Here is a 56,136-nt window from a genome sequence, read left to right as displayed (position 1 = left end):
TCGCGGGATCCCCGTCGTAGTGCGCGATCCAGTAGTGCGGCTCGGCGACGCCGGCGGACGAGAACGCCGTGCGCAGCGTCGGCCAGGTCGACAGGCTGCAGTAGACGGTCGGGTCCGCGCCCGCCTCGCGGCGCATCCGGACCCAGCCCGGTGCTTCGCCGGGCGTGGCATCACCGGGTTCGACGTCCAGCACCTGGCCGGCGTTGGTCGACGCCCGCTTGACGATCGTGACCTTCACGGCCCGGGGAAAGCGCGCCCAGTCGCGGTCGGACCAGGGTTCGAGTTTGATCTTGTCGATGTAGCCCGCCACCATCGGTGCGTCGGCGGGGATGTTCGCGGCCGTGACCGCGTCGTACATCGTGCGCACGGGTTGCGTCTCCGTTCGGTGCTTCATCGCCGTTTCGGGGACGGCGAAATCGTCTCCGCGATTCGCCATGGTGATGTTACCCAAGTGGGACGGGCGTCAAGCGGTAAACGTTACGCAGTTCTTGTCAATCACCAAAATGGCCGCACCGCGCAATTCCTTCACCACGGCTTCACGCGGCGATGGTCACGGTCCGCTGCCGGTACTGGCTTCCCGCTCACCCGGCTGGCAAGCTGCCAGCACTTCACCACGGAAGGACGTGCATGGCGGCACACCCGGCGCGGGCCCGGCGCATCGACGCGCGGGTCGTCGTCCTGAGCGCGCTGCTCGTGGTCGCCCTGCTCGCCTGGGCCGGCGTCGACTACCTCAAGGACCGGCTGGCCGGCGGCGGGTGCGACACCACCACGCCGGTGCGCGTCACGGCCGCACCGGACATCGCGCCGGTGCTCACCGCGCTCGCCGGGACCGTGCCGCAGCAGGACTGCTACGCCGTCGAAGTCACGTCGAGCGCGTCGCCGGCCACCGCGGCCGCCCTCGAAGCCAACGGCGCGACCGGCCCGGACGTCTGGGTGCCGGAGTCGGGCACGTGGCTGCTGCAGGCCCGCGACGGCGGCGCGTGGAACCTGCCCGAGACCGGGCAGTCCGTGGCGAGTTCACCCGTGGTGCTGGCGCTGAGCGACGACGTCGCGAAGCAGGCGGGCTGGCCGGCGAAGTCGCCGTCCTGGTCGGACGTCCTCGCGGGAAACCCGGTCGGGCTGCCCGACCCGGGCCGCGACCCCGCGGCGATCGCCGCGCTGATCGGGTTGCAGCAGCTCATGAAGGACGCGCCCGACCCGGCCGCGGCGTTCACCGAGAAGATCCGCGAGCTGTCGGCCGTGAAGGAGCCGTACACCGCGTCACCGGCGTCGGAACAGTCCGTGCTGGCCCGCAAGCTCGTCGCCGCGTACCCGGCGGCCGGCGTGCCGGGCTTCGACTACCCGTACGTCGTACTGCCGCGCGCTTCCGAAGCCTCGCGGTCGGCGGCCGAACGCTTCCTGCGGCTCCTGCTCGACCAGACCGCCACGAAGGCGTTCGCCGACGGCGGGTTCCGGACGCCGTCCGGCCAGCTGCTCGGCGACCGCCCGCGCGACACGCGGACGAACGCGGCGCCGCGCCCGGCCGGGCCACCGCCGCCGGAATCGATGTACGCCGTGCTCCAGGCGTGGGCCGGGGCGAACCTCAGCGCCCGCGTCCAGGTGCTGCTCGACGTGTCCGGCTCGATGGCCGCCACCGTCCCGGGCACCGGCCGCAGCCGGATGGCGCTGACCCTCGAAGCCGCGACGCAGGGGCTCGGGTTGTTCAAGCCGACCACCGAAATCGGCCTGTGGCTGTTCTCCACCAAGCTCGACGGCGACAAGGACTTCAAGGAACTGCTGCCGATGCGGACGATCTCGCAGCAGCTCGGCTCGGGCGGGGTGGCGACGCTGCAGGCGGTCAAGCCGAAACCCGGCGGCGCGACCGGCCTGTACGACTCGATCCTCGCCGCCTACCAGAACGCGCGCCAGAACTGGCAGCTCGGCCGGATCAACGTCGTCGTCGTGCTCACCGACGGCCGCAACGAGGACAGCGACTCGATCGGGCTGCCCGGCCTGCTCGCCGAGCTGAACCGGCTGCAGGACCCGCGGAAACCGCTGCCCGTCATCGGGATCGGCATCGGCCCGGACATCGACGCGAGCGAGCTGCGGCAGGTCTCCGCCGCGACCGGCGGCGAGTCCTTCACCACGCCGGACCCGCGCAAGATCTCCGACGTCTTCTACCAAGCGCTGAGCAAGCTCATGTGCCAGCCGCCGGCCTGCAAGAAGTGAGGACCCCCGTGTTGCTGGAGACGGAAACCCCCGCGCCACGGGCGATCCGAAGACCGTCCGCACTGGTCGTGGCCGGGTTCGTGGCGGGACTCGTGCCGCTGCTGCTGCACGCGTGGGCGGCGCTGCACGGGAGTTTCGCCCAAGACGACTTCGTCGTGACCTGGCAGGCGGCCGCGGCCGGGCCGTTCGACCCCGGTTTCCTCTTCCAGGACTACCACGGGCACCTGCAGCCCGGCGGGTTCTTCCTCGCCGCCGTGCTGACGTGGTGGGCGCCGCTGGACTTCCCGTTGTTCGCGCTGCCGTTGCTGCTGATGAAAGCGCTTGCGACGGGCTACTTCTGGTGCCTGCTCGTGCGCTGCTTCGGCCGGCGGTGGGCGATCCTGGTGCCGTTCACCGTGTTCACGGCGTCGACGCTGCTGCTGGTCCCGACGCTCTGGTGGTCGTTCGGCATCCAGGCGGTGCCGGTCGTGCTGGCCACCGCCGCGGCGCTGCACTCGCACGTGAAGTACCTGGCCGACGGCGGCCGGTGGTGGCTCGCGACGTTCGCCTGGATGCTGTTCGGGCTCGCCTTCTACGAGAAGGCCGCGGTGATCCCGGTGCTGCTGGCCGCGGTGACCGTCCTGCTCGGACGGTCCTTTCGCGACCACGTCCGCTACTGGCTCGGCCAGGCCGCGGTGCTGGTGGCGTTCGTGGTGGTCTTCTTCGCGCTGACCTCGAGCCAGGTCGGCACCGGCGCGTCGCCCCTGTCGGCGGGCACGGTCGCCGACCTGACCGGCCGGATGCTGGGCGACACGCTGCTGCCGGGACTGGCCGGCGGGCCGTGGACCGGCGCCGGGCCGGGCGCGACCTGGGCGCCGACGCCGTTCGCCGTCGTGGTCCTGCTCCTGGTGGCCGCGCTGGTCGTGGTGATCGCCGGTGGCCGCCGCGGCGGACGGCGAGCGTGGGGTGCCTGGGTGCTGCTCGCCGCGGTGTTCGCCGTGGACGTCGGCCTGCTCGCGCTGACCCGGCTGCGCGAAGTCGGCCCGTCGGCGGGCGACGATCCCCGCTACGTCGCCGATCTGGCGCTCGTCGCCGCCCTTTGTGGAGCGTTCGCCTTTCTGACACCGGCGGAAGTTGCGCCGTCCGGCGGAAAGCGTGAGCGGCCGATCGCGCTAGTGCTGTGCGTGCTTTTGCTCGCCAGTTCCGCTTTCGGGTTCTCGAGGCTGGCCCCGGCGTTGCGGTTCGAGCACTCGGGGCAGTACGTCGGGAACGTGCGCGCGGCCGTCGGCGAGGACCCGGATCTGGTCTTCTACGACACGTTCGTGCCGTCGGACGTGGTGCACGAGTGGTTCGGCGCGGACTCCCGCGCGTCGCGGGTGGTCGGCCTGCTGCCCGGCACGCACTTCGACCAGCCCACGAGCCGGATGCACCTGCTCGACGCCACCGGGATCCCGCACAAGATCACCGGCGTCGACCCGGTTTCCCGCGGGGTCCCCGGCCCGGTGCCGAACTGCGGCTACGCGATCGGCGAGACCCCGGTGCGCGTCGGCCTGGACAAACCCGTGCTGGGACGGCACCTGCTCAAGCTCGATTACTACACTTCGGACGGTGGCGAGGGTCTGGTGGACCGCACACCGGTCTGGTTCCAGGCCGGGCTGCACTCGCTGTACCTACCGGTGGACGGCCTCTTCGACAGCGTCGCCGTGCGCCTCTCGAGCCCGGGCGCGCCGGTCTGCGTCGCCAAGGCCGAGGTGGGGGAACCGGTTGTTCAGTAGGGGTCGTACGGGCTGTCGTGGCCGAGCAGGCGCGCGACCGGCCGCAGCCGCAGGCGCAGCAGCACCTTGAGCACGACGTTGCGCAGGAACCACGGCAGCTGCGCCGCCACCCGCAGCCGATCGCGGGTGGACGGTGGCGCGAGCTTGAAGCGCGCCAGCGACGTCGCCCGGTCCACATAGGTGTACCGGCGTCCGAAGAGGACCTTCGCGATCGTGCCGAGCGTGACGCCGATCGAAGAAAAGCAGTCGTGGACCAGGATCTCCGCACCCGGCGGCAGGTGTGCCGACCACCGCAGGTCGTCGGTGTAGGTCCAGTAGTCGTGCTTGCCGTCGATGTAAAGCAGCTGTATCGGCCGGTCCCAGTGCGGACGCAGTTCCGTGCTGTAACCGGCGACCAGCTCGACGACGTCGTCCAGCCCGGCCCGGCGGACGTTGCGCTCGAACAGTTGCCGCGTCGGGGATCCGCCGAAGAGCCGGCCGTCCACGAAGGGGTCGACCGCGATCACGGTGGCGCCCACCGTGCGGGCCGCCGCGCCGAGGACGATCGTGGACCGGCCCTGGTGGCTGCCGATTTCCAGGACGACGTCGCCCTTTTCCAGCCGGCACGCGGCGTCCCACAGCGCTTCGCCCTGCGCGCGCGTCATCCAGCCCTTGACCGGTTCGGCCAAGGCCCAGGCATCTTCGAACGAGATGGCGCACCTGCCTGAATTCGGGAGGATCGTCGGCACATGGTAGCCAGGTTTCCGCCTAGTATCTACCGGATGGTAACCGGCACCCGCGAACGAACCCGGGACGACGCCCCACCTTCCGGGCGCGTCCGGAAGGGCGCGTTCTTCCGGCGGCCGGGCACCTGGATCGTGCTGGCGCTGACCACGTTGTCGTTCCTGCAGATGCCGGGCAAGACGACGTTCGACACCAAGCTCGACCTCGCCGTCGACCCGCTCGCCTTCCTCGGCCGCGCGCTGCACCTGTGGAACCCGCAGGCCACGGCGGGGGAGCTGCAGAACCAGGCCTACGGCTACCTCTTCCCGATGGGCCCCTTCTTCGCGCTGTGCCAGGCGGTGGGCGTGCCCGCGTGGATCGCGCAACGGCTGTGGGGCGCGATCCTGCTGTCGGCCGCGTTCGGCGGGGCGCTGCTGCTGGCGCGCGCGATGAAGATCGGCACCGAGCGCACGCGGCTGATCGGCGCGCTCGGGTACGCGCTCGCCCCGCGCATGCTGACCGAAATCGGCGGTCTGTCCGCGGAAATGCTGCCCGCCGTGCTCCTGCCGTGGGTGCTCGTCCCGCTGGTGCGGGCCGGGACGACCGGGTCCCCGCGGCGCGCGGCGGGGCTGTCCGCGCTGGCCGTGCTGTGCATGGGCGGCGTCAACGGCGCGATGGTCGTGATGGCGCTCGTCCTGCCGGGGCTGTGGCTGCTCACGCGCAAGTGGACGCGCGAGCACGTCCGGCTCGTCCTGTGGTGGTTCGCCTTCGTCGTGGGCGCGACGCTGTGGTGGATCCTGCCGCTGCTGCTGCTCGGCGAATACAGCCTGCCGTTCCTGGACTACATCGAGTCCGCGACGAACACCACCGCGCCGATGTCGCTGTTCGAGGTGCTGCGCGGGACCAACCAGTGGGTCGCCTACGTCGTGCAGGGCACGCCGTGGTGGCCCGGCGGCTGGTCGCTGATCGACAACCCGGTGCTGATGCTGGCCACCGGCCTCGTCGCCGGCGTCGGCCTGTTCGGGCTGACCCGCCGCGGCCTGCCGGAGCGGCGGTTCCTCGTCCTCGGCGTGCTCACCGGGCTGACCCTGCTGACCATCGGCTACGTCGGCACGCTCGACAGCCCGGTCGCCGAGCAGGTCCGGCACCTGCTCGACGGGCCGCTCGCCCCGCTGCGCAACGTCCACAAGTTCGAACCGGTGCTGCGGCTGCCGCTGATGCTCGCGTTCGTGCACGGCATCGCGAGCCCGGCCCGGGTGAAGTCCGCGCGCCGGTTCCTGCGGCCCGCGCTGGGCCTGCTGCTGGTGCTGGTGATGGCCGCGCCCGCGTGGCTGCTGAACCTGCGGTCCGGCCCGGGCTGGGACGAGGTGCCCGGCTACTGGTACGACGCCACGGGGTACGTCGCCAAGGCCGATCCGAACGCCCGCACGCTGCTGCTGCCGGCCACCGGGTTCGGCGAGTACGACTGGGGCCGCACGGTCGACGAGCCCGCGCAGGCGATCGCGAAGAGCCCGTGGGCGGTGCGCAACCAGGTCCCGCTGGGGTCCGAAGGCAACACACGGCTGATGGACTCCGTGGACGCGGCACTGGCCGACGGCCGCGGCGATCCCGGCCTCGCCGCGCTGCTCGCCCGGTCCGGGTACCGGTTCCTGCTGCTGCGCAACGACATCGAGCGCGAGCGGACGAACGCCCCGCCGATCGTGACCCTGCGCGCCGGGCTGGCCGGCTCGCCCGGCATCGCCAAGGCGGCGGAGTTCGGCCCGCTGGAGGTCTACGAGGTGCGGCGGCCGGTGCCACTCGCCACCGCGACGTCCACAAAGGACGTCCCGACGGTGAGCGGTGGCCCGGAAAACCTGCTGCCGCTGATCGACTCGGGCCAGCTCGACCCCTCGACGCCGACCGTGCTCACCGGCGACGGCGGCTCGCCCGGCGGCCCGCGGCTGGTGACCGACGGCCTGCGCCGCGCCGAGCGGAACGTCGGTGGCGTCCGCGACAACCTCAGCCAGACGCTGACCGCGGGCGAGGCCTACCGCCAGCAGCGCGCGGCGGGTGACGTGCTGCCGTTCCCCGGGCCGGAGCACCAGACCGTGGCCGCCTACCGGGGGATCCGCGCGGTGACGGCGTCCACGGCGGCGTCCTTCGCGGACGCGTTCGGCGGCTCCGACCCGGGCCACCAGCCGTTCGCCGCGATCGACGGCGACCCGCGCACGGCGTGGCACTCGTCGTCGTTCACCGGGCCGATCGGCCAGTGGCTCGAGGTCGAGCTGGACACCCCGCGGCTGGTCAATGCGGTCGACCTGCAGCTGGTGGACGACATCCGGGTGGGCTGGCCGCCGACCCGGATCCGGATCACGACCGACAACGGCTCGGTCGACCAGCCGGTGATCCGCGGTGCGGGCACGCACAACTACGGCGTGGCGGGCGGGGTCACCCGCAAGGTGCGGATCACGCTGCTGTCGCTGGTGGTCGGGCGGCAGGACGGGAACGTCGGCATCGCGGAGCTGAAGATCCCCGGCACCGAGCCGCAGCGCGCCCTGGAGGTGCCCGCGGACCTGCCGGCCGGCCCGGCGCCCGGCTTCGCGTTCACGCGCGGGGCCTCGCCGCGGTACGCGTGCCTGCCCGCGGGCGACGCCGTGCGGTGCGACGCTTCGACCGCGCGCGACGGCGAGGAACCCGACGGGATCCGGCGCCTGTTCAGCACCCCGGCCGAAGAGACGTACCTGGTCGGCGGCTCGGTGCTGCCCGCGGGCGGCGGGCGCAACCCGGTGCGGCTGCCGGGGGTGACGGTCGCGTCGACGTCCCAGCTGGCCGGCGACCCGGCCGCGGCGGGCTTCGCGGCGGTGGACGGCGACGCGGGCACGACGTGGCGCCCCGACGTGACGGATCTACGCCCGACGCTGACCCTCGGCTGGACGTCGCCGAAGCGGATTTCCGGGCTGCACATCGGGGTTTCGCCGTCGAGCGGGGCGCGGGTGCCTCGCCAGGTGGAACTGGTCGGCCGGTCAGGCGCGCGGACGGTCGAGCTCGACGCGGGCGGGTCGGCGTCGTTCGAGCCGCTGGACACCGACCAGCTGCAGGTCGTGCTGCCGGGCGACGACGACGATCCGACGGCCCGCGCGGTGGTCGGCATCGGCAGCCTGGAGCTGTCCGGCACGGCCGGTCTGCTGCCCGGCCCGGACCCGGCGTTCACGGTGCCGTGCGGGTCGGGGCCGAACATCCACCTCGACGGCCTCGACTACCGGACGTCGGTGCAGGGGACGCTGGCGGACATCACCGCCCACCGCGCCTTGGAACTGCGGATGTGCCGGGACTCCGAAGGCGGCATCGCGCTGCCGGAGGGCGGGCACGAGCTGCGGACGGACCCGGCGGAGTCGTTCGTCGTCCAGGACCTGTGGCTTCGTCCGGCGAAGGCGTCGTCCGCGCCGCCGGGGCACCGGACGGTGCAGGTGGGAACGTGGGACGCGACCGCCCGCACGGTGACGGTCGGCCCGGGCGAGGAGGCGGTGCTGGCCATCCCGGAGAACGCGAACGCGGGCTGGGTGGCCACAGTGGACGGTCGCGAGCTGGCCCGCACCCGGGTGGACGGCTGGCAGCAGGCCTGGCTCGTCCCGGCCGGCGCGGGCGGGGAGGTTGCGCTGACGTTCACGCCGGATTCGTCGTACCGGACGGGCTTGCTGGTCGGCGCGGTCGCGGTGCTGCTGGTGCTGATCGGCACGGCGTGGCCGGCCCGGCGCCGGTCGTTCACGGTGGCCCCGGGTGGCGCCGTCGTGCCGGTGGTGCTGATCGGGCTGCTGGTGGCGCTGGGCGGGATGCTGCCGGTGGTGCTGCTGATCGCGTGCCTGCTGGCCCGTCAGTTCTCCGAGCGGGCACCTCGCTACCTGGCGTTCGGCGGCATGGCCGTGGCGGCGGTCGTGTCGGTGACGGGCCGGGTACTGGGCCACGGCCAGGAGTGGGCGTACGGCCCGGTCACCCAGGCAGCGCTGTTGCTGGCGGCGGCAGCGATGGTGGCGACCTGCGTGGACTGGTTCACCCGCAAGGACGTCGTGAGTGGTTAGGGCGGTTCTGACCGCCTTAACCACTCACTGCGAGGCCGCTCACCGCGGTCACGACCTGGGCCGCGGGTCCGTGTCGCGCGTGAATCTGTCGGGCGCGGGATGTCATGAAAGAGTCGTTCAGGTCGCTGGGCGTCAGGAAAGAGTCGTTGATGACGTTCGGCGGGCTCGCAGTCGCAGGACCGATCTGGCTACCGTGAGGCGGTCCGCGCTGCAGGCTGCTGCGGTCGCGACCTGGGTTGCGGACCGTGTGACGCGTGGGTACGTCGGACGCCGGACGTCAGGAAAGAGTCGTTCAGGACGACCGGTGTGCCCGCAGCTCCAGCACCGCGCCGGCTACTGCCCGGCCGCTCACCGCCGTCGCGACCTGGGCCGCGGGGCCGTGTGGCGCGTGAATCTGTCGGGTGCGGGATGTCGTGAAAGAGTCGTTCATGTCGCTGGGCGTCAGGAAAGAGTCGTTCAGGACATCCGGCGTGCCCGCAGCTCCAGCACCGCGCCGGCCACCGCGAGGCCGCCCGCGCAGCAGGCCGCCGCCGTCACCACCTGGGCCGCGGATCCGTGCAGCCAGAACAAGATCAGCGCGGCCTCCGTGCCCACCGCCGTCCACATCAGCACCGTCACGCGCCGGTCGCCGTCCGCCAGCCGGGCGTACAACAGGATCTGCACCAAAGCCAGCATCGAGCCCGCCAGGGCGAACGGCCACACCGGCATCGTGCTCCCGGCGTAGCGGGAACCGCCGATCAGACCCAGCAACGCCGGCCCGACCACCACGGAAACCAGCAGCACCACGGCATCCAGGCAGGCGCACACCGCCAGCGCCACCGGCAGCACCCGCCGCCGTCCCGAGGACACCGCGAAGCGGGGCAGCACCAGCACGCCCACCGCCTGCGGCAGCCAGTACGCGATCTTCGTGACGATCGCCCCCAGCGCGTACTCGCCCGCCGCGCCGGCCGGGAGCGTGTGGCGGGCCAGCACCAGGTCCAGGTTCACCAGCAGCACCAGCGCCAGCATCGCTTGCGCCGTGTGGAGCACTTCGCCGCCGTGGCGGTCCGCCCACCGGGGACGCGGGCGCCCGCAGATCTGCCAGCCCGCCGCCACGACCACCAGCGACCCGATCGCGGTGCCGGCCAGCGCGCCCGTCGTCGACCTCGTCAGGAGCAGCCCGAAGAACGAGCCGCCGACCTTGCCCAGGCCCTCCAGCGCGATCAGCCCGGCCAGCGTCGCGAACCGGTGTGCGCCCTGCAGGAGGCCGTGGAACAACCCCAGCAGCGTCAACGGCCCGAGCGCGGCGGTCAGCAGCAGCGCCGGCGTCAGCGAACCCAGGTGCAGCAGGAGCACCAGCAACGGGCTGAGCGTCAACGCCGCCGTCGCCACGATCCCGCTCGTCACCAGGCCGAGCGCGAACAACGGCCCCCGGGCCGGCGACGACGACCGTGCCACGCGCAACGCGACGACCGTCTGCAGCCCCATCGCCGGGACGACGCCGATCACCAGCACCGCCAGCAGCGAGCTCAGCTCCCCGAACGCGCCGGGCGCGAGGATCCGCGCGGCCGCCAGGCTGAGCACGTAACTCGCCGCGTTGTTGCCCGCGAGCGCGAGCGAGACGAGGATCGCCGCGACCCGGTTGCCGGTCCGGGCCGGGGCTTCGGTGGCTACGCTCAACGGCGGGCTCCCATTACCGGCGAGTAATGAGCAGCGACCATAACCGCGCGCGCACCGGAAAGGAAGGGCCGTGGACGCACCGGGCAGGCGCCTCGCGCTCCCCGTGTTGTCCGCCGTGCTCGCGTTCGCCGTCTGCACGCCCTTGCTGCGCCGCGGGTTCACCCTCGGCTACGACATGGTGTTCGCGCCGAAGCAGTACTTCGTGCCGGACGCCTTCGGGATCGGCAGCACGCTGCCGCGGTCGGTGCCCGCCGACGCCGCCGTCGCGCTGGCGACCACCGTGCTGCCCGGGGACATCGTCCAGAAAGCCGTCCTGCTCCTGGCCATCTTCGCCGCCGCGCTCGGCGCCGGCCGGCTCGTCCCGGCCGAACGCCTGAGCACCCGGCTCGTCGCCGCGACGACGTACGCCTGGACGCCGTACGTCGCCGAACGGCTGTTCATCGGGCACTGGCCGCTGCTGCTGACCTACGCGTGCCTGCCCTGGATCGCCGTCGCCGGGCTCGCCGCGCGCCAGCACGCGCCGAATTCACTGCCGAGGCTGGTGCTCGCGAGCGCGGCGGCGGTGCTGACCCCGCCCGGCGGCGTGCTCGCGGCCGCCGTCATGGTTGTGGCCGCCGGTTCCCGGCGGCTCTGGCAGACACTCCCGATCGCGATCGCGCTGAACCTCCCGTGGCTGGTGCCCACGTTCCTCAACGCCGAAAGCACGTACTCCGACCCGGCCGGGGTGGCGGCGTTCAGCGCCCGCGCCGAAAGCTGGGGCCCCGCGCTGCTCGGCGTGCTCGGGCTGGGCGGCATCTGGAACGCCGAAACGGTGCCCGGCAGCCGGGCCATGCCGCTGGTCCCGGTGCTGACGCTCGTCGTCGCCGCGATCGCCGTGGCCGGGCTCCGGCCGCTGGCGAAGCGGTGGGGGAAGGCACCGGCCTGGTCGCTGTCCCTGCTCGGCGCCGCGGGGGTGCTGCTGGCGTCGCTGGCCACGTTGCCGGGCGGCACCGCATTGCTCACCGCCGCGACGCGGTACGTGCCCGGCGCCGGGCTCCTGCGTGACGCCCAGAAGTGGGTGGCCTGGTGGGCGTTGCCGCTCGCGCTGGGCTTCGCGCTCGCCGTCGAAGCCGCCGCGGCCAAGCTGAAGACCGAGCGCGGCCGCATCGCCTTGGCGGCGGCGGCGATCGCCCTTCCGCTGGTGACCATGCCGGACCTGGCGTGGGGTGGCTGGGGGCGGCTCGGCACCGCGCAGTACCCGGCCGACTGGCGGGCAGTGTCCGAAGTGCTCGGTGACCGCCCCGGGGACGTGCTCGCGCTGCCGCTTTCGACGTTCCGCGGGTTCGCCTGGAACGACGACCGCACGCAGCTCGACCCGGCGCCGCGCGCGCTGCCGGAACCCGTGCTGGTGGACGACACGCTGCAAGTGGGGGACGAGCGGATCGCCGGCGAGGACCCGCGGATCGGCGACGTGCGCGCCGCGACGTCCGCGCGGGAGCTCACCGACGCGGGGATCGGCTGGATCCTCGTCGAACACGGGACACCCGGCGACGTCGACCCGCGGTTGCTCGCCGACGCGACACCGGTGTGGTCGGGTGAATGGCTGACGCTCTACCGGACCCCGGGTGTGCCAGTGGTGAAAGCGATCTCGTGGACGCCCGCCTTGGTGGCGAACGGAGTAGCGCTGGGATTGCTGTGCGTCGCACTGTTGTGCCGCATGTTACCGATGCGTACATTGGGCCGCGGCAGGATTTCCCCGCCGCGGAAGGAGTGACACGTGGGCACGGTCATCGGCGCGGTCGTCGCCGTCATCATCGGCGGCGGGGTGGCGACCGGCGCGGGGTTCGCCCTCGTCAAGGGCGCGGACCCGGACACCTCCACGCAGGTGCAGGACAAGCTCAACGCGCACGTCAAGTACAACCCGGCCGACCACCCCGGCAAGATCTACGGGAACCGCTGACGCGGTGACCCGGCTCGCCTCCGACCACGCGCACCGCGTCGTCGGGCTCTACGGCGACCCCACCGTTTCCTGGAGCATCCTCCTCGAAGCGGAACTCGGCACGACCGCACCGGAACCGGAAAAGCTCCGCGCGCGCCTCGCCGCCGCGATCCAGCAGTTCCCGCACCTCGGTGCCGTGCCCGGAATCGAGCGGGCGGACGACTTGGCCGCCGTGCGCGACCGGTTCGCTTCGGCGCCCTACGAACGCACCGCGCCGCTCATCCGCGTCGCCGTCCGGGCGGACGCACCCACCTTGCTCGTCGCCGCGCACCACGGCGCCCTCGACGGCCTCGGCCTCCTCGCGCTGCTCGGCATCCTCCTCGACGTCCCGGTTTCCTCGGCGGCGACCGGGATCGGCGAACGTGGCGGCGGCAAACCCTTCCTCGTTTCGGCCTTCCAGCGGCTCGCTGAGGCGCTTTTCGCGCCGCCGGGCCGGATCGTGCCGGATCGGACCGAGCCGTGCTCAGGGGACGTCTTCGCGGCTCTTCACGAACCCCGGCTGCGGCTCGGCGCGCCCGGGTTCGTCACGGCCGCCGCCCGCGCCACCGAACGCTGGAACCGCGCGCACGGCGCCCGGACCGCCCGGGTCGTGGCCGCACTCGGTGCGTCACGGCGTTCGGGCGCCGCCCCGGAACCGGTGCACGACAGCGCGTTCTTCCGCCTGCGGCTGGGCGGCGCCGACGTCGCCGGGCTGCTGCGGACGCAGCCACCCGAGCCGGACTTCCCGGCGCGCAGCAGCCGGCTCGCCCGGCTGGGCACCCGGGTGCTGGCGGGGCGGCTGGGTTCGACGTTCCTGGTGTCGAACCTCGGCTTGGTGTCCACCGGGGACACCGTGCGCTCACTCGCGTTCTACCCGGCGGCGAGCGGCCGGTCCGGGGTGGCGTTCGGCGCCGCGACCACCGGCGGCACCACGACGGTGACGGTCCGGGCCCGCCGTCGCGACTTCGACGCGCCGGCGGCGGCCCGTCTCCTGGCCGGGTTCGCCGACGCGGTGCGTGACCAGGGCTCGCCGCAATGACATGAACGACCCTTTCACGTCGCCAGACGACATGAAAGAGTCGTTCACGGCGTCACGGGCGCGGTTCGGCCAGTTCGGGCATCCCGGCCAGCACGCGCGGCCGGGGTGCGGGCCGGCCGGAGACTTCCTTCACCAGTGCAGCGAATTCGGCCGCACTGCGGTCCCAGCTGAACATCCCGGCCCGCTCGACCCCGGCCAGGCCCATCTCGGCGCGGCGCAGGCCGTCCGCGAGCAGGCCGTCGACCTGCGCCGTGAAGTGCTCGAAGTCGTCGGCCAGCAAGCCCGTGCGGCCCTCCACAATGGATTCGGCGACGCCGCCCGCCGCGCGGTAGGCGACCGAGGGCACGCCGTGCGCCGCGGCCTCCATGATGACGATGCCCCAGCCCTCCTTCACCGACGGGCACAGGTGCAGCCACGACCGCGCGAGGATCTCGTGCTTGGCGTGCTCGTCGACCCAGCCGTGCAGCACCACGCGGTCGGTGACCCCGCGGGCAGCCGCGTGCGCGCGCAGCACCTCGTCCCACGGGCCCTGGCCGACGACCTCCAGCCGCAGGGACGGCCAGCGCCCGGCGAGCCGCGCGACGACGTCGATGGCGTGCTCGATCCGCTTGTGCGGCACCAGTCTGCTCACCGCGACCAGGGTCGGCTCGGGATCCCGCTCCGACACGCACGCCGGCGGCGCGTCCAGCCCGTTCGGCACCACGGCGACGCGGCCGGGCTCGACGCCGAGGCCGCCCAGTTCGGTCTTGGTGACCTCGGAAACCGTGACGTACCGGCACTTGCGGAACAGCCACGGCGCCAGCCGCGACTCGATCCACCAGCCCGCCCGGCCCGGCGCCTCGCCGAGCGCGCTGATCCACTGTTCCTTGTGGACGTGGTGCACGAGCACCAGCACGGGACAGCCGGCGACCAGCCGGGCGAAGAACGGCATGCCGTTCTGCACGTCCACGACGAGATCGGCGCGGGCGCGGCGGATCGCGCGCACCGCGTGCGCGTACACGCCGAACTTCCCGCCGCGGCGCCGGTAGCGGACGCCGTCGCGCCATTCGCCCGCGGTCGCGCCCGGGTAGGCCGCGCACTGGATTTCGACCCGGTACCCCGCTTTCGCGAGCCCTTCGGCCATCCGCTCGACGTACCGCTCCGACCCGCCGCCCTCGGGGTGGCCGGTGTCGCGCCAGTTGACGAGGAGCACACGAGGACGTTCCATCGGGTTATCCCAACTGTAGCGACGGTGCTAGGTTACTGGTGCGTACACAGTAGATGAACGTATTCGGGAAAGCGACGGTTCAATGGTAGGTAATCCGGTGCTCTCCGCGACGGCACAACCCCATCGCGCCACGCTCGGTCGTTCCGTGACGCTGTTCCGGGCGTTCCTCACCGAGCAGACCGATCCTGACGGCTTCTATTCCACGCTCGCCGCCGACTCCGTCCGGCAATTGGCGTCCCACGCGCCGTTGTCCGGGCGCACGGTGCTCGACGTCGGCGGCGGGCCGGGCTATTTCTCCGACGCCTTCCGCGCGGCCGGCGCGGTCTACCTCGGCCTCGACCCGGACGTCGGCGAGCTGTCCGCGCGCGGCGAGCCGGGGGAGAACATGATCCGCGCCAGCGGCACGGAATTGCCCGTGCGCACCGGATCCGTGGACGTCTGCTACTCCTCCAACGTGCTGGAGCACGTCGCCGAGCCGTGGGTCATGCTCGGCGAGATGTGCCGCGTGACCAAACCCGGCGGCACGGTCTTCGCGTCGTTCACCCCGTGGTATTCACCGTGGGGTGGGCACGAGACCGCGCCGTGGCACTTCCTCGGCGGGCACTACGCCCGGCGGCGTTATGCGCGGAAACTCGGGAAGCAGCCCAAGAACAAATTCGGGGAAAGCCTGTTCCCGGTTTCCGTCGGCGCCGCGCTCCGCTGGGCGAAAACGACGCCGCTCGCCGATCTGGTGGCCGGGTACCCGCGCTACCACCCGGGCTGGGCGGTGGGGGTAGTGCGGATTCCCGGCCTCCGCGAAATCGCTTCGTGGAATCTGGTCCTGGTGCTGAGAAAGCGTTAGGTGCGGGCGAAGGCCACCTGACGCCGGCGCGGCGGCGCGGGTGGCTCGGCCGGGCGGCGGCGGAGCAGCAGGACGATCGCGACGATGATCAGCACGCCGCCCGCGATCCCGAGCCAGAGCGGGCCGGTGCTCGAGAGGAACTCCAGCCTGCCCTTGTTCGCGTTCACCTGGTCCACCATCTGCGAGATGGTCTTGCCGTTGTAGGCCAGCGTCCCGTCGAAGACGACGGTCGGGGTCGTGGTGCCGGTGCGCAGTTCCTGGTGCTGCTGTTGCTGCTGCTTGACCTGGATCCCGGTCACCGGCTCGACCCACATCGTGTTGACGCCGCGGTAGTAGAGCTCGGCGTCGGCGGTCGGCTGGGTGGAACCGACGAGCGAGCCGGGCACCTGCTTCGTCGCGATCTTCGTGTCGGGGATGTCCTGGACGAACTTGTAGGTCTCGATCCCGTTCACCGTCTCGGTGCCGGTGTACCGGGCGGTGACGGCCGCACCGGTGTTGTCGTCGTAGACCTGGTAGTCCTTCTGCTCGGCGCCGAAGGGGAACTTGAAGTTCAGCCCGGGCTGCGCCTTGTAGTCGTTGGTCTCCGCCGGCGTCTCGCCGTCCTTGTCCGCCTTGTCCTTGAGCTCGACGACGAAGCTGCTCTTGGCGTCGCACGGCGGATCGGTTTCCCCGCGCGGGTCGTAGCCTTCCCCGGTGCGCCGGTCGAAGCAGACCTGCCGCTTGCTCGCGCTGACGACGGTGTCGTCGGCGTCGTCGGTGACCCGCACCGCGAGCAGCCAGACCGCGTAATCGGTGTCCTGGCGCATCTCCGGCGTGGCGAAGTTCGCCTGCACGTGGGCGACCGCGGTCAGCTTGGCGTTCTCGCGGATCTCGGTGACCGGGCCCTGACCCTTGTCGGTGACGGCGAGGACTTTGCTCGCGGTGCCCTCGAGTACCGACGTCGAGTCCTGGTCCAGTGGCACCTTGGCGAGTTTCGGGTACACGTAGGACGGCAGGAGCACCGCGCCCGCGACCGCGAACACCCCCAGTGCCAGCAAAATCAGGCCGAAAGCTCGTCGCAACGGTCCTCCAGGGTCGTACTCCGGACACAAATTACCCGGCGGTAATCAGTGCACGGATAGTGGCCCGCGCCACGTCGCGCGTCAAAGTGTGACCGGCGGTCACAGCTACCGCGTGCGACCGGAAGGGGGCATGGGCACCCCCGTTCGGACCAAGCGACCAAACATGTTTGTTCCCGGGCACAACGGGCACGGCCCCACCATCGGACGATCCGTATCCGCCGCGCCGGAGAGCGAAGGAGAAACTCCCTGTTGTCGCAGGACCCATCGATGGTCGCCATCGCGGCCACCGCGCGCTGGCGGGCCCGGATCGTGGCGGCGGCCGCGAGCGCGGGCATCACCATCACCGACCCACTGGCCGGCGTGCCGGGCGTCCGCGTGCTCACGTGCGCCCCCGGCGACCTCGCCCGCCTGGTCCCGAGACTGGGCGCCGAGCCCTCCCGCGCGGCGATCGGCGCGCACTCGGACTCGATCGCCGACCGCGAGCTGCGGGACGCGGTGGCCGACGTCGCCGCCCTGCTTTCGTTGCACGGCAACGTGGTCCTCGACCTCGACGCAGCTGGCCGCCGCCGCGGAGCCGTGCGGCCGGACGTGGTCGTCTCGGCCGCCCCGAACCGTCCCCAGTGGACGGAACCGGCGGTCGCCCTCCCGGTGGGCACGGACCGGCGCGGGAGCCCGCTCACGGTGGAGCTCACCGCCGGCCCGGGATTCGAGGGAACGCTGCTGGAATTGGCGAGATTGGTGGAAGCCGACGCGGCTTGAGCGTCAGCCGCAAAGGGAGATCTGCGTGCCGGCCGGCACCTCGTAGGCGGCCGTGATCTTGCCGAGTTCGATTTGGTGGTAGAGCACGCCGAGGCCGATGAACAGCATCAGGACGCAGCCGATTCCCGGTGAGCACGATTCCCGCAGCCCGGCCGCGCGCTGGGCGGCGCGGATGCGGACGCCCGTGTTGTAGTAGCTGACCATCGGGGCGACGAACGTCCAGCCGAGGAACAGGATGACCAGCAGCGGACCGGCGGTCGGGACCGTTCGCCTGCGGTCGAATCCGGCCATTTCCCGGTGGATCTTGTAGTACCAGACGTAGTGGTAGATGCCGAAGGTGAGCATCGGCCACAGCAGCCAGACCAGGACGGGGTGGCGGTACTTCATCGCCAGCCCGTTCGCCACCGGCCTGGTGCCGACCAGTGCCGCGGGGTGGGTGCTCGGCGCGGCGATTCCGGTGTAATTCGCCGATACGGGTTCGGTCATGGTGAATTCCTCGCTTTTCGGCGCTCGGATCGAGCGCTCCGGGCGGTGCTGCCCTCCCTATTCGCGGCGCGGGAGAAGCTTGTTACGCCGGCGAGGAAATCGAAATGCTTCAGTCGTCCACCCACTCCAGGAGATCGCCGGGCTGGCAACCGAGGACCCGGCACATCGCTTCCAGCGTGCTGAACCGCACGGCTTTCGCGCGCCCGTTCTTCAGCACCGCGACGTTCGCCGGCGTCAGCCCGACCTTTTCGGCGAATTCCCCGACGCTCATCTTCCGCTTGGCCAGTTCGACGTCGATGCGCACGACGATCGGCATCAGATGACCGCTTCCATGTCCGAGCGGAGCGCGGTGGCTTGGCGCAGCAAGGCGCGCATCACCACCATCAGGAGCCAGAACACCGTGATCGCGACGGTCACCAGGAACAGCAGCATCGGCATCCCCGGGTCGTCGGCGTTGAAGCCGACGAAGAGCAGCATGCCGGCGAACACCAGCCACGCCGCGGCCACCGCCCAGACGATCACGTCGACCCACCGCAGCGACGCGGTGGTGAAGATCCGGTCCTTTTTGACCAAGGTGAGCAGCTTCCAGGTCGCGACCAGGACCACCTCGACGCACAGCACGAGGAACACCGCGATGGCGGTCAGCGGCCAGCGCAGGTTTGCGTCGTGGGGATTCTGCGACGTGTTGTAGGCGATCCCGCCCGGCAGCGACATCGTCTGGAACACCACGAGGACGGCGAAGAGCACCACCAAAAACACTCTGAGCGCGGCAACAGCCCACTTCTCGGTAACCATGCGACGACTATCGCTTGATTTCTATCGAAAGTCAATCGATCAGTCGAGCTCCGGGTCCAGCCGCACCGACTCCAGGGCGACGTACAGCTCGCCGATGTCGACCGGGTCGGTGAGGTCGCGCTTGGTCAGCTCCTGCACCCTCCGCAAGCGGTAGCGGACCGTGTTGGGGTGCACGAACAGGCGGTCCGCGGCCTCCTTCGCCGAGCCGTGGCCGGCGAACCACGCGAGCAGCGTGTCGAGCAGGACCTTGCGTTCCGCGCCCGGCAGGGTGAGCACCCCGGCCAGCGCGGAGCGGACGACGTCGCGGGCCATCCCCGGGGCCGCGGCCACCAGCGTGGTCACCGGCGAATCGCCGAACACCACCACGCCCGCGGTCGCCGACGGCAGTGAGCGGCGGGCGATCCGGGCGCGGTGCAGTGCGTCCGGGACGTCGGGGAACCCGCTGAACGGACGGCTCATCCCGGCCGCCACCGGCAGCGAGCCCAGCACTTCGCGCAGCCGCCGGACGTCCTCGATCCGGTCGATCGCGACCAGGCCCGCCTCGCCACCGGGCCGCCACGCCGACCGCCAGCGGCGCGCGCGCAGCAGCGCTTCGACGGAGTCCTGCTCCTCCGGCTCGACGCGTTCGGTGACCACCGCGACGAACATCCCCGCGGTCGGCAGGCCCAGCTCGCGCGCGGCCGCCTCCATCTCGGTCTGGCTCACGAGCCGGCCGCGCAGCAGGTCGTCGAGCAGCCGCGCGTTCGCGTGCGACGGCTCGGCCGCGACCTCTTCGTACGCCGTGGTCAGCGCGTCGGAGTAGAGGTCGATCGCCTTCCAGACGTAGGAGTTGATCTCGATCGTCCGGGTCGGGTTGAGGAAGTCCGGGCCGGCGAGCTCGAGCAGGCCCTCGTAGACGAAGGTGCCGCCGATGCGGAACGCGCGCAGCACCGCGGGCAGCGGGATGCCTTGGCGCGCCTGGACGAGCCCGGTCTTGCGGGCGGCGTCGAGGGCGAGGCCGCGGCCCTCGGCCAGCGCGGTCAGCGCTCGTTCGAGGTTGGCCCGGCAGACCTGGCGCAGCTCACCGGGCGCGACGTGCTCCACCTGGCGGTAGAACTCGTCCTCTTCGCTGAGCAGGCGGGCCAGCCGATCGGCGAACTCCGGCAGCCTGGTCAGCATCTCGCGCACCAGCTCGCGGTGCTCGCGAGGTACCGGCCTGGCCAGAGCTTCGATGCCCATCCCTCACTTTAGCTCGGGTCCCCCGCCCTGGATACGCACGAACTTGAGCAAAATTCATATCCGCCGGGTGATCTTGCCGGTGGGTACTTGACGGAGCTCAGGCCGGCTTGCGCGCGGTGAGGTAGACGTGCGGCTCCGGGCCGGCGTCCGGGTGGTCGGGCACGAACAGCGCCTGCTCCTCGCGGACGATCTCCAGCCCGGCCGCGCGGAGCCGCTCGGCCAGCGCGTCCGCCGCGAAACTGCTCGCGCGGACCGGGTGGCCCATGAAGACGATGTCGACGCCGTCGACGTCGGCCGGCACGGTCGCGAACACCAGCAGGCCGCCGGGCTTCAGCCAGCGCGCCAGCCGGCCGAGCATGGTTTCCTGGTCGGCGCGGGGGAGTTGCAGCATCGAGAAGAACGCCGTGATCGCGTCCCAGCTGCCGTCCTCGAAGGACAGTCCGCGCATGTCGCCGAGCTCGAATCGCGCGGCGGGGACCTGGGCGCGCGCGATCTCGACCATCTTCGGCGCGACGTCGTAGCCGGTCACCGCGCAGCCGGCCGCGGCGAGCTGTTCGGCGACCGGGCGGCCGGTGCCCGAGCCGAGGTCGAGCACCCGTGCTCCCGCGGGCAGCCGCTCGGCGAGCGCGGTGAGCGCGGCCCGCTGCTCGGCCAGGTTCCGGAACGCGTGTTCGTAGTCCGTGCCGAGCGCGTCGAAGACCTCGGCGGCGGATTCGGGGCGAGTCATGGGAGAACTCTGCCAGAAGAAACCTTGCGCAAGGAATCGACTTCTTCTTGCAAGTTACCGGCAGAGTCTTGTTTGATGCGCGAGCGTCGCCTAATCTTCCGCCGCAGTCCCTCCGGCGAAACGAGGCCCTGGATGTCGCGACGCACCTTCGGAGCCGCGCTCGTCGCGGTCACCGCTCTCGTCTCGGTGGCCGCACCGGCGGCCGCCGCCGACCGGCCGGTCGTGACGCGCGCGGCGCTCGACCCTGCGCTGGTCGCGGGGCGCGGCGCCGCCGTCGGTTTCCTGGAGCAGGAAGCGGAGAACGCGCGCACCGACGGCGTCGTGATCGGCCCGGACCGCACGGCGTACACGCTGCCCTCGGAGGCGTCCGGGCGGCGGGCCGTCCGGCTGGCGCCGGGGCAGTACGTCGAGTTTACGCTGCCCGCCGCGGCGAACGCGATCACCGTCCGCTACAGCATTCCCGACGCCCCGCGCGGCGGCGGCGTCACCGCGCCCCTCGACGTCGCGGTGAACGGCGGCCACGGGCAGCGGATGACGCTGACTTCGCAGTATTCGTGGCTGTACAACCAGTACCCGTTCAGCAACGACCCGGACGCGGACCTGCTGCACCCGGACTGGTGGATCACCGAGTGCGGGTGCGTGCCGTCGGCGACCACGCCGGCGCCGGTGCTCGCGAAACCGTTCCGCCCCAGCCACTTCTACGACGAGCAGCGGCTCCTGCTCGGCCGGTCGTACCGGGCGGGGGACAAGGTGCGCCTGACTGCCTCGGCCGGTGCCGCGTGGACGGTCGTCGACCTGCTCGACTCCGAGCAGGTGGCACCGCCCCGCGTGGTTCCCTTCGCGGCCAACGCTTTGCTCTTCGGTGCCGACCCGACCGGCCGCCGCGACTCGGCCGACGCCCTCGACCGCGCCATCGCCTTCGCGCGCCGCGCCCACTTGAAGGTCTATCTGCCACCGGGCACTTACCAGGTCGACCGGCACGTCATCGTCGACGACGTCACGATCGAAGGTGCGGGCAGCTGGTACACGATCCTCAAGGGCCACGGCGTCGGCGTCTACGGCGAAGAGGCCGCCGCCGGGGGCAGCCGCAACGTCCACCTCTCCGGCTTCGCGGTCGAAGGCGACGTCCGGGAACGCGTCGACACCGACCAGGTCAACGCGATCGGCGGCGCGCTCAGTGAGTCCACTGTGGACTCGGTGTACCTGCACCACACGAAGGTCGGTCTCTGGTTCGACGGCCCGATGAGCCGCTTCCGGCTGACGAATTCCGTGATCGCCGACCAGATCGCCGACGGGCTGAACTTCCACACGGGAGTCACGGATTCGGTGGTGGCGAACAACTTCGTCCGCAACACCGGCGACGACGGGCTGGCGATGTGGTCGGAGAAGATCCAGGACGCGCGCAACGCGTTCGACCACAACACCGTCCAGACCCCGGTGCTGGCCAACGGGATCGCGCTCTACGGCGGCGTGGACAACACGGTCTCGGGCAACCTGGTGGCGGACCCGATCCGCGAGGGCAGCGCGATCCAGGTGGGCTCGCGGTTCGGCGCCGAGCCCTTCGGCGGGACGCTGCGGATCGCGGGCAACACGACCGTGCGGGCCGGGACGTTCGAGCTGAACTGGAAGATCGGGCTGGGCGCGATCTGGTTCTACGCGCTGGAAAAGGACATTGCCGCGGACGTCGAGGTGACCGGCGACCACTTCCTCGACAACACCTACAACGCGATCATGCTGGTCAGCGACTTCCCGGTGAAGGACAAGTACTCGATCACCGGGCTGGCGTTCGCGGACCTGCGGGTCGACGGCGCCGGGACGTCGGTGCTGAGCGCGCGGTCGGCGGGGTCGGCGTCGTTCCGGAACGTCGACGCGCGCAACGTCGGTGCGGTGGGGGTGAACAACTGCGGGTCTTTCAGCTTCCCGCCGACGGGCTCGGAGTTCTCGCTGACGGACCTCGGCGGCAACGACGGCGGCTGGCTGGCGCCGTGGCTCCTGCCGAACACGATCACCTGCGACGACCGCCCGCCGGTCGTGCCACCGCCGGCCCCGGCACGGTGGTGAGGTCCGGCAGCGGCGGGCGAGCGTGCACTAGGGTCGTCGACCGTGGCTGGTTGGCGCGGGGTGTTCGCGGGGTTCGGGAAGAGCAAGGCCTTTGCGGTGCTGGGGCGGGCGCTCGTGCCGGCCGACCGGGTGCTGCTGCGGGTCAGCGGCGGCCGGGTCGGCGTCGGCGCGGCGGTCGGATTGCGGACGTTGCTGCTCACCACCGTCGGCCGCCGCAGCGGTGAGCCGCGGCAGGTGCCGCTGCTGTACGTCGAGCGGGACGGCGGTTACGTCGTGATCGGCTCGAACTGGGGCGGCGAGGCCCACCCGGCGTGGTCGGCGAACCTCCTGGCGCACCCGGCGGCGACGGTCGCGGTGCACGGCCGGACCGTCGAAGTCACCGGGCGGCTCCTGACCGGTGACGAGCGCCAGGAGATGTGGGCCGCCGTCGCCGCGTACTGGCCCGCGTACGACCGGTACGCCGTGCGGGCCGAGCACCGCGAGATCCGCGTCTTCCTGCTGGAGCCGGTCAGTCGATGAGGTCGGTCTGCCGGATCCGGTACACCTGGAGCCGCAGGTTGTAGTACTTGTCGGTCTCGCCGACCCACTGCATGCCGAGCCGCTTGGCGACGGCGATCGCCCGCGTGTTGTTCGGCCGCGCGACCGCGAAGAGCTCTTCGGTGTCCTGGGTGAAGGCCCACTCGATGAGCGCGGTCGCCGCTTCGGACGCGTAACCCTGGCCCCAGACGCCGGGGCTGAGCTGCCAGGACAGTTCGAGGTCCTCTTCGAACGGCGGCAGCAACCGGATGCCGAGGCCGCCGATCACGGCACCGTCCTCTTTGCGCTCGATCGCCCAGCGGCCCCGCGGCGGCGGCAGGTTCGGCTGCGCCTCCTGCCAGGCGTGCAGCACCGCGCGCATCGCGCCGATGTCCCCGACGCGGTCCATGGCCGGGGTCAGCCAGTGCGTGACGTCCTCCGCGCCGTAGACGGCGAACGCGGCCTCGGCGTCGTCCACCGTCCAGTCCCGGATCACGAGCCGGTCGGTGTTCAGCGGGGTCTCCATACCAGGACGCTACGCCGGGAAGGCCGGGATTGTTCCCGCGGCAAAGTGCTCAGAAGGTGAACAGTTTGATGCCGATGATGTGGGCATGGAGCAAATCGAAGGTGTCGCGGTGGTGGAGGTCACGTCGGTGGCGGACTGGCGCGACTGGCTGGCCACGGCGTCGGTCCCGTCGGTGTGGCTGGTGATCCGGCGCAAGCACAGCCGGGTGCCGGGCGTCCTGGTGCACGAGGCGATGGAGCAGGCGCTGTGCTTCGGGTGGATCGACAGCAAGGCGCTCCGGTGCGACGCGGAGAGCACGTACCTCTGCTTCACGCCGCGGAAGCCGCGGAGCACGTGGAGCCGGGTGAACCGCGAGCGCGTGGAACGGCTGACGGCGGCGGGCTCGATGACGCCGACGGGGCAGGAGACGGTCGACCTGGCCCGGCGGACGGGGACCTGGGACGTGCTCGCCGAGGCCCAGGACGGTGTGGTGCCGCCGGACCTGCGCCGGGCGTTCGAGGGGGAGCGGGTGGCTTGGCGGTGCTTCGAAGGGTTTCCGCCTTCGTCGCGGCGGTTGATCCTGGAGTGGATCGCGCGGGCGAAGCGACCCGAGACGCGGCAACGGCGGATCGTGGAGACGGTGGAGCTGGCCAGGGAGAACCGCCGGGCCGCCCACCCGAAGGCGGCCTAGCAGCGAGCGCGAACCCGGCGCGCTGCCGGCCTGAGCGCGATGGCGAGCCGCACGCCCGAGCCCGGCGCGGCCGGAAACCGGCGGCCCGCTCGCCCCGACCGGCCTACAGTCGGGCGCGTGGACGAGATGCGCACCCTCCTCACCCGCGCCGCCGAGCTGGCCGCCGACTACCGCGCGAGCCTCCCGGAACGACCGGTCGCGACCGCCGCAACCCCCGCGGGCTTCGGCGGCCCGCTCCCGAAGGACCCGGCCCCACCGTCCGAAGTGCTCGAAGAGCTCGCCCGCGCCGCCGAACCCGGGCTCGTCGCCACCGCCGGGCCGCGGTTCTTCGGGTTCGTCTTCGGGGGCGCGCTTCCCGCCGCCACCGCGGCCGACGTCCTCGCCGCCGGGTGGGACCAGAACGCCTTCAACGCCGTCCTCTCGCCGGCCGCCGCGGCCGCGGAAGAGACCGCCGGGCGGTGGCTCAAGGACCTGCTCGGCATCCCCGCGACCGCGTCCGCCGGGTTCGTCACCGGCGGCCAGGCGGCGAACACCGTCGGGCTCGCGGCCGCGCGGCACCACGTTCTCGCCGAAGCCGGCTGGGACGTCGAGCGCGACGGGCTCGCCGGTGCGCCGCGCGTCCGGATCGTCGCGAGCGAAGAACGGCACGCCACCATCGACCGCGCGCTGCGGCTGCTCGGTTTCGGCACCAGCGCCGTCGAGCCGGTGGCCGCCGGGAGCCAGGGCGCCATCGATGTCGCCGCTCTGGAACGGACGCTCGCCGCCGGGAGCGGGCCCGCGATCGTCTGCCTCCAGGCGGGCAACGTCAACACGGGGGCCTGCGACGACCTGCGCGCCGCCTGCGAAGCCGCGCGCGCCCACCGGGCCTGGGTGCACGTCGACGGCGCCTTCGGGCTCTGGGCCGCGGCGAACCCGGCCACCGCCCCGCTGCTCGACGGCGTCGAGCTCGCCGACTCCTGGGCCTGCGACGGGCACAAGTGGCTCAACGTCCCCTACGACTCGGGGTTCGTCTTCTGCGCCCGGCCGGACGTCCACGCCGAAACGATCGCCTACCGCGCCGCGTACCTCGCCGGCGCCGGCGAACTCGCCGGCATGGGCGACCTGACCCTCGAATCCTCACGCCGCGCTCGGGGCTTCGCGGTCTGGGCGGCGCTGCGCGAACTGGGCCGCGACGGCGTCGCCGAGCTCATCGACCGCTGCTGCCGGCTCGCGCGCCGGTTCGCCGGGAAGCTCGCGGACGGCGGGGCCGCGATCGCCAACGACGTCGTGCTCAACCAGGTCCTGGTGTCCTTCGGGGAGGGAACCGATGACCTCGTCCGGCGGATCCAGGACGACGGCACGTGCTGGATCGGCGGCACCACCTGGCGCGGCCGCCGCTACCTGCGGATCTCGGTCTCCAACTGGTCGACGACCGAGGCCGACGTCGACCGCTCGGCCGCCGCGATCCTCCGCCTGGCCGGCCGCGTTCAGTAGCCTTCGCGCACCGAAAGGGAGTCCGTCCGCCAGCCGATCCGCTTCTCCTCGCCGGTCGGCCAGCTCGAGGAAAGCCGACGCCGGACGCTGCCGAGCGCGCCGAGTTCCGCGAGGTCCACGCGGGACCCCTGCGCCGCCAGCGACGTCACCTCGGTGGCCGTGATCGGGACGAAGTCGAAGTACTGCGCGTCCTCACCGCCCTTCCAGTCCACGAATTCCGTGAAGATCGCGGCGAACGCCTGGCCGCATTCCGGGCATTCGCGCAGCGAAACGCCGAAATGCGACCGCTGGACCAACCGGTGGGTTTCGCGCAGGCGGGTCGTGCAGAACGCCAGCGCGGTGAGGGCGTCGGCGCCCGAGCAGCGCGCGCAGCCGAACTCGGTCATCCGCCGATCATCGCACGCCGTGAATCCGCACCCGGCTGCGGGGGCACCGGGAAACCCTTTGACCCCAACGTTTGGCCCTGGTCCGCAGTGGTCTGGACCTGTTAGCCTCACCGGATCCGCACGGGCGGTTCGCCGAAGGAGATTTTCGTGCACCGTATGAAAAAGAGCATCGCCACTGTCGCGCTTGCACTGGCCGGTGCCGCCGTCATCGCTCCACCGGCCGAGGCCGGGCCGTCCCAGGGCAAGGTGATGGCCTACTTCGCCGACTGGGACGTCTACGCGCGCAACTACCACGTCAAGGACATCGAGACGTCCGGTTCGGCCGCGAAGCTGACCCACATCAACTACGCGTTCGGCAACGTCACGGGCGGCGGCTGCGCCGTCGGCGACCCGTGGGCCGACCACGACATGCCCTACGACGCCGCCACGAGCGTCAGCGGCCAGGCCGACAGCGGCACGCTGCACGGCAGCTTCAACCAGATCCTCGAGCTGAAGAAGCTGCACCCGAAGCTCAAGGTGCTGTGGTCCTTCGGCGGCTGGACCTGGTCGGCCGGCTTCCCCGAGGCCGCGAAGAACCCCGCCGCGTTCGCCGAGTCCTGCTACAACCTCGTCAACGACCCGCGCTGGGCGGGCGTCTTCGACGGCATCGACATCGACTGGGAGTACCCCAACGCCTGCGGCGACACCTGCGACACCAGCGGGCCCAAGGCGTTCACCGAACTGGTCAAGGCGCTGCGCGCGAAGTTCGGGCACCTGCAGCTCGTCACCGCCGCCATCACCGCGGACGGCTCGAAGAACGGCAAGATCGACGCCACCGACTACGGCAGCGCGAGCCGGTACCTCGACTGGTACAACGTGATGACCTACGACTACTTCGTCGCGGGCGGCAGCCCGGCCGGGCCCACCGCGCCGCACTCGCCGCTGCGGTCCTACCCGGGCCTCCCGCACGCCGGGTACTACGCCGACGCCGCCATCCAGAAGCTGCGCCACCAGGGCGTGCCGTCGTCGAAGATGCTGCTCGGCCTCGGTTTCTACGGCCGCGGCTGGGACGGCGTCACGCAGAAGCAGCCCGGCGGCACCGCCACCGGCCCGGCGCCGGGCACGTACGAAGCGGGCGTCGAGGACTACAAGGTCCTCAAGACGACGTGCCCGGCCAACGGCAAGGTCGCCGGTACGGCGTACGCGAAGTGCGGTTCGCAGTGGTGGAGCTACGACACGCCCGAGACGGCCTCGGCCAAGGCGGGCTACGCGAAGTCCCAAGGGCTCGGCGGGATGTTCGCCTGGGAGCTGTCCGGTGACACCGCGAACGCGGAACTGCTGCGGGCCATCGCGGGCCGCTGCTGAAAGCTGGAGGGCCCGGGCGCGAACGCGTCCGGGCCCTTCGTCCACTCAGGACGCTGTGCGGGAAGGGAATCCGTGCCGCCGGGCGCCGAGCACCACGGCCAGCACCGGCAGCAGGAGCACGAGCAGCGTCCAGGGGAACGATGAAGGCCCGGCGGCGTCGAGCAGGACGCCGCCGGCCACCCCGCCCGCGGCCATCGCCGCGTTCCACAGCGTGACGAGCATGGCCTGCGCGTTGTCCGCCGCCTCGCCGCCCGCGTTCCCCGCCGCCGTCTGGAGCAACGTCGGGACGCCGCCCCAGCCGAGTCCCCACAGCGCCACGGCGACGTAGACGAGCGCCGGGCTACCCGAGAACGTCGCCAGCACCGTGGCCGCCACGGCGACCAGGATCGTGCTGAGGACCGTCAGGGTGCGCAGGGCGCGGTCGATCAGCGCGCCGACGACCCCGATGCCCGCCATCGACGCGACGCCGAACACCAGCAGGACGACGTCGACGGCGCCGCCCAGCCCGGCGTGGGCCAGGAAGGTCGCGATGTAGGTGTAGAGCACGGTGTGCGCCAGGACGAACACGAGCGTCACGGCGAGCACCGGTGCCACGCCCGGCACGGTGAGCGTGCGCCGGACCGGGAACCGGCCGCCCGCCTGCCCGGGCTGGTCCGGGACCCGCGCGGCGATCCAGGCCAGCAGCACGGCCGCGATCGCCGACATGACGCCGAAAGCCCAGCGCCAGCCGAGCAGGTCGCCGAGGAACGTGCCCGCGGGAATGCCGAGCGACAGCGCCAGCGGGATGCCCGCCATCACGACCGCGATCGCTTTGCCCTGGCGGTCCGGGACGAGCCGGCGCGCGTACCCGGCGAGCAGCGCCCAGACCACGCCCGCGGCGATCCCGGCGACGAATCGCGCCACCATCGTCAGCGCGTAGTCCGCCGACAGCGTCGTCACGGTGTTGGCCACGGCGAACCCGGCGACGCCGGCGAGCAGCAAACGCTTGCGGGGCCAGGCCGCGGTGGCCGCGGCGAGCGGGATCGCGGTGAGCGCGGTGCCGAGCGCGTAGATCGTCACGGCCTGCCCGGCGGCGGCCGCGCCGACGCCGAGCCCGGCGCTCATCCCGGGCAGCACCCCGGCGGGCAGCGCCTCGGTGAGCACGGTGACGAACGCGGCGGTGGTCAACGCGAGGAGGGCCGGCGTCGCCGTCCGGCTGCGGGAGATCGTCATGCGGCTATGCTCGAACCTTCACATACGTGTGAAGGTCTACGTGAGGTGGCGCACATGCGGATCGGCGAGCTGGCGGAACGCACCGGCACCGCACGCCGGCTGCTCCGGTACTACGAGGAGCAGGGACTGATCATCGCTTCCCGCGGGGCGAACGGCTACCGGGATTACGACGAGCCGACGGTCGACCGGGTGATCCAGGTGCGCGGGCTGCTCGACGCCGGGTTGCCGACGCGGATCATCAAGCAGATCCTGCCGTGCCTGGACAAGCCGCGGGCGATCTATTTCCCGGACGCCACGCCGGAGATGCTGGCGACGCTGGAGGCGGAGCGCGACCGGATGGCACGGCGCGCGGAGTGCTTGCTGCGCAACCGGGACGCGATTTCCGGGTACCTCGACGCGGTCCGCGAGTACAACCGCGCTTAGCGCCGCGCGTCCTAGGTCCGGTGACCGCGGCCGGGCAAGCGCCCCAATGGGCTTTTTTCATCGTGGTTTGTACTGGTGAGAGCAGTCTGGCCGGGCTGGTTGGCTGGCCCGGCAAGGAAGTGACCCCGGGACCAGCGTGGTGCCCCTGACACAGGCGAAGCCCTCGGCAAGATCGAGATGTGAGTCAACAACCCGCCGAGGGCCTCGACCCCATTTCTTACCAGGTCACCCTCCCGCTCTCTCTCGTCGGAACCTCCAGATGGTCGCCGACCTGATCCGCACCCGACGGCGGCAGGTGCGGTCCCGGTGGCGCAAAGCCACCCCCGCGGAGCAGGCACTGGTGGTGCTGGCGGTGCTGCGCCACGACCAGTGACTGGCTGACATCGGCGGCGGTCAGGGGATCTCGGCCAGCACGGTGCGACGCTGGGTGCCGGAAGTCATCAGGTTGCTCGCCGCCCGCGCATCCCGGCTGGACCGGGTCCTGCGGCGGCTGTGCGCGCGAGGTGCGGCGGTGGTGCTGGTGGATGGGGTTGCGGGAGCGGCTGCACGAGCATGGTCTGTCCCCGGCCGGGGGCAAGGGGTTTCACGGCTGGCACAAAGACGTCCGCGAGACCCGGGACTGCGCGGGGTGCGGCGGGTCGTGTGAGCAGGTCGTGTTGACCCGTACGAGGCTGAGGCGAAACGGCCGTTGACCAAGGGACAGCAGCGGGCGAACGCGGATCCTCACCAAGCTCCGCTGCCACCCCCGCCACGCCACCACCTTGTTGCGTGCTCTGCTGGTACTGAGCCAGCACGAGCCACATTGGGGTGCTTGGGCCGACGTCAGCCGGCCGGTTCGAGGGCGAGGAAGCACGCCTCCACTTCCTTGAGCTGCGCGCCTTCCGGGTGCGCCCGGTACCGGGCGAGCGCGTCGTCGAGCACCCGGCGAGCGTCGTCCTCGCGGCCCACCAGGCGATAGCTGTCGCCGAGGGCCACCAGGAAGAACGCCGCGTGGCGCTCGTTGCCGATCGTCGTCAAGATGGCGACCGCCCGCTCCAGGTGGCCGACGGCCTCCGCCCAGTTTCCGCTGCGCAGGGCGACGAAACCCAAGTTGCCGATCGCGTGCGCTTCGCCGTCCGGGTCGCCGTACTCGCGGGCCACCTCGACGGCCCGGTCGAGCCAGTGGCGGGCGCCCGGCCAGTCGCTCCACTGCAGGTGGCAGAAGCCGACCAGGTCGAGGGCCCGGATGTAGAGGCGGGGTGCGTCGTCCGGCTCGATCAGCTCGAAGATGCGTTCGCACTGCTCGAGTTCGGCCCGGTAGTCCTGGGAGTGGTACTCCCACGCGCCGGCCAGGACGTAGTGCAGGTGCGCCTGCTGCAAGCGGTCGCCCGCGCGCTCGGCCAGCGCCAGCGCGCGCGGCAGGCCCTCGAGCGCCACTTCGGGGTGGCCCGCGAAAATGCCGGCGCTGGCGTGGATCCGGTACGCGATCAGCTGCGCGGTGACGTCGCCGAGCTGTTCGGCGGCCGCCAGTGCGAGGCGGCCCGCGGCCTCGCGCTCGCGCAGCTGTCCTTGGCGGGCGCGGAATTCGTTGAGCAGCCAGGCCAGCTGCCAGACCTGCGTGTGCCACCCCCGCGCCGCCGCCAGCTCGGTCGTGGCGGTCAGGCAGGCGTGCTCGGCGGCGAACCAGCGCACCGCCTCGGCCTGGCCGGTGAACCGCTGCGGCTCGACGCCGGGCAGCGGCGGCTCGATCGGGATCGGCGTCTGGAGCGGTTCGATCGCGAGGTGCCCGTGCCAGGACGTCTGGAGGTAGAAGTCGGTCACCCGCCGCAGCGCGGCCTCGCGGACGTCGGCGGGCAGCGCCCGTTCCGCCTCTTCGGACGCGTAGAGCCGGACCAGGTCGTGCATCCGGTAGTGGCCGCTCGCCGTGCGCGTCAGCAGGTGCGCGTTTTCCAACGCGCGCAGCACCGTCCGCGTCGCGGCGGGCGGCCGGCCGGCCAGCGCCGCCGCCGCGGGGAGGCCGAGGTCGGGCCCGGGTGCGGTGGCCAGCAGGCCGAACAACGCCGACGCCTCGGCCGTCAGGTGGCGCAGGGACCACGAGAACACCGTCCGCAGGCTCAACCCCGCTTCGCCCGCGTCCAGCCCGTCCAGCCGCGCCGCCTGGTCGCGCAGTTCCTCCGCCAGCAGCGACGGCGGCAGTTCCGGTGACGTCGCCGCGCGGGCCCCCACGATGCCCAGCGCCAGCGGCAGCCCGGCGCAGAGCCGGATCAGCTCGGCGGCCGTCGCGTCGTCGAGCCGGCCGGGACCGATCTGCCGGTCGAGCAGTTCCCGCGCCTCGCGCGCGGACAGCACGTCCAGCGGCACCGGCCGCGCCCCGTGCGCCGCGACCAGCCCGCCGAGCCGGTTCCGGCTGGTCACCAGCACGCGGCAGGTAGGACTGCCGGGCAGCAGCGGGGCAGCCTGCCCGCTGTCGGCGGCGTTGTCGAGCACGACCAGAACGCGCTTTCCCGCCAGCAGGCTGCGGTACAGCGCGAGCTGGGCGTCCGGGTCCGGCGGCACCGCGGCGCCGTCCACGCCCAGCGCGTGCAGGAACCCGCGCACCGCGACCGAAACCGGCATCGGCTCGGCGACCGGGTCGAAGCCGCGCAGGTTCACGTACAGCTGCCCGTCGGGGAATTCGGCGAGCTTCCCGGACGCCCAGTGCAGCGCCAGCCACGTCTTCCCGATCCCGCCCGCGCCGCCGATCGCCGAAATCACCACCGGGCCGGCGGTTTCCGCCGCCCGGTCGAGTTCCGCGAGCAGGCCGGCGCGGCCGACGAACGTCGCCGGGGCCGCCGGCAGCTGGTGCGGGACCGGCCGCCCCGCGGCGGCGCGCGGGCGCGAGTCACCGCGCAGGACCCGTTCGTGCACCTGCCGCAGCGCCGCGCCGGGGTCGGTGCCGAGCTCCTCGGCCAGCAGGCGGCGGATCCGGTCGTACTCGCGCAGGGCGTCGCCCTGGCGGCCGGCCCGGTGCAGTGCGAGCACCAGCAGGCCCCGCACGCGTTCGTCCAGCGGGTGGGCGTCGGCCAGCGCGGCCAGCTCGGGGACCAGTTCGCCGGGGCGGTCGCCGTCCAGCTCGAGGTCGGCGAGGTCCAGCCGCGCGCCGAGGCGGCGGCTCGCGAGGGCTTCCCGCTGGTTCACGAACCACGGCGTGTCGAGGCTGCCGAACGGTTCGCCGGTCCACAGGGCCAGGGCCCGGGTCAGCAGCGCGGCCTTCTCCCCGGCGTCGGCGGTCGCGCCGGCCTCACCGAGCAGGCGCCGGAAGACGTGCAGGTCGACCGCGTCGGGATCCGCCGAGAGCAGGTAGCCGCCGGAGCGCTGCGTGATGAGCGCTTCCCCGAGTGCCGTGCGCAGCCGGGAAACGTAGCTGTACAAGGCGTTGCGCGGCTGGGCGGGCAGCCGCTCGCCCCAGATCCGCGCGGCGAGGACGTCGGCGGGCACCACCTTGTTCAGGTCGGTCAGCAGCGCGATGAGCAGCCCCTGCAGGCGGGGCCGCCGGATCTCCACCGCCCGGTCGCCGGTGTGGACGTCGAGCTCGCCCAGCAGCCTGAACCGCACCGATGCCCCTCCCGTGCCCGCTCGGCCGCCCACTGTAACCGACCCCGGCAAGCGGCGGGCAAGGTTCGTGCAAGGCCCGTCGGGCACCGTGGAGCGAGTCGGTGGCGCCGGCACGAACCGTCGAGGGGGCGGTTCGTGTTCCCTGCCACGGCCGCGGGGCCGGATCGTCTTTCCCCGTGGTGGCCGGCTACTCCACCGGCCACCGTCGATCCGGCGGGGGGAACGGAGCGGGCCCGGGCACCCTCGAACCCCGGGTCCGTTCCGTCACCTCACCAGCGGCGCGACGGGTCGATCACGTGGACGGCGGCCTCTTCGGCCGAGGCCGCGCCGCCGTCGATGCCCGCGTCCGACGCGTACAGCTCTTCGTCGGCGTCCTCGCCGGCGCCTTCGTCCGTGGCGACCAGCCGGCCCGCGCGGACGTCGCCGACCTCGTCGTCCACGAGCTCGCCGTCGGTGTCGTCGCTGTCGCCGAGGCCGTCGCCGTCCTCGTCCGACGACAGGTCCGGTACTTCACGCGCCAGCCGCGCTTCCCAGCTCTCGCCTTCCGCCGTCTCGCGGGCGGTGGTGCCCCAGCCTTCGGTCGCCTGCGCGCGTTCCGGCGGGGAGTAGCCCTCGGCCAGTTCGTCGCGGTCGTCCAAGGTGTCCTCGGGGTCGAGGATGCCGTCGTCGGCGCGGTCTTCGGAGTCGTCCATGCCGTCCATCCTCGCGCAACTCCTTGGCCGCGCCGAGCCTGGGTGATATCACCGTGCGAGCCGCCGCACGGGCGGCACTGGTGGGAAAGGTGATCCCCATGCCGATGAGACGCAGGGTGCTGGCCGCGGGGCTGGCCGGGGTGTTCGGTACCGCGCTGACCGGGCGGACGGCGCAGGCGGCGACCCCGCCGGTGCGCCTCGACCAGCTGAACCTGGTCAGCCTCTCGCACGTCAACGACCCGGCGACGACCAACGTCTTCCCCGGCGACCCGGCCTTCGAGCTGGAAACCATCGCCACGATCCCCGACGACGGCTACTACCTGCAGTTCGTCCGCGAAGGCGAGCACACCGGCACGCACTGGGGCGCGCCCGGCCACTTCACCACCGGCGAGCCGCTGGCCGACGACATGGACCCCGGGGATCTGTTCCGGCCCGCCGTCAAGATCGACGTAAGAGCGAAGGCGGCACACAACCCGGACTACGCGGTGACGATCGACGACCTCAAGGCGTGGGAGCGGCGCAACGGCCGCATCCCCGACGAGAGCGTCGTGGTGCTGTGGACCGGCTGGGACGCCAAGTGGGGCACCCCGGCCTACCCGAACACCGGCGCGGACGGCGCGCTGCACCAGCCGGGCTTCTCGATCCCCGCGGTCCGCTGGCTGATCGACACCGGACGGCTGGGCCGCCGCGGCGGCACCGGCACCGACACGTTCAGCCCGGACGTCGGCACCGACGAGACGTACACGGTGTCGAAGCTGGTCTACCGGCGGCACCGGATCAGCCTGGAGATCCTGGCCAACCTGAAAGCGCTGCCCACGACGGGGGCGTGGGTACTGGCGGGCGGCCCGATCAACCGCCGGGGCGCGGGCTCGACGGCGACGATCTTCGGGGTGCTGCCGCCGGGGGTGTCGGCGGGCTAGCCGGGATTCCCGGGACCGGACGTCATGAAAGAGTCGTTCATCGCGTCTGGCGAGGTGAAAGGGTCTTTCATGACGTGTCGGCGGAGAGCCGGACATCTTCAGCCCGCGGTGAGCGGGGCGGCCGAGAGCCGTAGCGAGGACAGCGGGGCCGGGTGGCCGAACCGGTAGCCCTGGGCGGTGGGGCAGCCCGCCCGGGTGACCAGTTCGGCCTGCTCGGCCGTCTCGATGCCCTCCGCGACCACCGCCACGTCGAGGTCGCGGCACAGCGCGACCAGCGAGCGGCACAGCGCCGCGTCGCGCTCGGGCTGGATGCCGGTCGTCAGCGCGCGGTCCAGCTTGATCTGGTCGACCGGCAGTGCGTGCAGCACGGTCAGCGAGCTGTACCCGGCCCCGAAGTCGTCGAGCGCCACCCGGACGCCGAGGGCCTGCAGGCGGCGGATCGCGGCGGCGCCGGCGGCGAGGTCCGGGACCGGGACCGTCTCGGTGATCTCCACGATGAGCCGCTCCGCGGGCAGGCCGTAGCGGGCGAGGCTCGCCGCGACGCTCTGCTCCAGCGCCTCGGCGCCGAGGCGGCTGGCGCACACGTTGACGTGCACCGTCAGGTCGACGCCGGCCGCGGTGATCTCGCGGCAGGCCAGGTCCAGCACCAGCGCGTCCAGTTCCGCGCCCATCCCGGCGCCTTCGGCGGCGCGGACGAACGTTTCGGGCGAGACCGACGTCCCGTCGTGCGTGGTCCACCGGGCCAGCGCCTCGACCGCCACCGGGGTCGCGTCCGGCAGCCGGACGATCGGCTGGAACACCAGGCCGAAGCCCGCCGGGATGCCGCCGTCCGCGCGGCGCAGGGCCGAGGGGAAGTCGGGCGGGCCGTCTTCGGAGGGGCGGTACACCACCGTGGTGTCCTTGCCGAGCCGCTTGCCCGCGTACATCGACGTGTCGGCGCGGCCGAGCAGCACGTCCGACGTGATCAGCGGTTCGGCCGGGTCCGGCACTACCAGGCCCATGCTCGCCCGGACCGGGACCAGCGTGCCGTGCACCGCGAACGGCCGCCGCAGCACGCCCTGGATCCGGTCGGCGACGGCCTGCGGCGCGTCCACCTCACCCTCCAGGAGGATCGCGAACTCGTCGCCGCCGAGCCGCGCCACCGTGTCGCCCGCGCGCACGCAGCTCAGCAGCCGCTGGGCGACCGCGTGCAGCAGGACGTCGCCGCCCGCGTGGCCGAAGCGGTCGTTGACCTCCTTGAAGTCGTCGAGGTCGACGAAGATCAGCACCAGCGGCCGCGGCCCGCTCTCGACGGCGCGGTCCAGCCGGTCGGCGAACAGCGCGCGGTTGGCCAGCCCGGTCAGCGGGTCGTGGTAGGCCTGGTGGGTCAGCTGCTGCTGGCCTTCGTACACACGGCGCAGCAGCAACCGGTTGTCCAGCAGGGAAAGCAGCTGCCGGGCGAGCACGAGGAACACCACGAGCACGCCGACGTAGACCTCGACGGCGTCCGGGCCCGCACCGGCCACCACCTGCACGGTGATCAGCAGCGCGACCGCGGTGACCGGCACGTACGGCAGCGCCAGCTGCCACCAGTCGATCCCGACCGGCTGGTTCGCGTCGTCGCGCCGCCGGCTGCCCGGCGTGGCCAGCAGCGCGTACGCGATGAACAGCGGGCCGAGCACGAACCCGCCGTCCGACCACGGCTTCATGCTTTCCGCGCCGATGCTGACCAGGTAGGCGAACACGCTGTCGGACGCGGCGAGCGCGACGATCCCGACCGCGGCCAGCAGCAGGTTCGCGCGGTAGGGCCGGTCCACCCGGTCGAACACGACCAGCAGCACCGCGACGACCACGATCACCAGGTCCGACAGCGGGTAGGAGATCGCGACCGCCCAGGTCAGCTTGTCCGGCGCGGTGGCGCGGACCAGCTGGGCGAGCGCCGCGGTCCAGGTGAGGATGAACAGCGAGCCGGTGACGATCAGGCCGTCGAGCACCAGCGCGACGCCGAAGTGCGCCGTCCACTGCGCGGGCTGCCAGCGTTCGCGGTCCGGCCGGACCCGCGCCCTGGCCAGCACGAACAGGGCGGCGAGCGCGAACACCGGGAAGCTCAGGTAGCCGACGTCGGCCAGCGACGGCGACGGCAGCCCGCGCCCGTCGATCAGCTGGTACCAGGACCAGACGCACTGCCCGAGCGACCAGCCGGCCATGCCGATCGCGACCAGGACCCGCCACCAGCGCTGGTGCCCGCGGAACCGGCGGGCGACGACGACGCCGCAGCCGACCGCGGTCAGCCCGGCGCCGAGCTGCATGGCGTCGTCGATCCACAACGCGAAGGCGTCGCCCCAGAACGCGAACCCGTTGACCACGACCACGACCGCCGTGACGACGACGAGCAGGATCGCGACCGGGTACCGCCGCACTGTCATCGCACCTCACGTGGGGTCACGCCTGCCGGTCGGACCGGGAAACACTACACCGCGCGTGACCGGGTACAAGCGCACCGCACCGGGCGCTCAGGCGATGTCACGCCGGTGCAGCAGCCACCCGCCGAGGACGCCGAAACCGACGACGTACGCGGCCAGCACGACGGCGGCCTGCCCGGACCCGACGATCGGCTCGACCCCCGGCGCGCTCGCCCCGAACGCGGCGGCCAGCGCGCCCGCGTTCGGCCCCGGCAGCCCCTTCTGCAGCTGCGCGACCCAGTCCAGCAGCGGCGCGGCGATCGACGCCAGGAGGTTCTGCACGGCCAGCAGCCAGACCAGGCCGAGCCCGATCGGCAGCGCGACCGAGCGCAGGCCGATCGCGAGCAGCACGCCGAGGGCGCCCCACATCGTCGTGACCAGCCAGCCGGCGCCGAGGCCGCGGACGACGTCGAAGACCGGCGGCCAGGTCAGCGGCTGGTCCCGCAGCGCCGCGACGAGCGCGCTCGCGCCCGCCGTCGCCGCGAACAGCGCGAGCACGACGGCCAGCGCGGCGAGCGCGACGGTGACCAGCTTCGCGCCGTAGACCGCGATCCGCGACGGGTGCTGCACCAGCACCGTTTTCCACGTGCCGTAGCCGTACTCGCTGCCGGCGACCAGCACGCCGAAGATCAGCGCGAGGGCCCCGACGAAGATCGGCAGCCCGCCCAGCGCACTGCCGAGGAAGGCGTCCGGCAGCATCGCCGCCAGCCCGCGGTTCGAGCCGGGTGGCCCGGACGTGGCCCCGCTCAGCCCGGCGTACGGGACGGCGTAGCCGAAGGTCAGGCTCAGCACGACGGCGACGGCCAGCAGCAGCCAGCTCGCCGGGCGGCGGGTCTGCTTGAGCAGCTCGGCGCGGATGTCAAGCAGCATCGGGGGTGCCTCCGGTCAGGGCGAGGAAGGTCTGTTCCAGGTCGGGTTCGTGCCAGCGCAGCTCGCTGACGACGCAGCCGGCGCCGACGAGCCCGGCGTTCACGCGGCCGGCTTCGCCCGCGTCCACGTCGAGCTCGAGCGCCCGGCCGTCGGCACGGACGTGGCCGTAACGCCGCCGCAGGTGGTCGCGGGCCTGCTCGAGGGGTTCGGCGACGACGCGCAGCGCGCCGCCCGCCCGCAGGTCCGCGACGGTGGTCTCGATGACGAGCCGCCCGTGGTCGAGCACGCCGACGCGGTCGCAGATCTGCTCGACCTCGGCCAGCAGGTGGCTGGACAGCAGCACGGTGCAGCCGTCCGCGGCGAGCTTGCGCAGGGTGACCCGCATGTCGGCCATGCCGGCCGGGTCGAGGCCGTTGGTCGGCTCGTCCAGGACGATCAGCTCGGGGTCCTTCAGCAGCGCCGCGGCGAGGCCGAGCCGCTGCTTCATGCCGAGCGAGTACGTCGAGTACCGGTCCTTGGCGCGGTCGGTGAGGCTGACGACGTCGAGCACGGCGTCGACGCGGGTCCGCCGCACCCCGGCGTGGTCGGCGAGGATCCGCAGGTTCGCCCGGCCGGACAGGTACGGGTAGAACGCGGGGCCTTCGATGAGCGCGCCGACGCGGGTGAGGCTGCCCGGGCCGGGCGCGGCGCCGAGCACCCGGACGCTCCCCGAGGTCGGCCGGATCAGGCCGAGCAGCATCCGCAGCGTCGTCGTCTTGCCGGCGCCGTTGGGGCCGAGGAAGCCGTACACCTCACCGGCGGGCACCGAGAGGTTCAGGTCCTCGACGGCGGCGGCCGGTCCGTAGCGCTTGGTCAGCGCGGTCGTTTCCACGGGCTGGGTCACGGGACTCCTTCCGGACGCGGCCCCACGGCTTGAAGACCGCGAGGACGCTGGCGAACAGCAACAGGCAGGGGGCGACGACGACGGGGTAGAGCAGTCCCTCGGGCCGCTCGGTGGCCTGGTCGACGCCGGAGCGCAGCGCGAAGAGGATCAGCAGCGCCATCAGGACGTTGATCGAGAGCTTGACGGCCACCCACCAGTAGCGGACCAGGCCGTACTTCGAGCCGAGGCCGAGCACGGCGCCCGTGCCGAGGGCGAGGAGCGCGGCGGTCAGCATCGGCCACACGGCGAACAGCTTGAGCGCCTGGAGAGCGGTGGCGCTGACGGCGGCGTCGCCGGTGAGCAGCGCGGTGCAGACCAGGATGCCCAGCACGGCGTCGATCCCGATCCACGCGCCGGCCGAGACGATGTGCCCCACCAGCCACCACTTCCGGGCCCGGGCCTTGAGCGTCATGGTGCCTCCTTTTCGACGCCTCCCATCCTCGGGACCGGGGTCCCCGGGGGCGTCCGCCGTGGTACGGCTCTTGCGGCTACGCCGGGGTGCGTACGCGGGTACGTTCGGTGTCGTGGTGATCCGCATCCGGGGCTACGCCTTGCCGCACGGCGAGTACGCCGACCTCTACGCCGACGGCGACCACTGGACCACCGACCCGGTCCCGGGCGCGACCCTCGTGGGCGAGGGCTGGCTCGTGCCGGGTCTGGTCGACGCGCACACGCACCCCGGCGCGACCGAGCCGGGACAGCCGATGGACGACGGGGTGCTGCGGGCGCAGCTGCACCAGCACGTCGACGCCGGCGTCACGCTGATCCGCTCGCCGGGCCTGCCGGGCGAGCCACCGCCGTGGTTCGGCGAGGACCCGGACGTGCCGCGCGCCCGGCACGCGGGGCCGTGGCTGGCCCAGCACGGCCAGTTCTTCGACGGCTGGGGCCGCCGCGCGGACCACGCCGAGCTGCCCGCACTGGCGGCGGCGCAGGCCGCGCGGACCGGCTGGGCGAAGATCATCGCGGACTGGCGCGTCGGCGACTCCGCGGTCCCGGCCGACGTGCTGACGGCGGTCGTTCGCGAGGTCCACGCGGTCGGCGGGCGGGTGGCGGTGCACAGCCAGCACCCGGAAGGCGGCACGGCGGCGGTCGCGGCGGGCGTCGATTCGCTGGAGCACGGCATGTGCCTCGACCCGGACCTGCTGGCGCGGATGGCTTCGCGGGGAACGGCGCTGACGCCGACGTTGTCGGCCGTCAACGCCGGGCTGGCGCGCCGGGAACAGGCCCCGGACAGTCCACAGCGGACTTGGTACCTCAGCGGCGCGCGCGTCCACGCGTCGCTGACGGCGGCCGCGGCCGAAGCCGGGGTGCGGGTGCTGGCGGGCACGGATTCCCTGCCGCACGGCGGGATCCTGGCGGAGATCCGCGCGCTGGCGGCCGCGGGCGTCCGGCCGCACGACGCGCTGGCGGCGGCGTCGTGGAGCGCGCGCGAATACCTGGGGTTGCGCGGTCTGGAGCCGGGTGCGCCCGCCGATGCCGTGGTCTACGACCGGGACCCGCGGGCGGACCTCGACCTGCTGGCCACCCCGGTGGCGGTCGTGCTGCGGGGCAAGTGCGTGCGGCGCCGCTGACGCCGGTGTCACAACCCGGCCCCGGAGCTCGTCAAGGGGTCATGACCACTGCGATCGTGCACGAGCGGCGGCAGCTGACCGGCCTCGCCTACCGGCTGCTCGGCTCGCTCGCCGACGCCGAAGACGTCGTCCAGGAAGCCTTCGGGCGGTGGTACGCGCTGTCCGCACCGCAGCGCGAAGCGATCGAGTCCCCGGGCGCGTGGCTGACGACCGTCGCCGGCCGCATCTGCCTCGACCTGCTCGGGTCGGCGCGGGTCCGGCGGGAGCGGTACGTCGGCGAGTGGCTGCCCGAGCCGGTGCCCGAAGACCCGCTCGGGGATCCCGCCGACCGCGTCGCGCTGGCCGAGTCGGTCACCGTGGCGTTCCTCGTCGTGCTGGACGCGATGACGCCGGCCGAGCGGGTGGCGTTCGTCCTGCACGACGTGTTCGGCTACCCGTTCGCCGAGGTCGCGGCGGTCCTCGACCGGTCGGCGGCCGCGTGCCGCCAGCTCGCCTCGACCGCGCGGCGGCGGGTGCGGCCGGCTCCGCCGCCGTCGCGGGGGAGTGCCGCGGTCGTGCGGGCCTTCAAGGAGGCTTGGGAGGCCAAGGACATCGACGGCCTGCTCGGCCTCCTCGACCCCGAAGCCACCGTGACGGCCGACGGCGGGGGCCTGGCCGCCGCGGTGCCGCACCCGGTCGAGGGCGGCGAGCGGGTCGCGCGCTACGCCGTTGGCCTCGCGACCCGCGTGTCCGGGATGACGCTCACCGAGACCGCGGTCAACGGCCGGCCGGGGCTGGTCGCCCGCCAGGAGGGCGTGGTCGTGGCCGTCATCGCGTTCGACGTCGCCGGGGACGCGATCCGGCGCGTGTGGGCGGTGCGGAACCCCGAGAAGCTCCGCCGCTGGTAGCCGGCTAGCCGGACGCCCCCGTGCCGCCCGGCCCGCGCGGTGCGGGCACGACGAAGGCGATCACCCCGGCCGCCAGCCCGACGACCACGGAGAGGTGCACCGCGGTCGGGACGGCGCTGATCAGGAACAGCCGCAGCGACCCCGAAATCAGCAGCCGCCACATCCTCGGGCTCATGATCGACAATTACCCGGCCCCGGCGGGCGCCAACCCGGCCGCACCGGCCACGATCAGGTGTAGAGCACCGGGTCGCCCCAGCCGAGTTCGGGCAGGCCGTTGGACAGCCCGCCCGCCATCCGCGCGCCGGCGAGCATCGGGTGGACCGTGGTGTCGGTGCGGTAGGCCACGAGCCGCAGCCGGAGCACTTCGGAGACGTCGACGCCGAGGTGCGCCGGCGACCCGAGCTTCACGGTGGCCCCGGGGTGGGCGACGCCGTCGAGGAAGACCTCGAAGTAGCCGGTCTGCTGGGCGTCGCTCGCGTCGTCGAGGACGCCGACCGTCGCTTCGAACTTCTTGTACTTCCGCCCGAGGGTGTATTCGACGACGCCGCGGGGTTCGCTGCAGAACATCGAGCAGCGGTAGGCGATGCCGTTGCCGTAGTGCGTGCCGTCGATGCCGACCGCGCCGAGCCGGACGTCCGGCCCCTTCGAAACCGGCTTCAATTCGGTGGTCAGCAACAGTTTCCGGCGCCGCGCGAGCGGGACGAAACCGGGAACGGCGAACTCCCCCGGCTCGCTGCCGGGCTTGGGGTGTTCGGCCTGGCCGGCGATCGCCCGGATCAGGCTCTGCACGCCGGGATCGTCCAGCTGGAACTGCTGGATCTTGTAGTGCGACGCGGAATAGGGCGTGAGGAAGCCGGGGATCTCCTCGATCGCCCGGCCGGGCAGCACGACCGGGAGGATCCGCGCGGTGTACTCGTCGATGTCGCTGCTGAGCTGGTTGCGCAGGATGGCGCCCTCGAACTGGGCGCCCCAGCCGATCTGCGGCGGCTCGTCGCCGTCGAGCCGCCGCCGGTAGACCGGGGACGCGATCGCGAGCGTGAAGTCGGACTGCTGCAGCTGACGCGCCGCCCACTTCGCCCAGTCGATGCGGTACCCGTCCGCCCACTGGTCCAGGTGCACCTCGAGACCCACGTGCCGGTGCAGGAACTCGGCGAACCGGCGCACGAGTGTCTTGTGGGTCTCGTCGTCGTGCGAATACGACACGAAAACCCGGGGGCGGCGCGTCACCATCGTTCTCCGTCCGCTCGGGGGCGCCACCAGAGTCGGTGTCCCGTGGGTTCTCGTTACGCGTGCCGGGTGCGGGCTTCGCCGATGACGACGGGGTCGAGGTCCGGGTGGATCTCGTCGGCTTGGGCCCAGAACCCGGCCGCCTCCTCGCGCGAACCGCGGGCGGCCGCCACATTGCCGAGGCTGGTGGAGGCGCGTGCCGCTGTCGGCTGGCGGTCAGGTTGCCGGGGCCGGGGTGGGCTTCGGTGTCCCGCGGGTTCTCGTTACGCGTGCCGGGTGCGGGCTTCGCCGATGACGACGGGGTCGAGGTCCGGGTGGGTCTCGTCGGCTTGGGCCCAGAACCCGGCCGCCTCCTCGTGCGAACCGCGGGCGGCCGCCACGTTGCCGAGGCCCGTGTACGCGCGTGCCGCCTCATGACTGCTGTCGCAGGCTTCCGCCCGCGCCGCCGCCTCGCGGTAGGCCGCGGACGCGAGATCGTGCTCGCCGGTGTGGAAACGGGCCCAGCCCAGGCAGTTCAACGCCATCGCGGCGTCGAAGTCCAGGTCGAGCCGGTCGAACACGGCCAGTGTGCCGGTCGCGAGCTCCGCGGCTTCGGCCGCCTCGCCGAGTCCGACGAGCACCAGGGCGATGCCGCGGTTCGTGATGGCGGCGTTGCGCTCGCTGCCCGTCTGCTCGTAGAACTCCAGCGCCGTCCGCAACGCCCGCAGCGCGGCCGCGTGCTCGCCGCGGTAGTGGTCGGCCCAGGCGTGGTGCGCGAGCGCCGTCGCCTCGCCGTGGCGGTCGCCGATCGCGCGGTACTCCCGCAGCGCTTCGCGGTAGCACTCGGACGCGCCGTCGAGGTCGCCGCGGTCGACCAGTGCGACGCCGAGGTTGGCCGTCGTGGTGGCCAGCGCCCACCGGTCGCCCGCCGCTTCGGCCGCGGCGCGGGCCCAGCGGTGCGTCGCGATCCACGGGTCCCACAGCTTCGCCAGGAAGAAGTAGCCGCGCAGGAAGAACGCGAGCTGCCAGCACCGGTCGTGTTCGCCCAGCTCGCCGGCCCGGCGGCAGAGCGCCACCAGGTTCGGCCACTCGGCGCGGAACCACGTGACGCCGTCGGCCGCCGGTGGCTCGGGGAGGCCGGCGGGGTAACCGATGTCCGGGCGGTAGCGCTGCGGGGCCAGTTCCCGGTCGGCCCGCTCGGCCTCCCGGACGGCGAACGCGGCCAGCCTGCCGAACGCCCGTTCCCGCTCGCCCCGTTCGTCGTCCAGGCTCCCGGCGGCGAACTCGCGCAGGAGGTCGTGGAAGCCGTAGCGGTCGGCCGCGGGCTGGGTGACCAGGTACGCCTCGTGCAGCCGGTCGAGCAGCCGGTCGGTCTCCCGCGGCGGGAGCCCGGCCAGCGCGCTCGCCGCGAGGACGTCGAAGTCGCTGCCCGGGTGCAGGGCCAGCAGCCCGAACAGCCGGGCCTCCGCGGCGCCGAGCTGCCGGGCCGACACCGAGAAGACCGCGGACAGGTTGCGTTCGCCGTCGTCGAGCTGGCCGAGCCGGCCGGCTTCGCTCGCCAGCCGGCGGTCGAGTTCGGCCAGGTCCCACGCCGGGTGCGCGCGCAGCCGGGCCGCGGCGATCCGGATGGCCAGCGGCAGCCGGCCGCACCGCTCCGCCACCCGGGCGGCGTCCACCTCGCCGGTCCCGGTCAGCGCGGAGACGAGCTCCGTCGCGGCGGCGGCGGGCAGCACGTCGAGCGAGACGTGCCGGACGTCGTCGAGCGCGCTCAGCCGCGAGCGGGTCGTGACCAGGACGCGGCACTTCGGTTCGGCCGGCAGCAGCGGCCGGACCTGCGCGGCGCTGCCCGCGTTGTCCAGCACGAGCAGCAGGCTGCGGCCGCGCAGCCGCGAGCGGTAGAGGGCGGCGCGGTCGTCGGGGTCGGCCGGGATCCGCTCCGCCGGCACGCCCAGCACGCGCAGCAGGCGGTCGTGCACCGCGGCGGCGGGCACCGGGGTGTCGCCCTGGCCGCGGAGGTCGACGAACAGGCAGCCGTCGGCGAACGCCGCTTCGAGCCGGTGGGCGCAGCGGACCGCGAGCGCGGTCTTGCCGACGCCGCCCATGCCGGAAACGACGCAGACGCCGGCGTCGGCTTCGAGCGCGTCGCGGACCGCCTGCAGTTCGGCGGCCCGGCCGGTGAAGTCCGCGGTCGCCGGCGGCAGCCCCGACGGGCGGACGTCGGGCCGGGTGCGCCGGCGGGCCGGTTCACGCGGGAGCAGCGCGGTGAGCGCCCCGGGCGCGCCGAGTTCGGCCTCGCACAGGGCGGCGAGCGCCGCGTTGGGCGTCGTGAGGCCGGTTTCGACCTTGCTCAGGTAGCCCTTGCTGTAGTGGACGCGGTCCGCCAGTTCCGTGAGGGAGAGGCCGGCGGCACGGCGCAGGCGGCGCAGCTCGGCGCCGAACGTCGCTCGTTCGCTCATCAGCACCCACCCTCGTCGAAGGACAAGTATGGCCGTGGAGACGGTGCCGGGACACCGTCCGGGAAGGCCGGCCGGGGCGGCGGCCCCGGCCGGCTCGTGGTCGTGTCGCATGCCGGCCTCAGCCGAACACGACGGTCAGCAGGGCCAGGACGAGCCCGATGGCGTGGGTCTGCATCGTTACCGCACCTCCTCTCCGTACGCGGCGACCACCGGGGTGAGCTGCTGCGGCGCGCCGGCGAGGACCGGCTGGTGGCTCAGCACGACCCCGGCCACCAGCGCCGCCGCGGTCAGCCGAAAAGCCAGCCGCAGGAGCAGCGAAAACGAACAGACGACCTTCATTTCGACTCCTTCGACTGGGCGCACGCGGGCGCCACTCGGGCACCCGGGAACATCCCGTGGTCTTGTGGTTTATCGCCGCGGAATCGGTGCGGCCCTTGAAGAATGCGGCCGATCGGAACGGTCCGACAAGGAGTTTCCTGTTTCCGCTAACGAGAGGAAAGGAAACCCCGGCATAACGATCCGTTCGTCCCGCCATGATCGACTGGACACCGGCCGCGGGGGTGACGATTATTGATCCCCGTGCGTGGAACGGGCAGGGGAGGAACGGTGGACCTGAGTGCGGCGGACGTGGTCGGTGAGCTGAAGATTCTCCGCAAGGGGAGGGCAATTTTCACCACACCGCTCGGCGATCGGGTCGGCCCGGCGTTGCGCCGCACATGTGGCATTTTGGAAGATGACGACACCGTGGAGATCCGGCGTAAACTCGCGAATCGCTTGCGCCCGCTCGTCGAGACGCTGCCGGAGGACCTGAAGATCGCGCTGCTGGCGGCGTTCGCGCTGGACGAAGCCGCCCGGAAGCCGTTCTACCAGGAGCGGGTGCACTGGGCGGCGATCACGCTGGACCGCGACGACCGCACCGTCCGGCGGCGCATCGACGACGGCATCGAGCAGATCGCGGCAATGGCGGTGGCGGCGGGCAGGCAGCAGTCTCCGTCGCCCTACCCGAGCCGCAGTTGGCACACCGAAGAACTGCGCGTCTCACTGGCGCTGGACCAGCCGGTGGCGGAGGTGTTCGAAATCCGGCGGGTGGTCGCGGACGCGGACGAAATCAGTGAACTCGATCTCGCGCTGACGCTCACGACGCTGGCCAATTCCGGGGATTCGGTGAGTGCGGCGGATCTCGAGGTCGACGTGTTCCACGGCGGTGTGCTCACCAAGCGCGAGATGGAGTCGAGCGACCGCGTCGGCCTCGCGTTGCGATTGCCGGTGCCGTTGCAGCGCGGTCAGCAGCACGAGATCGCACTGCGGTTCCGGGCGCGGCTGCGAGAACCGCATTACGTGTGCGTCCCGCGGCACCCGTGCGAGTTGTTCGACCTGCACGTCCGCTTCCGCGACGAGGTGCCGGACCGGATCGTGCGGCTGGAGCGGGCGTTCCAGAACGACACGCGCGACCGGTTCCCGCGGGGCACGGCGCTGACCGCCGACGACGCCGGCGAGGTGCACGTCCAGTTCCGGCACCTGGCCCCGGGCTTCGCCTACGGCATCCGCTGGCAGCCCGGCACCGAACCGCCTCGTGAGTGAGAAACAGTGTTCTGATCCTGTTTCTCACTCACGAGGTCGGGATCAGCCGGTCGGGGCCAGGGACGTCGGCACTTCGCCGGGTACGCCGAGCAGCTTGGCCTCGCCGAGGTTCAGGTAGTTGCCGGAGTCGCCGCACGAGCCGGACTTCACCGGCTGCCAGCCGATCTTCAGGCGCAGGACGCCGGTGACGTCGAGGTCGACCGGCGTGGGCTTGTTCAGTTCCAGGACCGTCGTGAGCAGCTTGCGGCCGTCGCCGAAGACCTCGAGCTGCACCTTCAGCCCGGAGTCCGCGGAGTTGTCGTCGAGGCCGGCGGTGGCGGTGAACTTCCGGTAGCCCTTCGAGATGTTGTACTCGGCCGAGTCGGCCTCCGAGCACTCCTGGACGCCGGTGCCGACCGTGTGCAGGTACGGCTTGCCCCCGATGTTGCCGGTTTCGTGGCTGCGGTCGAAGGATCCCTCGACCGGGCTCAGCTCGCTCAGGTACTGCTCGACCGTCGCTTCCCCGGCGGAACCGGAGGCGGGGACGGCCGAGGCGGACGTCGTCGTGCTCGCGCTGGTGGGGGCGGCGGCGGTCACCGTGGCGGTGGGCGGCGCCTGCGTGACCGTCACCGGCGCGGGCGCCGCCGACGGGGTGCCGCCGGAACTCGCCAGCGCCACCGTCGTGACGCCTGCCGCGGCCAGCACCACCGCCGCGGCCGCGAAGGGGATCCACTTCTTCCGCTTCTTCGGGGGTGGGCTGTACAACTGCTCGCCGAACATGTCGTCTCCGATCGGGAAGGGTGGCGGGGCCGCGTGGCTCCGCGCGGTTTCGGTGGGCGGTGGCCGGTCGAGGCGCGGCCCGACGGGGGCCCCGACGAGGTCCGGCAGCATCGCGGTGAGCACGGTCGCGACCTGGCCCGCCCGCGGCCGCAGCGACGGCTCGACGGCCAGCAGCAGGCGCAGCAGGTCCCACAGCGGCGCCGGGATCTCCCCGGGACGGCCCGGGCCCTCGCCCGCGTCGCGGACGAACCCGCCGGCGAACGGCGCGACCCCGCAGTAGAGCTCGTAGAGCACGACGCCCAGCGAGTAGAGGTCGGCGGCGGGCCCCGGCCGCTCGCCGCGCACGACCTCGGGTGCCGCGTACTTCGACGCGGTCGCCAGCGACGTGTGCGTCCGCCGCGGGGCCAGGAGCGCGACGCCGGTGTCGGTCAGCTTCGGCACCCGCACCGCACCCGTGTCGTCCATCAGCACGTTCGACGGCTTGACGTCGCCGTGCACGACCCCGGCGTCGTGCACCACCTGCAGCGCCGCCGCGATCCCGGCGCCGATCCGGGCGAGCTCGGCGGGCAGCAGCGTCCCCGACGCGCTCAGCCGTTCGCGCAGGGAGCCACCCGGCACCCGGTCGACGACCAGCGCGACCACGTCGCCCTCGACGACGATGTCGTGCAGGGTCACCAGGTGCTCGTGCACCAGCCCGACGAGCGGGGACTGCGCGCGCAGGAACCCTTCGACGGCGTCCCGGTTCCCGGTCAGGCGCGCGTCGAGGAGCTTGACGGCGTACTCGCGGCCGTCGGGGCCGGTGCCGGCGAAGACTTCGCCCGCCGGTCCGCGACCGAGGGGAGGGCCGAGCCGGTAGCGGTCGGCCAGCTGACGTTCCATGGTTATTCGCCTTTCTCGCGGCCCGGCCAGATCAGCCGTTCGACGGTGAACAGCGCGGACACGAACGGCCGCGGGAGCCGCACGACGCGCTTCGCGGCCTGTGCCTTGGCCGACAGTTCGGTGGCCGCACCCAGCGCGTCGACGAGGTCGCGGGCGGCGCCGTCGACCAGCTCGGTCGCCCGCGCGCGCGGGCCGCGGCCGCTCAGCGCCAGTGCGATCCCCAGGTCGAGCCGGGTCTCGACGGTTTCCGGGTGGGTGCGCCCCAGCAGCCGGATCTGCGGTTCGAGGATGTCTTCGAGCAGTTCGGCCTGGCGGCCGAATTCGCGCAGCTGGGCGTGCGCCAGGCCCATGCCGTGCCGGATCCGGTAGCGCAGCGGGTGGTCCGCGCCGAGCACCCGCAGCACGACCTGCTCGGTGGCGGACAGCACGGCCAGTGCCCGCTTCGGCTGGCCGAGGGCCAGCAGGGCGCGGTCGGCGAACACGGCGGCGGTCAAGGTCAGCGGGTTCTCGGAGCCGTACCGCTTCGCGTAGTTCCCCTCGAGCTCCCGCAGCTCGGCCGCCGAACGCTCCCAGTCCGCCGGGGTGGCGCGCAGGTCGCGCAGGTCGAGCGCCAGCATCGCGTCGGCGCGCACGAGCTCGGCTTCGACGCAGCGGGCGTGCCGCTCCCGGCCGGTCGCGTGGTACTCGTCGACGACTTCGCCGGCGACCTCCCGCGCCCGCCGGGGCCGCCCGGCCAGCTGGAGGCTCCGCGCGTACTCGAGGCGGGTGGCCGGCGCGAGCTCGTCGCGGACCGGGCCCGGTGGCGCGTCCCGCAGCTCCGCGAGCACGGGGTCGAGGAGTGCGACGGCGTCCCGCGGCCGTCCGCGCAGCCGCCGGGCGACGGCCACGGCGAGCGCGGCCCGGTAGCGCTCTTCGCCCTCGGCCGGGAGGTCGTCGCCGTGCCGCGCCCAGAACGTCCGGTCGGCGCCGGCGTAGTCGCCCTGGCAGTCGAGGGCCTGCGCTTCGGCGAGCCCGGCGGCGTACCGCTCGGCCTCGTCGCCGGCGCGCGCCAGCGCCGCCCGCGCGTGGCCGGCGGCTTCCGCGTACAGCCCGCAGGCGATCTCGACGCGGGCTGCCGCGGTGAAGTCGCCCGAGGTGGCTTCGCCGGTCGCGAGGACGACCGCGTGGACCTCGCCCGCCGTGCCCGGGTCGCCCTGCGCCTCGTACGCCGCGGCCACCGGGCGGAGCAGCCGGACCCGGTGGCCCGGGGCGTGCTCGGCCAGTGCGCGGGCGTGCTGGAGCAGGAAGTCGCGGTCGCCGGGGAGCCGGTCGAGGAGCGCCTCGGCCGCACGCGTCGCGAACTCGGCGGGGGCGGGTTCGGTGCGCGCGACCTCGACGACGAGGGCCTGCAGCCGCAGTTCGCCGTCGGTCAGGACGGCGAACCCCCGCGTGACGAGGTCGTCGACGGCCGCGGTCAGCTCCGGCGCGCCGACCGGGCCGAGCACCGCGCACGCCAGGTCCGCCGGGAACGGCACCGGCGCCAGCACGGTGCCCAGCCGGACGACGTCGCGGGCCAGCGGGCCGAGTTCGGCGAGCAGGTCGCGGATCGCCTGCGGCGCGGTGTCCGGCAGCGCGGCGAGGACGTCGTCGGTGAGCGGCCCCGGCCGGTGCCGGACCGCGAACGCGGTGGCCCGCAGCGTGACCGGGTGCCCGCCGCAGCGGTCGGCGAAGCGGAGCACGGCTTCGCGTTCGGCGTCGTCGGCCGGCGCCCGGAACTCCGAGAAGAGCCGCAGGCCCTCCTCCGGCGTGAGGCCGGGGAGCTCGATCGTCGCCGCGTCCCACGGCGCGTGCCCGTACCGGCTGGTGATCAGCGTGTGCACCCGGTCGCTCGGCAGCAGCAGCCGGTCGAGGACGGCGGGCGGCAGGCCCGCCGGGACGTCGTCGACGAGCACCAGCACCCGGTCGCCCGCCGCGTCGATCCGGTCGGCGAGCAGCTCGCGCAGGCGGTCGAGGTCCAGCCCGGACACGTCCGTGCCGAGGCGGTCCGCGGCGGCACGGGCGAGGGCGAGCGGGAACTGGGCGAGGAAGTCGTCCGGTTCGTGGTGCCCGAACGGGCCCAGCCGGATCACCCCGCCGCCGAACGCGTCGTGGAACAGGTAGGCGTACTGCTCGGCCAGCGCCGTCTTGCCCGCGCCCGGCAGGCCGCGCAGCACGGCCACCGGCCGCGAATACGCTGTGGCACCCGGGAAAGCGGCCGCGTTCAGTGCACTGTGGACGGACCACAGCTCCGGGTACCGGCCGGCGAGCCGCGGTGGGGGCCGCCGGCCCGGCGGGGCCGTCCGCCCGGTGGGCGCGCCGAGCGGGACGCGGGTGCGCTCCACCTTCCGCCGCACCCGGCCGACCAGCTCCGGCAGCGCGCCGTCGGTCACCGGGCCGGTGCAGAACTTCGCGTCGGCCAGCTCGACCGGTGCGAGGTGGTCGGTCCCCGGTTCCGGGTTGATCACCAGCACGCGGTCCGCCGGGTCGCCGTGGCGCCGCGCGGCGACGAACGCGGCCGTCAATTCCCACTGGCACGCGTACCGGGACGGCAGGATCCGCGAATAGTAGACGAGCAGCACGCGCGAACCGGCGATCGCGTCCGCGAGTTCACGGGTGATCGGTTCGAAAAGGCCGATCCCGGAGTCGCGGAACACGCGAAGCCCGGCGGAGCGCAGCGCTTCTTCTATCCGGTCGACCGCGATCGCGCCGTCGGGGTCGGCCCGGGTGAAACACAGGAACACGTCGAATCGGTCCGCGGTGCGGGTGCCGGACAGACCGGGATCGGGATCCGTCATCGGGGAACACTCTCCGGTGGCGTCAAGTGGGGGCATTTCAGTGGGTGATCATGATGGGGTCCTGGTGGTCGGCGGCGGTACGGGCGGAGGATCGGTGCCGGGCTCGTTTTCGCTACCGCTCTTCGCGCGCCGGCGGGAATTGTCAAGAATTTGACCTGTAGTCCGGTGGTGTCCGCCGGGGCCGCCGAACAGGCGGTTTCTGGTTAACGGACAACTTGTGGACAAGAAGTGCGGCCGTGCAACGCCCCAGGTCAGCGCCTCGATAACCGAATTGTTCGGAGTGCGAATCGTAGGAGCGGACATGGAATGCGCGGATGATCCACAGTGGCCGGTGAGGCGGGCGGAGCCGTGACCCTCCTCGTCATCCTGCTCGTGGTCGTCGCGGGCGGCTCCCTGTGGTCGGCCGCGACCACCTGTTCGCTGACCGGGTTCGCCCCCGGCGCCACCGTGGTCAGCCAGGTGATGGGGCCCGGGGCGCACGCCGATTTCGCGGCGGCCCTCGCCGCCGTGCCCGGCGTGCGGGTGCTCGAACGGGCCGACGACGCCGTGCTGGTGTCGGCGATGCCGGTGCCCGGGTCGCTGGAGCGCGGGCTGGGGCTGTTCGCCGTCGCCCGGCGCACCGAGGACGACGGGATCGTGCTGCTCGGCCGCGGCAGGCTGCCCGTGGCGCCCGGGCTCGAAGCCGCGCTGCGGCAACTGGAACGCGACGTGCGGATGCGGGTCTCGGAGGACCCGCGGTCCGGCGGCGATCGATGACGCCCCTGGTGGCGGACGCGAGGAGGGACCCGTGGAAACCGTGATCTCGGCGCCGGCGGTGCCGGAAGCACTGGACGGCTATTCCGTGCCGGCGGACTTGCCGCGACCGGAGGGCAAGCTGGGGAAGGAGGAGCTCGACCCCGTCGTGGCGGCCGCGCGGGCCGGGGACCCGGAGGCCGTGCAGACGCTGCTGCGGCTGGTCAAGCCCACCGTCGTGCGGTACTGCCGCGCGCGGATCGGCGGGCGCGACCTCTCCTACCTCTCCGCCGACGACGTCGCGCAGGAGGTGTGCCTGGCCGTGCTCAAGGTGCTGCCCGGCTACCAGGACCGCGGGGGCTCGTTCCTGTACCTCGTGCGGGCCATCGCCGCGAACAAGGTCGCCGACGCCTTCCGGTCGGTGGCGCGCGACCGGTCGAAGCCGGTGCCGGAGCTGCCGGACCGCCCGCTCGGCGGCAACGAGCCCGAGAGCCACGTGCTCGACCTCGACCTCGGGGCCCGGCTGGGCAAGCTGCTCGCGCTGCTGCCGCCGCTGCACCGGGAGATCCTGTCGATGCGGATCGTGGTCGGGTTGTCGGCGAACGAGACCGCGGACGCGCTCGGCATCTCGCCGGGCAACGTCCGGATCACGCAGTACCGCGCGCTGACGAAGCTGCGCGGCATGATCGGCGAACGCGGGCTCTGAGCGTCACTCCGGCCGTGAGCTGAAGGGGACCTTCAGCTCACGGCGCGGGGCCTTGCCCGCTCAGCCCGCTACGGCTTTGCGCAGCTGGCTCAGCGCCCGGTGCTGGGCGACGCGCACCGCACCCGGCGTCGATCCGACCGCCTCCGCCGTCTCCTCCGCGGACAGGCCGACGGCGACGCGCAGCACCAGGATTTCCCGCTGCTTCTCCGGAAGGACCCGGAGCAGCTTCGCCATGCGCTCGCCGAGTTCGCGCTGCAGCGCGTGGTGCTCGGGGTCGAGCGCCGCGTCGACCTCGTCCGGCAGCTCGGCGACCGGCTCGGCCCACTGCCGCGCGGCGGCCTTGCGGGCGGCCTCGACCTGGTGGCGCGCGATCCCGCAGACGAACGCCGGGAAGGACCGCTCCGGCCGCCGCCCGGGCAGGGCCTTCAGCACCGCGAGGCAGACCTCCTGCACGACGTCGTCGGGATCCTGCCCGGTGCCGAGCCGGGCCCGGCAGTAGCGCACCACGAGCGGCCGTATCGCGGCCAGCAACCGGTCCGGGCCGGCCGGTTCCCGGGCAGCGCTGCTCGTCATGACGTCCTCTCCCCATCGCCCACGCCGGCGGATCGCGCACCGGCAGGGGGACTACCCGTTTTCCGGACGGCCCGACCCGCGCCCGCCGAATTCCCCGCTCTGTCCGGGCAAGCCGCGCCGCGGACGGCGATCCCTCGATCAAGTCACCGGATGACCATCGGCGGCTCGGGCCCGCGCGATGCGAGCCGACGCCGAGCGCGGATCCTGGAGGTCGCGCGCACGGCGCCGAAGGCGTCCAGTGCCGAGCCGGCGTTGCTGCCGGGCGTCGTGAAGCCGCCGGCCTAGGGCTCCTGCTGCCGGAACGCGTCCAGCACGCGACGCTCCCTTTTGGTCGGCCGCCCCGCGCCGCGGTCCCGGCGGGCGACCGGGATCGCCGTCTCCGGCGGGGGTTTCGGGGTGCGGTCCACGTAGCACGTCGCCGCGTCCGGGGCGCCGACGCGCTTCTGGATCACGCGGACCACGTCGAGGACCTTGGTCGTGCCGGCGATGCGCAGGCGCACTTCGTCGCCCGGGACGACGGTCGTCGCGGGCTTCGCGGGTTTGTCGTTGACGCGCACGTGCCCGCCGCGGCACGCCGCCGCGGCGTCCGGTCGGGTCTTCGTCAGCCGGACCGCCCACAGCCAGCGGTCCACACGGGTCGACTCCACAGTCGTCCATCATGGCCCATTCAGCGGAACTCCCGCACAACCCGGCGATGTTACTCATGGGTATATGTCGACTTGTCTGCACCACTGAGCTATAACCTGTTCTAATATACCTCAACGGTGAGGACTATCACATGCGCGACGAATCCATGTGGAGTACAGCTTCTGGGGGAGTTTCCCGCCGTCTCTTCATCGCAGGAACCGGTTCTATCTTGGCGGGCGCCGCGCTGGCCGGCCGAGCGTCGGCCACGACCGCCGGAGCGGCCACCAAGGCCGCCATCCCCGACGGCGCCTCGGTCTCCGCGCTGGTGATCGGCACCGGCTACGGCGGCTCGGTCGCCGCGCTCCGGCTCGCGGAGGCCGGCGTCGACGTGCACATGGTCGAAATGGGCATGGCCTGGGACACGCCCGGCTCGGACGGCAAGATCTTCGCCAACACGACCACCCCCGACCAGCGCTCGTTCTGGTTGCGCACCAAGACGAAGCAGCCGCTGTCCAACTTCCTCGGGTTCCCCATCGACCGGGACATCCCGCGCTACACCGGCATCCTCGACGCCGAGGAGTTCAGCGGCATCACCGTCTACCAGGGCCGCGGGGTCGGCGGCGGCTCGCTCGTCAACGGCGGCATGGCCGTCACGCCCAAGCGGGAGAACTTCGGCGCGATCCTCCCGACGGTCAACGCGGACGAGATGTACAACACCTACTACCCGCGCGCCAACGCCGGGCTCGGCGTCGCCACCATCCGCCCGGCCTGGTTCGACACCACCGACGCCTACCAGTACGCCCGCGTGGGCCGGAAACAGGCGCAGCGGTCCGGGTTCCCGTTCGTGTTCGTGCCCGACGTGTACGACTGGAACTACATGGAGCAGGAAGCCGCGGGCACCGTGCCGAAGTCGGCGCTGGCCGGGGAAATCCTGTACGGCAACAACTACGGCAAGAAGTCCCTGCAGAAGACCTACCTCCCGCGGATCGCCGCGACCGGCCGCGTCACCATCTCCCCGCTGCACCGCGTGACGCAGGTGGTGCCCGCATCCGGCGGCGGCTACACGGTGACGATCGAGCAGCTGACCACCGCGGGCGCGGTGGCCACCACCAAGACCGTGACCGCGGCCAAGGTGTTCTTCGCCGCCGGCAGCGTCGGGACGAGCAAGCTGCTGGTGAAGCTGAAGGCAACCGGCGCGCTGCCCAACCTGAACGGCGAGGTCGGCAAGGGCTGGGGCGACAACGGGAACGTGATGTGCGGGCGCGCCAACCACATCTGGGACCCGACGGGCAGCCTCCAGTCGTCCATCCCGTGCGGTGGCATCGACAACTGGAACGCGGGCGGTGCCTTCGCGGAGGTCGCGCCGCTGCCGACCGGGATCGAGACGTGGGCGTCGTTCTACCTGTCGATCACGAAGAACCCGAACCGCGCGCAGTTCACCTGGAACCCCACCACGCGCGCGGTCGAGCTGAACTGGCAGACGGCGTGGAAGCAGCCGTCGATCGACATGGCGAAGACCATCTTCGACAAGATCAACTCGACGGAGGGGACGATCTACCGGACCGACCTCTTCGGCGTGTACAAGATCTGGGGCGACCATCTCACCTACCACCCGCTCGGCGGCGCGGTGCTCGGCAAGGCGACCGACAACTACGGCAGGCTCGCCGGCCACCCGGGCCTGTACGCGATCGACGGCTCGCTGATCCCGGGCAACACCAGCGTCAACCCGTTCGTCACGATCACGGCGCTGGCCGAGCGCAACATCGAAAAGATCATCGCGACCGACTTCTAGCTGTGATGTCCAGGGACGTTGCCCCGGATTGAGGTGACCAGGCACGGCCTGTCGTGCAGACAGGTGAAGGCCTCCGGTTGTGAAGTGGAGCTGTCTAGGAACCGCTTCACCCATCCGGAGGCCTTCGTGTCCCACCCTAACGCCACCCTGACCCCACGCACCCGAATGCGGCTCGCACGGTTGATCGTCGAACAAGGCTGGACCTGCACCGAAGCGGCGAAAATGTTCATGGTCGCCGCGAAAACCGCCCGCAAGTGGGCGCAGCGCTACCAAGACGAGGGCGAAGCCGGGATGGCTGATCGCAGCAGCCGGCCACACCACAGCCCGACCCGCACCCCCGAACACCTGGTGCGGGCCATCGTGCGGCTGCGATGGCGGCAGCGCCTGGGCCCGGTCCAGATCGGCGGCCGGCTCGGGCTACCCGCCTCCACGGTGCACGCGGTACTCGTTCGCTGCCGGATCAACCGCCTCTCCCGCATCGACCGAGTCACCGGCGAACCGCTGCGCCGCTACGAACACGACCATCCCGGCTCACTGATCCACGTCGATGTCACCAAGTTCGGCAACATCCCCGACGGCGGCGGACACCGCTACGTCGGCCGGCAACAAGGCGAGATCAACAAACGAGCCACGCCCGGCCTGCCCCGCGGCGCGGACTATAAGCCCCGCACCGGCACTGCCATGCTGCATACGGTCATCGATGATCACTCCCGCGTCGCCTACGCCGAAATCCACACCGACGAGACCGCCGCGACTGCCACCGCGGTGCTACGCCGGGCGGTCGCCTGGTTCGCCGAGCTGGGCGTGACCGTCGAGCGGGTGCTGTCCGACAACGGGTCGGCCTACCGCTCCCACTCCTGGCGGGACACCTGCGCCGAGCTGGGTGTCGCCCCGAAACGGACCCGGCCCTACCGGCCCCAGACCAACGGGAAGATCTGTGAAGACTGGGGCTTGGTGCTGCGTCGGGCTGGTCTGACCCCGGCCAAGGTGTGACCCACGGGTAGTTCGTGGTGTCCTGCGTTCGATTTGTCGGCCCGCTCGGGCGCAGCACCGCATG

Annotated in this window: 49 protein-coding genes and 1 pseudogene (1 of these 50 only partly in view); 23 read left to right on the top strand and 27 right to left on the bottom strand. The window is 72.6% G+C overall.

The features are described 5' to 3' along the window. Nucleotides 1-367 carry the start of a hypothetical protein gene (locus tag ACLJQM_RS15990; RefSeq protein ID WP_360766222.1) on the bottom strand. Its footprint begins 434 nt before the window's first position, so 367 of the gene's 801 nt are visible here — the first part of the coding sequence; the start codon lies at nucleotides 365-367; its stop codon lies off the left edge, out of view. A 260-nt stretch (nucleotides 368-627) separates the two neighbouring features. On the opposite strand from ACLJQM_RS15990, the gene ACLJQM_RS15985 reads away from it, so the two are divergent. Both ACLJQM_RS15985 and ACLJQM_RS15980 read left to right on the top strand, forming a co-directional pair. Then, nucleotides 628-2,208, top strand: coding sequence for a substrate-binding domain-containing protein (locus ACLJQM_RS15985; RefSeq protein ID WP_247019562.1), 1,581 nt, complete (start codon nucleotides 628-630; stop codon nucleotides 2,206-2,208). After that, nucleotides 2,205-3,962 carry a hypothetical protein gene (locus ACLJQM_RS15980; RefSeq protein ID WP_410631857.1) on the top strand — a complete coding sequence of 586 codons (1,758 nt, stop codon included), beginning with the start codon at nucleotides 2,205-2,207 and terminating at the stop codon, nucleotides 3,960-3,962. Before ACLJQM_RS15985 ends, ACLJQM_RS15980 begins: the two co-directional genes overlap by 4 nt. Here the strand turns inward: ACLJQM_RS15980 and ACLJQM_RS15975 are convergent. Further along, on the bottom strand, nucleotides 3,956-4,630 hold the full coding sequence (locus ACLJQM_RS15975; protein WP_360766047.1) for a class I SAM-dependent methyltransferase: 675 nt from the start codon (nucleotides 4,628-4,630) through the stop codon (nucleotides 3,956-3,958). The genes ACLJQM_RS15980 and ACLJQM_RS15975 overlap by 7 nt on opposite strands. Nucleotides 4,631-4,723: 93 nt before the next feature. Here ACLJQM_RS15975 and ACLJQM_RS15970 point away from each other — a divergent pair, with 93 nt between their 5' ends. Continuing rightward, the gene (locus tag ACLJQM_RS15970; protein ID WP_410631856.1) at nucleotides 4,724-8,719 is read left to right on the top strand and encodes an alpha-(1->3)-arabinofuranosyltransferase family protein; all 3,996 of its coding nucleotides are present in this window, start codon (nucleotides 4,724-4,726) and stop codon (nucleotides 8,717-8,719) included. 456 nt (nucleotides 8,720-9,175) lie between these two features. On the opposite strand, the gene ACLJQM_RS15965 is transcribed toward ACLJQM_RS15970, so the two are convergent. Continuing rightward, on the bottom strand, nucleotides 9,176-10,378 hold the full coding sequence (locus ACLJQM_RS15965; RefSeq protein ID WP_410631855.1) for a polysaccharide biosynthesis protein: 1,203 nt from the start codon (nucleotides 10,376-10,378) through the stop codon (nucleotides 9,176-9,178). 70 nt (nucleotides 10,379-10,448) lie between these two features. Between ACLJQM_RS15965 and ACLJQM_RS15960 the strand changes: the two genes are divergently transcribed. The 3 genes from ACLJQM_RS15960 to ACLJQM_RS15950 are packed head-to-tail and all read left to right on the top strand — an operon-like array spanning nucleotide 10,449 to nucleotide 13,374. Beyond that, entirely contained in the window at nucleotides 10,449-12,131 is a 1,683-nt protein-coding gene (locus tag ACLJQM_RS15960) for a hypothetical protein (RefSeq protein WP_410631854.1), read from the top strand. 3 nt (nucleotides 12,132-12,134) lie between these two features. Beyond that, entirely contained in the window at nucleotides 12,135-12,317 is a 183-nt protein-coding gene (locus ACLJQM_RS15955; RefSeq protein WP_410631853.1) for a hypothetical protein, read from the top strand. Between the two features lie 4 nt (nucleotides 12,318-12,321). Next, nucleotides 12,322-13,374: a hypothetical protein gene (locus tag ACLJQM_RS15950; RefSeq protein WP_410631851.1), complete on the top strand. Its 1,053-nt coding sequence runs from the start codon at nucleotides 12,322-12,324 to the stop codon at nucleotides 13,372-13,374. A 52-nt stretch (nucleotides 13,375-13,426) separates the two neighbouring features. Here ACLJQM_RS15950 and ACLJQM_RS15945 read toward each other — a convergent pair whose 3' ends face one another. Beyond that, nucleotides 13,427-14,566, bottom strand: coding sequence for a glycosyltransferase family 4 protein (locus ACLJQM_RS15945; protein WP_410632181.1), 1,140 nt, complete (start codon nucleotides 14,564-14,566; stop codon nucleotides 13,427-13,429). Between the two features lie 160 nt (nucleotides 14,567-14,726). Between ACLJQM_RS15945 and ACLJQM_RS15940 the strand changes: the two genes are divergently transcribed. After that, entirely contained in the window at nucleotides 14,727-15,422 is a 696-nt protein-coding gene (locus ACLJQM_RS15940) for a class I SAM-dependent methyltransferase (RefSeq protein ID WP_410631850.1), read from the top strand. On the opposite strand, the gene ACLJQM_RS15935 is transcribed toward ACLJQM_RS15940, so the two are convergent. Next, nucleotides 15,419-16,483 carry a DUF3068 domain-containing protein gene (locus ACLJQM_RS15935; RefSeq protein ID WP_410631849.1) on the bottom strand — a complete coding sequence of 355 codons (1,065 nt, stop codon included), beginning with the start codon at nucleotides 16,481-16,483 and terminating at the stop codon, nucleotides 15,419-15,421. The genes ACLJQM_RS15940 and ACLJQM_RS15935 overlap by 4 nt on opposite strands. A gap of 249 nt (nucleotides 16,484-16,732) precedes the next feature. On the opposite strand from ACLJQM_RS15935, the gene ACLJQM_RS15930 reads away from it, so the two are divergent. After that, on the top strand, nucleotides 16,733-17,242 hold the full coding sequence (locus ACLJQM_RS15930; RefSeq protein WP_410631848.1) for a hypothetical protein: 510 nt from the start codon (nucleotides 16,733-16,735) through the stop codon (nucleotides 17,240-17,242). 3 nt (nucleotides 17,243-17,245) lie between these two features. Here the strand turns inward: ACLJQM_RS15930 and ACLJQM_RS15925 are convergent, their stop codons facing one another. From ACLJQM_RS15925 to ACLJQM_RS15905, 5 genes are all read right to left on the bottom strand, one after another. Then, entirely contained in the window at nucleotides 17,246-17,728 is a 483-nt protein-coding gene (locus ACLJQM_RS15925) for a DUF4234 domain-containing protein (protein WP_410631847.1), read from the bottom strand. A 109-nt stretch (nucleotides 17,729-17,837) separates the two neighbouring features. After that, the gene (locus ACLJQM_RS15920) at nucleotides 17,838-18,044 is read right to left on the bottom strand and encodes a helix-turn-helix domain-containing protein (RefSeq protein WP_072476895.1); all 207 of its coding nucleotides are present in this window, start codon (nucleotides 18,042-18,044) and stop codon (nucleotides 17,838-17,840) included. After that, nucleotides 18,044-18,523, bottom strand: a complete 480-nt coding sequence (locus tag ACLJQM_RS15915) for a DUF2975 domain-containing protein (protein WP_410631846.1) — start codon at nucleotides 18,521-18,523, stop codon at nucleotides 18,044-18,046. Before ACLJQM_RS15915 ends, ACLJQM_RS15920 begins: the two co-directional genes overlap by 1 nt. Nucleotides 18,524-18,562: 39 nt before the next feature. Further along, nucleotides 18,563-19,741: a PucR family transcriptional regulator gene (locus ACLJQM_RS15910; RefSeq protein ID WP_410631845.1), complete on the bottom strand. Its 1,179-nt coding sequence runs from the start codon at nucleotides 19,739-19,741 to the stop codon at nucleotides 18,563-18,565. Between the two features lie 97 nt (nucleotides 19,742-19,838). Beyond that, a complete protein-coding gene (locus tag ACLJQM_RS15905; protein WP_360766073.1) occupies nucleotides 19,839-20,468 on the bottom strand; it encodes a class I SAM-dependent methyltransferase in 630 nt (209 codons plus the stop codon). Between the two features lie 132 nt (nucleotides 20,469-20,600). Here ACLJQM_RS15905 and ACLJQM_RS15900 point away from each other — a divergent pair, with 132 nt between their 5' ends. Both ACLJQM_RS15900 and ACLJQM_RS15895 read left to right on the top strand, forming a co-directional pair. Then, the gene (locus ACLJQM_RS15900) at nucleotides 20,601-22,529 is read left to right on the top strand and encodes a glycosyl hydrolase family 28-related protein (RefSeq protein ID WP_410631844.1); all 1,929 of its coding nucleotides are present in this window, start codon (nucleotides 20,601-20,603) and stop codon (nucleotides 22,527-22,529) included. Between the two features lie 42 nt (nucleotides 22,530-22,571). Then, the gene (locus tag ACLJQM_RS15895; RefSeq protein ID WP_410631842.1) at nucleotides 22,572-23,048 is read left to right on the top strand and encodes a nitroreductase family deazaflavin-dependent oxidoreductase; all 477 of its coding nucleotides are present in this window, start codon (nucleotides 22,572-22,574) and stop codon (nucleotides 23,046-23,048) included. Here ACLJQM_RS15895 and ACLJQM_RS15890 read toward each other — a convergent pair. Continuing rightward, on the bottom strand, nucleotides 23,038-23,571 hold the full coding sequence (locus ACLJQM_RS15890; protein WP_247019581.1) for a GNAT family N-acetyltransferase: 534 nt from the start codon (nucleotides 23,569-23,571) through the stop codon (nucleotides 23,038-23,040). The genes ACLJQM_RS15895 and ACLJQM_RS15890 overlap by 11 nt on opposite strands. Nucleotides 23,572-23,656: 85 nt before the next feature. Between ACLJQM_RS15890 and ACLJQM_RS15885 the strand changes: the two genes are divergently transcribed. Both ACLJQM_RS15885 and ACLJQM_RS15880 read left to right on the top strand, forming a co-directional pair. Beyond that, nucleotides 23,657-24,241, top strand: a complete 585-nt coding sequence (locus ACLJQM_RS15885) for a YdeI/OmpD-associated family protein (RefSeq protein ID WP_410631841.1) — start codon at nucleotides 23,657-23,659, stop codon at nucleotides 24,239-24,241. A 126-nt stretch (nucleotides 24,242-24,367) separates the two neighbouring features. Continuing rightward, nucleotides 24,368-25,714 (top strand): pyridoxal phosphate-dependent decarboxylase family protein, encoded by a 1,347-nt coding sequence (locus ACLJQM_RS15880; RefSeq protein WP_410632180.1) that lies wholly within the window; start codon nucleotides 24,368-24,370, stop codon nucleotides 25,712-25,714. Here the strand turns inward: ACLJQM_RS15880 and ACLJQM_RS15875 are convergent. Further along, nucleotides 25,708-26,100: a hypothetical protein gene (locus tag ACLJQM_RS15875; RefSeq protein WP_247019585.1), complete on the bottom strand. Its 393-nt coding sequence runs from the start codon at nucleotides 26,098-26,100 to the stop codon at nucleotides 25,708-25,710. The genes ACLJQM_RS15880 and ACLJQM_RS15875 overlap by 7 nt on opposite strands. Nucleotides 26,101-26,247: 147 nt before the next feature. Here ACLJQM_RS15875 and ACLJQM_RS15870 point away from each other — a divergent pair, with 147 nt between their 5' ends. Then, nucleotides 26,248-27,444 carry a glycoside hydrolase family 18 protein gene (locus ACLJQM_RS15870; protein ID WP_410631840.1) on the top strand — a complete coding sequence of 399 codons (1,197 nt, stop codon included), beginning with the start codon at nucleotides 26,248-26,250 and terminating at the stop codon, nucleotides 27,442-27,444. A gap of 45 nt (nucleotides 27,445-27,489) precedes the next feature. Here the strand turns inward: ACLJQM_RS15870 and ACLJQM_RS15865 are convergent, their stop codons facing one another. Beyond that, a complete protein-coding gene (locus ACLJQM_RS15865; RefSeq protein WP_410631839.1) occupies nucleotides 27,490-28,656 on the bottom strand; it encodes an MFS transporter in 1,167 nt (388 codons plus the stop codon). Nucleotides 28,657-28,710: 54 nt separating this feature from the next. Between ACLJQM_RS15865 and ACLJQM_RS15860 the strand changes: the two genes are divergently transcribed. After that, complete coding sequence (locus tag ACLJQM_RS15860; RefSeq protein WP_410631838.1) at nucleotides 28,711-29,079, top strand: MerR family transcriptional regulator; 369 nt, start codon at nucleotides 28,711-28,713, stop codon at nucleotides 29,077-29,079. A gap of 822 nt (nucleotides 29,080-29,901) precedes the next feature. On the opposite strand, the gene ACLJQM_RS15855 is transcribed toward ACLJQM_RS15860, so the two are convergent. After that, the gene (locus ACLJQM_RS15855; protein WP_410631837.1) at nucleotides 29,902-32,652 is read right to left on the bottom strand and encodes a BTAD domain-containing putative transcriptional regulator; all 2,751 of its coding nucleotides are present in this window, start codon (nucleotides 32,650-32,652) and stop codon (nucleotides 29,902-29,904) included. A 269-nt stretch (nucleotides 32,653-32,921) separates the two neighbouring features. Beyond that, nucleotides 32,922-33,344 (bottom strand): DUF5709 domain-containing protein, encoded by a 423-nt coding sequence (locus ACLJQM_RS15850; RefSeq protein ID WP_396126675.1) that lies wholly within the window; start codon nucleotides 33,342-33,344, stop codon nucleotides 32,922-32,924. Between the two features lie 98 nt (nucleotides 33,345-33,442). On the opposite strand from ACLJQM_RS15850, the gene ACLJQM_RS15845 reads away from it, so the two are divergent. Beyond that, nucleotides 33,443-34,264, top strand: a complete 822-nt coding sequence (locus ACLJQM_RS15845) for a cyclase family protein (RefSeq protein ID WP_410631836.1) — start codon at nucleotides 33,443-33,445, stop codon at nucleotides 34,262-34,264. A 98-nt stretch (nucleotides 34,265-34,362) separates the two neighbouring features. Here ACLJQM_RS15845 and ACLJQM_RS15840 read toward each other — a convergent pair whose 3' ends face one another. The 4 genes from ACLJQM_RS15840 to ACLJQM_RS15825 all read right to left on the bottom strand — a co-directional run bounded on the left by ACLJQM_RS15840 (nucleotide 34,363) and on the right by ACLJQM_RS15825 (nucleotide 38,909). Then, entirely contained in the window at nucleotides 34,363-36,669 is a 2,307-nt protein-coding gene (locus ACLJQM_RS15840; RefSeq protein ID WP_360766100.1) for a putative bifunctional diguanylate cyclase/phosphodiesterase, read from the bottom strand. Between the two features lie 87 nt (nucleotides 36,670-36,756). Then, a complete protein-coding gene (locus ACLJQM_RS15835; protein WP_410631835.1) occupies nucleotides 36,757-37,575 on the bottom strand; it encodes an ABC transporter permease in 819 nt (272 codons plus the stop codon). After that, nucleotides 37,565-38,458, bottom strand: a complete 894-nt coding sequence (locus ACLJQM_RS15830) for an ABC transporter ATP-binding protein (RefSeq protein WP_247019604.1) — start codon at nucleotides 38,456-38,458, stop codon at nucleotides 37,565-37,567. The genes ACLJQM_RS15835 and ACLJQM_RS15830 overlap by 11 nt, the downstream gene beginning before the upstream one ends. Then, the gene (locus ACLJQM_RS15825) at nucleotides 38,367-38,909 is read right to left on the bottom strand and encodes a hypothetical protein (protein WP_247019605.1); all 543 of its coding nucleotides are present in this window, start codon (nucleotides 38,907-38,909) and stop codon (nucleotides 38,367-38,369) included. The genes ACLJQM_RS15830 and ACLJQM_RS15825 overlap by 92 nt, the downstream gene beginning before the upstream one ends. A 112-nt stretch (nucleotides 38,910-39,021) precedes the next feature. Here ACLJQM_RS15825 and ACLJQM_RS15820 point away from each other — a divergent pair, with 112 nt between their 5' ends. Further along, nucleotides 39,022-40,068, top strand: a complete 1,047-nt coding sequence (locus tag ACLJQM_RS15820; protein WP_410631834.1) for an amidohydrolase family protein — start codon at nucleotides 39,022-39,024, stop codon at nucleotides 40,066-40,068. Nucleotides 40,069-40,109: 41 nt separating this feature from the next. Continuing rightward, the gene (sigJ, locus tag ACLJQM_RS15815) at nucleotides 40,110-40,955 is read left to right on the top strand and encodes an RNA polymerase sigma factor SigJ (RefSeq protein WP_410631833.1); all 846 of its coding nucleotides are present in this window, start codon (nucleotides 40,110-40,112) and stop codon (nucleotides 40,953-40,955) included. A gap of 4 nt (nucleotides 40,956-40,959) precedes the next feature. Here sigJ and ACLJQM_RS15810 read toward each other — a convergent pair whose 3' ends face one another. The 4 genes from ACLJQM_RS15810 to ACLJQM_RS15795 all read right to left on the bottom strand — a co-directional run bounded on the left by ACLJQM_RS15810 (nucleotide 40,960) and on the right by ACLJQM_RS15795 (nucleotide 44,956). Then, a complete protein-coding gene (locus ACLJQM_RS15810) occupies nucleotides 40,960-41,130 on the bottom strand; it encodes a hypothetical protein (protein WP_360766116.1) in 171 nt (56 codons plus the stop codon). Between the two features lie 53 nt (nucleotides 41,131-41,183). Then, entirely contained in the window at nucleotides 41,184-42,182 is a 999-nt protein-coding gene (locus tag ACLJQM_RS15805; RefSeq protein WP_410631832.1) for an SEFIR domain-containing protein, read from the bottom strand. A gap of 263 nt (nucleotides 42,183-42,445) precedes the next feature. After that, the gene (locus tag ACLJQM_RS15800) at nucleotides 42,446-44,617 is read right to left on the bottom strand and encodes an ATP-binding protein (protein ID WP_410631831.1); all 2,172 of its coding nucleotides are present in this window, start codon (nucleotides 44,615-44,617) and stop codon (nucleotides 42,446-42,448) included. Between the two features lie 177 nt (nucleotides 44,618-44,794). Next, entirely contained in the window at nucleotides 44,795-44,956 is a 162-nt protein-coding gene (locus tag ACLJQM_RS15795) for a hypothetical protein (protein ID WP_360766125.1), read from the bottom strand. A 267-nt stretch (nucleotides 44,957-45,223) separates the two neighbouring features. Between ACLJQM_RS15795 and ACLJQM_RS15790 the strand changes: the two genes are divergently transcribed. Then, nucleotides 45,224-46,198, top strand: coding sequence for a hypothetical protein (locus ACLJQM_RS15790; RefSeq protein ID WP_410631830.1), 975 nt, complete (start codon nucleotides 45,224-45,226; stop codon nucleotides 46,196-46,198). 42 nt (nucleotides 46,199-46,240) lie between these two features. On the opposite strand, the gene ACLJQM_RS15785 is transcribed toward ACLJQM_RS15790, so the two are convergent. Together ACLJQM_RS15785 and ACLJQM_RS15780 are read right to left on the bottom strand one after the other, a co-directional pair. After that, nucleotides 46,241-47,836 (bottom strand): protein kinase domain-containing protein, encoded by a 1,596-nt coding sequence (locus ACLJQM_RS15785; protein WP_410631829.1) that lies wholly within the window; start codon nucleotides 47,834-47,836, stop codon nucleotides 46,241-46,243. Between the two features lie 2 nt (nucleotides 47,837-47,838). Then, nucleotides 47,839-50,649, bottom strand: a complete 2,811-nt coding sequence (locus ACLJQM_RS15780) for a TIR domain-containing protein (RefSeq protein WP_410631828.1) — start codon at nucleotides 50,647-50,649, stop codon at nucleotides 47,839-47,841. A 348-nt stretch (nucleotides 50,650-50,997) separates the two neighbouring features. Between ACLJQM_RS15780 and ACLJQM_RS15775 the strand changes: the two genes are divergently transcribed. Next, nucleotides 50,998-51,405, top strand: a complete 408-nt coding sequence (locus ACLJQM_RS15775) for a hypothetical protein (protein ID WP_410631827.1) — start codon at nucleotides 50,998-51,000, stop codon at nucleotides 51,403-51,405. Between the two features lie 31 nt (nucleotides 51,406-51,436). After that, nucleotides 51,437-52,087 carry an RNA polymerase sigma factor ShbA gene (gene shbA / locus ACLJQM_RS15770; RefSeq protein WP_410631826.1) on the top strand — a complete coding sequence of 217 codons (651 nt, stop codon included), beginning with the start codon at nucleotides 51,437-51,439 and terminating at the stop codon, nucleotides 52,085-52,087. A 60-nt stretch (nucleotides 52,088-52,147) separates the two neighbouring features. Here shbA and ACLJQM_RS15765 read toward each other — a convergent pair whose 3' ends face one another. Beyond that, complete coding sequence (locus tag ACLJQM_RS15765) at nucleotides 52,148-52,660, bottom strand: sigma-70 family RNA polymerase sigma factor (protein ID WP_410631825.1); 513 nt, start codon at nucleotides 52,658-52,660, stop codon at nucleotides 52,148-52,150. 150 nt (nucleotides 52,661-52,810) lie between these two features. Between ACLJQM_RS15765 and ACLJQM_RS15760 the strand changes: the two genes are divergently transcribed. Then, on the top strand, nucleotides 52,811-52,945 hold the full coding sequence (locus tag ACLJQM_RS15760) for a hypothetical protein (RefSeq protein WP_410631824.1): 135 nt from the start codon (nucleotides 52,811-52,813) through the stop codon (nucleotides 52,943-52,945). On the opposite strand, the gene ACLJQM_RS15755 is transcribed toward ACLJQM_RS15760, so the two are convergent. After that, nucleotides 52,942-53,307: an RNA-binding S4 domain-containing protein gene (locus ACLJQM_RS15755; protein ID WP_247019620.1), complete on the bottom strand. Its 366-nt coding sequence runs from the start codon at nucleotides 53,305-53,307 to the stop codon at nucleotides 52,942-52,944. The two genes, ACLJQM_RS15760 and ACLJQM_RS15755, sit on opposite strands and share 4 nt — an antisense overlap. A 209-nt stretch (nucleotides 53,308-53,516) precedes the next feature. Between ACLJQM_RS15755 and ACLJQM_RS15750 the strand changes: the two genes are divergently transcribed. Together ACLJQM_RS15750 and ACLJQM_RS15745 are read left to right on the top strand one after the other, a co-directional pair. Then, a complete protein-coding gene (locus tag ACLJQM_RS15750) occupies nucleotides 53,517-55,079 on the top strand; it encodes a GMC oxidoreductase (protein WP_247019621.1) in 1,563 nt (520 codons plus the stop codon). 126 nt (nucleotides 55,080-55,205) lie between these two features. Next, a pseudogene (locus ACLJQM_RS15745) lies at nucleotides 55,206-56,015 on the top strand (IS481 family transposase); the annotation flags it as partial. Between the last annotated feature and the right edge of the window lie 121 nt (nucleotides 56,016-56,136).

It is taken from the genome of Amycolatopsis sp. cmx-4-83 (assembly GCF_046548815.1).
GTDB classification, from domain to species: Bacteria; Actinomycetota; Actinomycetes; order Mycobacteriales; family Pseudonocardiaceae; genus Amycolatopsis; species Amycolatopsis pretoriensis_A.
Note: the sequence above shows the minus strand (reverse complement) of the source record. Positions and strands in the feature narration are given on the sequence as shown.

What these genes read in the sequence shown, in the direction of transcription:
- ACLJQM_RS15985 (WP_247019562.1), top strand. Translation starts at nt 628, where the DNA reads ATGGCGGCACACCCGGCGCGGGCCCGGCGCATCGACGCGCGGGTCGTC.
- ACLJQM_RS15970 (WP_410631856.1), top strand. Translation starts at nt 4,724, where the DNA reads ATGGTAACCGGCACCCGCGAACGAACCCGGGACGACGCCCCACCTTCC.
- ACLJQM_RS15925 (WP_410631847.1), bottom strand. Translation starts at nt 17,728, where the DNA reads ATGACCGAACCCGTATCGGCGAATTACACCGGAATCGCCGCGCCGAGC.
- ACLJQM_RS15920 (WP_072476895.1), bottom strand. Translation starts at nt 18,044, where the DNA reads ATGCCGATCGTCGTGCGCATCGACGTCGAACTGGCCAAGCGGAAGATG.
- ACLJQM_RS15915 (WP_410631846.1), bottom strand. Translation starts at nt 18,523, where the DNA reads ATGGTTACCGAGAAGTGGGCTGTTGCCGCGCTCAGAGTGTTTTTGGTG.
- ACLJQM_RS15910 (WP_410631845.1), bottom strand. Translation starts at nt 19,741, where the DNA reads ATGGGCATCGAAGCTCTGGCCAGGCCGGTACCTCGCGAGCACCGCGAG.
- ACLJQM_RS15905 (WP_360766073.1), bottom strand. Translation starts at nt 20,468, where the DNA reads ATGACTCGCCCCGAATCCGCCGCCGAGGTCTTCGACGCGCTCGGCACG.
- ACLJQM_RS15900 (WP_410631844.1), top strand. Translation starts at nt 20,601, where the DNA reads ATGTCGCGACGCACCTTCGGAGCCGCGCTCGTCGCGGTCACCGCTCTC.
- ACLJQM_RS15890 (WP_247019581.1), bottom strand. Translation starts at nt 23,571, where the DNA reads ATGGAGACCCCGCTGAACACCGACCGGCTCGTGATCCGGGACTGGACG.
- ACLJQM_RS15885 (WP_410631841.1), top strand. Translation starts at nt 23,657, where the DNA reads ATGGAGCAAATCGAAGGTGTCGCGGTGGTGGAGGTCACGTCGGTGGCG.
- ACLJQM_RS15880 (WP_410632180.1), top strand. Translation starts at nt 24,368, where the DNA reads ATGCGCACCCTCCTCACCCGCGCCGCCGAGCTGGCCGCCGACTACCGC.
- ACLJQM_RS15875 (WP_247019585.1), bottom strand. Translation starts at nt 26,100, where the DNA reads ATGACCGAGTTCGGCTGCGCGCGCTGCTCGGGCGCCGACGCCCTCACC.
- ACLJQM_RS15865 (WP_410631839.1), bottom strand. Translation starts at nt 28,656, where the DNA reads ATGACGATCTCCCGCAGCCGGACGGCGACGCCGGCCCTCCTCGCGTTG.
- ACLJQM_RS15860 (WP_410631838.1), top strand. Translation starts at nt 28,711, where the DNA reads ATGCGGATCGGCGAGCTGGCGGAACGCACCGGCACCGCACGCCGGCTG.
- ACLJQM_RS15850 (WP_396126675.1), bottom strand. Translation starts at nt 33,344, where the DNA reads ATGGACGACTCCGAAGACCGCGCCGACGACGGCATCCTCGACCCCGAG.
- ACLJQM_RS15845 (WP_410631836.1), top strand. Translation starts at nt 33,443, where the DNA reads ATGCCGATGAGACGCAGGGTGCTGGCCGCGGGGCTGGCCGGGGTGTTC.
- ACLJQM_RS15840 (WP_360766100.1), bottom strand. Translation starts at nt 36,669, where the DNA reads ATGACAGTGCGGCGGTACCCGGTCGCGATCCTGCTCGTCGTCGTCACG.
- ACLJQM_RS15835 (WP_410631835.1), bottom strand. Translation starts at nt 37,575, where the DNA reads ATGCTGCTTGACATCCGCGCCGAGCTGCTCAAGCAGACCCGCCGCCCG.
- ACLJQM_RS15825 (WP_247019605.1), bottom strand. Translation starts at nt 38,909, where the DNA reads ATGACGCTCAAGGCCCGGGCCCGGAAGTGGTGGCTGGTGGGGCACATC.
- sigJ (WP_410631833.1), top strand. Translation starts at nt 40,110, where the DNA reads ATGACCACTGCGATCGTGCACGAGCGGCGGCAGCTGACCGGCCTCGCC.
- ACLJQM_RS15810 (WP_360766116.1), bottom strand. Translation starts at nt 41,130, where the DNA reads ATGAGCCCGAGGATGTGGCGGCTGCTGATTTCGGGGTCGCTGCGGCTG.
- ACLJQM_RS15800 (WP_410631831.1), bottom strand. Translation starts at nt 44,617, where the DNA reads ATGAGCGAACGAGCGACGTTCGGCGCCGAGCTGCGCCGCCTGCGCCGT.
- ACLJQM_RS15795 (WP_360766125.1), bottom strand. Translation starts at nt 44,956, where the DNA reads ATGAAGGTCGTCTGTTCGTTTTCGCTGCTCCTGCGGCTGGCTTTTCGG.
- ACLJQM_RS15785 (WP_410631829.1), bottom strand. Translation starts at nt 47,836, where the DNA reads ATGGAACGTCAGCTGGCCGACCGCTACCGGCTCGGCCCTCCCCTCGGT.
- ACLJQM_RS15780 (WP_410631828.1), bottom strand. Translation starts at nt 50,649, where the DNA reads ATGACGGATCCCGATCCCGGTCTGTCCGGCACCCGCACCGCGGACCGA.
- ACLJQM_RS15765 (WP_410631825.1), bottom strand. Translation starts at nt 52,660, where the DNA reads ATGACGAGCAGCGCTGCCCGGGAACCGGCCGGCCCGGACCGGTTGCTG.
- ACLJQM_RS15760 (WP_410631824.1), top strand. Translation starts at nt 52,811, where the DNA reads ATGACCATCGGCGGCTCGGGCCCGCGCGATGCGAGCCGACGCCGAGCG.